Genomic DNA, 55,188 nt, shown 5'->3' on the forward strand with positions numbered 1-55,188 from the left:
CGGTCGGCGGCACCACTGGCCGAGCCCGTGGAACTACGTCTTCCCCCTGGTGCAGCTCGTCTCGTTGACCCTGTTCCAGTACGGGGTGACTGAGAGTCTTGAGCTGGTCACGGTCGTGCTCTACTTCGTGCCGGTCGCCAACCTGGCGATCCAGCCTGGGTCGCGCGGAGTCGTCATCGCCATCGTGGCTGCCATGGGACTGACGGCGTTCGGGGCGTTCACCGGCCTCGTCGCCTATCGCGCGGCGTCGCCGGGGCTCCATGTGCTCGTCGTGACAGGGTGCACGTTCGTGGTGGCCGCCTGGTTGTCGTCTACCACACGGCAGCTCCGAGAGCGGACCGCCGCCCTGGAAGCGCTGCGACGCGAGCAGGACGTGACGTTGAGTCGCCTCGAGGCGAACCGCGACCGTCTCGAGGCCCTCACCCAGCGACTCGAGGAGTCCCGTGCGCTCCTCGCGAGCGTGATCGAGGCCGCCACGGAGCAGGCGATCATCGCCCTGGACGAGCACGGCACGATCGTCTTCGCCAACCCGGGAGCGCGACGCCTGTTCGGCAGCGCTGAGGCCACTCTCCTCGGGGCCCCGGTGACGGAGATCTTCCAGGCCGACGAGCTGCGCTCCGCGGCGGTCGAGCGCGGGTACGGTACGACCTCTGCCGACCTGCTGCATGTGGTCCTCGGAGAGGCGGCAGAAGGACGCCCGGAGCACCGTGACTGGGTCCTGGCCCGCCCCGACGGCACGACCGTGCCAGCAGACGTCACGGTGACGCGACGCCCGCATTCCGACGACGGTCGACCGTACGGCTACCTGATCATCGCGACGGATCTCACCCAGCGCCGGGAGGCCGAGCGGCTTCAGGACGAGTTCATCGGGCTGGTCAGCCACGAGCTCCGCACCCCGCTCGCGTCGATCATGGGCTACGTCGAGATCCTGCGGTCCGACGAAGGCGAGCTCACGCCCGACCAGAGCCGATCCGTCGCCGTGATCGAGCGGAACGCGCAGCGCCTCCTGCGGCTCGTCGAGGACCTGCTGGTCAGCGTGCGCATGGTCGCCGGGACCTTCGCGCTCGACGCCGGGCCGACAGATGCCGTACAGGTCGTTCAGCGCTCGGTCGCGAACCTCCTTCCTGCCGCGGACGCGGCAGGTGTCGTCCTCACGGTCGACGCACCGGCCGCAGTCCCCCTCCTGTCCGATGCCGAGCGGCTCGGCCAGGTCGTCGAGAACCTCGTCAGCAACGCCGTCAAGGCCTCCGAGCGCGGCGCGACGGTCCGGGTGACGCTCCGCCCGCTCAGGACGGGCTCCGGTGAGACGGGGGTGCGGCTCACGGTTGCCGACGACGGCCCGGGCATGAGCGCTGGCGACGTCGCTCACGTGACGGAGCGCTTCTACCGCGCCGACACCGCACGACGTCTGCGTGTCCGCGGTCTCGGCCTCGGCCTGTCGATCGTGAAGGCGATCGTCGACGCCCACGGCGGGACGATGTCGATCGAGAGTGCACCGGGCGTGGGGACGTCGATCACGGTCGACCTGCCGGACGTCAGCCCCCCGCCCACGCCTGCGCCAGGGCCTCCCACTGCTCAGGAGTGATCAGAGAGTAGGGAGTGACGTTCACCGCCGTGATCCCGTTGGTCACGGCCGACCGCACCGCCTCACCGAGCCTGTCGGCGCTGATGGTCTGGGGAAGGGGCACCTGCGGCCCCGCGGTCCACAACCCGATGGAGGGCATGAGCCGCGACATGCCGTAGCCCGCTGCCCGCAACGCCGCGGTCAGGGTCTCGATATCGCCGGCGGGCCGCGCGGGCCTGCCGATGTAGGTCCACAGCTGGAGGCGCAGCTCAGGCACCTCGGCGATCAGGATCTCGTAGTCCTGTCCGCTGTCGGGCCGGCCGGCAGCGGGGTCGTCCCAGTTGACCCGTACGTCCAGGCCGAGCTCGATGGGAGCGCCGTCCTCCTGGACGCGGTCGAGCGCCGTTCGCATCCGGCTCAACAGGCCGGCAAGGACCTGGGACCGCCAGCGCCCCAGCTCGGGCGCCGAGGTGTCGAGGGCACCGGTCGACGTACGGGGCCAGTCCGCCTGGCCGGTCATCTCACGGTAGAGCGCGAGATCGTCGGCGCCGAACGTGTCGAAGATCAGCAGCTCCGTGATCTCGATCAACGGCGGGTCGTACCGCTCGGCGAGCGCCTCGACGTAGTCCACCAGGCGGTCGCCGACCTCACCCCTGGCCAGCTGCCAGGCCGAGGCCGCATAGCGTGACCGCTTCCCGTCCGCACCGACTCCCGCGATCGAGGGGTCCTCCTGGATCCACTTCGGGACGAACGCGTCGACGATGAGGTTCAGCTGACGCGTTCCTCCTTCGGGGGACTCGCGCAGTCCGCGCGCGGCGACGGCGACGTGGTCGGTCCCCGCTTCGGCCGCTGCCTCCGGGTGAGCAGCCCAGTCGAACGCCGTGAACTCGACCCGACCGGCGTTGACCTCCACCGTCGTCGCGTCGACCGAGGCCAGCCGCTCCGAGACCTCGTCCCAGTCGGTGTCCGGATCAGTGACGATGCCGAAGTCGATGCTGATCGAGCGGGTCTCCTCAGGGGCGCTGGCCGCCCGCAGCGGCGACCGAGGTGAGGAGTCGTCATCGGACCAGGGGCGTGTGACGAACAGCGCGACCACTGTGCCGATCACGACGAGGCTGGTCAGGAGGAGGTCCAAGGAGGGTCGTCGACGAGGCCGGCCACCGACACCGTCCCCGTGCGTTCGAGCTTGTTCCATCGGTTCTCGGCCCCCTTCAGCTCGAGCCAGACAGCGCGGATCATCACCAGCGTCATCACGCTGGAGTAGAGAGGCCAGGCCAGGAGTGTCCACCCGTACTCGAGATCACGCGGTGTGCGGTCGAGAGCGACAGCGAGGATCAGCAGCGCGACGGAGCCGGGCAGGCCGACGAGGATCAACAGGTCCCACAGCTCCGTCGGCGGGGTGGCGATCTCGCCGGTCAGCGCCGGTGCAGCGATGACGAGAACCCCGAGGACCTGCAGGAACGGCACGACGATCTGCGTGACGGTGTTGAACAGCAGGTAGGCCCCGAACGCCCCGAATCGAAGGTTGGCGATCATGCGCCAGTGCAGCCGAGTGACCTGCAGGAGGCCGCGCGCCCACCGGACCCGTTGTCGCCACAGGGCGCGGGGTGTCGACGGCGACTCTGCGTAGAGGAGGGCGTGGGGGGCGAAGGCGACGCGGTAGCCGGCGCCGTACACCCGCCACGTCAGCTCGAGGTCCTCGCCGACGGTGTCCTCACGGACGGCCCCGACCTTGTCGAGCACCTCTCGTCGGTACGCCCCGATGTTGCCCGAGACGATCGGGAGGCAGTGCAGCTCGTCGAGACTGCGACGCATGAGGCCCGTCCCGAGGTGGCTGATGAGCGCGAGGAACCTGGTCTGAACCCGGTCGAGGTTCACGGGCCGGTCGTTGCCGCAGACGGCGCCGACGCGGTCGTCTCGGAATCCCTTGAGCATCCGGTCGATGGTGTGCGGCTGGAAGAGGCCGTCGGCGTCCACCAGAAGGAGCACGGATCCCTTCGAGTGCGCGATCCCGGTGTTGAGGGCGGCCCCTTTGCCCCGGTTGGCCTGGGTCAGCGCGGTCAGCTGCGGGACGTCGGCCGCGACGGCCGTGGCCCTCGTGAACGTGTCGTCGGTCGACCCGTCGTCGACGCAGATGATCTCGTAGCGGTCGTAGGTGCTGCGTGCGATCGAGCGCAGGCAGTTGTCGAGGACGACCCCCTCGTTGTAGGCAGGCACGATCACGCTGACGAACGGCGGCTCCTCGAAGATCGTCGTCCCCACGAGCGGCACGGTGTCGTCGTGTCCGGGGCGGCGCAGCTCGAACACCACGGCGAAGGGGACGAGGGCGAGGCGGACGGCCCCGGTTGCAAGGACCGTCAGGGCCACGACAACGGCGATCCCCTCGAGAACGGCGGTCACGGCGGACGGAGCCACTCGTCGAGGACGAGGTCGAGCAGCTCGGGGGCGTGGGCGGAGAGTGCCCCGAACCTCCCGTTCACCTCGAGGACGTACGGCGAGCCGGTCGAGTCGAGACGAACGTCCATGTCCACGGGCCCGACGAGGTCGAGAGCCTCGACCGCGGCGACGGCGACCGCGGCGACCTCGGCCGCCTGACCGTCTGGGGCGCGGATCGCACCGGCGGCGTTGCCCACCCGCCCTTCCTTGAGGAGGGTCTTCTCGAGCACGACGACGGTCGACCGTCCGGTCAGCGGCGACCGGTAGACCTGTGGCGCGTACTCGGGGCCGTCGACGAAGCACTGGACGATCCAGCCCGCGCCGGCGTCGGACCAGTCCAGGTCGGACGGGTTCTCGACGACGGTGACCCCGCGCCCGCCCCGCGACACGCGGGGCTTGACCACGACCGGCCCGCCCGCCCAGGCGACGGCTGCCGCGGCGTCGTCGAGCTCCGAGGCGGCGGCGTGGGCGGGGACCGGAACCCCGGCGGCCGCAAGGGTCCACATCGTGAGGAGCTTGTCCGCGGCCAGCGCGGACGCGAGCGCTCCGGCGACCACCACCGAGGCGCCGGGCGCCGCAGCGGCGACGAGGACGTCGCGCAGCACCGAGACCTGCGGGAGCTCGTCCTGCACGGTCGGGATCACGAGGTCGGGACGGACCTGCTCGACGATCGAGCGCATGGTCGGTGCGTACGCGGGATCGTCGGCGCGCGCCACGGCCGCCGTACGCGAGAACGCCGTACCGTCGAGGGCCGTCAGGTCGACACCGACGGAGACCGTCTCCTCGCCGCGGACGAGACGACCGGCGAGCTGCTGGCCGAGCGAGGACCCTGCCGGACCGCCGGCGCCGGAGACGAGGACGGTGGGCATGTCCCGAGTCTGCCACCGGGCAGCCGGTGCCGCCCTTCCTGCCAGACCACGGCCGCCGGGACAACGTGAGTGGGCCATACTTGCCCCAAGGATCAGCCCTGGCGAGTGGCAGCGCGCGGGCCCTTCTGATCCTTCGGGCCTCTAGCTCAATCGGCAGAGCAGCGGACTTTTAATCCGCGGGTTCAGGGTTCGATCCCCTGGGGGCCCACCCAGAACCGGGTCTGATCTGCACCCCTGCAGATCAGACCTGGTGCCTGACGGGGGTGCCCTGGTGATAGACCTGCTGCCATCTGCCCGCACGCTCGCACCAGATCGACGTACGGCGCGCGCGTTGCCCGCCCCTCTCGGACTCCCAGAAGACCTGGATGATGCCGGGGGCCAGTGTCCGGGCGGTGAGACCGGTGAGCCTGATGTCGGCACGATCGCCCTCGACACTCTCGTCGCGCAGCATGGTCAGGGTGCTGTGGAGATCCCAACGACGACCGGATGCCCCGATCTCCAGGAAGTCGGCGGCAAGGAGCTCCCTGAGTCGAGCCTCGTCGGCTCGGCAGGCCGGCGTCTGGAGCTCTCGCTCCAGCTCGAGCACGCGATCCACGGGCTGGGGCGAGCTGTGCGACGTCATGTCGTGGATGGTAGGCGCCGCTGAGGTGGGTCTCTCCACCTACTCTCCACGAAGACGCGATCGAGCACGTTGGTCGGTGGTCAGCTGCTCGAAGGTGTGCTTGAACGTCTCGTACGCGTCGGCTCCGACCGTCGCCGCAAGCCGCGCATCGATGGACGCGAGGATCGCGTCCGAGCGGGTCATCTCGTCGAGGCCCCGTGCTGTCGGCACGACGAGCTTGGCTCGACGATCTGTCGGGTCTGGCCGACGCTCGACATAGCCGAGGGCCTCGAGCTCGTCGACGAGCTTTCCTACGACCTGCTTGTGCTGGCCGGAACGGTGCGCCAGCTCGGTCGCGCGACTGCCTTCCTCGTCGAGGTAGGCGAGGACGGCGCCGTGGCGGGGGCGTAGCTCGGGGTGGCCTTGAACCGCGAGGTTCTCGAAGAGCTCGTCCTGGACCGCGAACAGCAGGCGGCTGGACAAGATGCCCAGGTCCGGGCTGGCTTCCTTGAGCTCACTCCGTCGTGTCACGCCGCCTCACTTCAGGTAGTCACCTATCTTGACTGTTCGTTTCGGTGACTATACCGTCGTGCCGGTGATCGAAGGGACGACGGCTCCGGGCTTCGGCCAAGTGCGGGATGCGTTCGAGATCGTCGCCGTCCGCGAGCCCGGCCTGGAGGCTCAGCTCGCGGTCTACAAGGACGGGCGGCAGGTCGTCGATCTGTGGACAGGGCTGTCTGGGGACTCGTTGCTGGCTTTGTTCTCCTCGGGCAAGGGTGCGGTGCATCTCGTCGTCGCGATGCTCGTGCAGGACGCCGTCCTCGAGCTGGACCGTCGAGTGGGCGACTACTGGCCCGAGCTGGGGGTCGACATCACCCTTCGCGAGCTGCTGACCCATCGCGCTGGTCTCATCGGTGTCGACGGAGGACTCACCAGCGAGGAGCTGGCCGACGACCGCCTCCTCGCTGAGCGGCTGGCCGGCCAAGCGCCGTACTGGAAACCTGGGACGGCATACGGCTACCACGCGTTCGTCCTCGGCGCGCTCGTCGGCGAGGTCGTGCGTCGGGCAACTGGACAGTCGATCCAAGAGCTGTACCGGGAACGCGTCCGCGAGCCGTACGGAGTGGACTTCTTCCTCGGCCTGCCGCTCGAGCTCGAGTCGCGCTACCTGCCGGTGCTGCCGGCGATCGGGCAGCAGCCGTTGCCTGACCCGCACAGCCTCACCGGCATCGCTTTCAACACCCCCACCGATCTCGTCGAGCTCGCCAACACCCGTGCCGTGCGCGCCCTCGGCCCGTCCTCGGCAGGCAGCGTCGGCAACGCTCGCGGGCTCGCCCGGATGTACGCGGCAGCCATCAGCGAGGTCGACGATCGTCCGCCGCTGCTGAGGCCGGAGACCTTGGGCGAGTTCACCAAGCCGCACAGTGCCGGCGTCGATCTCGTCACCGGCGAGCAGGACCACTTTCTGCTCGGGTTCGAAGCGCAGGCCGTGCGGTACCCCCGCCTCGGGCGAGACAGCTTCGGACACAGCGGGGCCGTCGGCGCTCAGGCGTTCGCCGACCCCCGACGCGGTATCGCTTACAGCTACACCCGCCGTCGGTTCCTCGCGGGCGGCGGCGGAGGTGCGCCAGAGAACGTCGACCTCGTGGCCGCTGTGCTCGATGCCTGACCGGCACCGTTTCGATTCCACGTCTCGCCGTACCCGGTCCGTAGACTTTCTGTGGATTTGGCGATCATCCGACGAACCCGTCGGGATGCCCTTAGCCTAAGTCGTACTGCCGTTCTAGTTCTGCGAGGAGGCCGTAGTGGCTACACCTGAGCCGTTGGACGTCCGGCTTCGCGACCAGGATGTGCTCGACGAGATCGAGATGACGAGCAATCTGATGATTGCCGCGTCGGAGGCCGCGGGGCCGTTGAGCCAGCAGGCGGTCGACGAGATCCTCGGGGTCCGGCCCCGCCGCCGCTGCGCCTGATCGACCTGCTCGGCCCGGGTCTGCTGCTGACCGGGAGATGGATGAGGACGCGGGGCGAGGTGCGCGGGAGTAGGGGCAAGGTTCTACCATTGATCCGGCCCACCCACCCCCTGACGGGAGCATTGTCGTGCGGTTGCGAATCCGACCGACCGAAACGTCGTTTTACGACCTCTTCACTGAGCTTGCCGGCCACCTCGTGGACGGCAGCAACCTGCTGGCGCAGATGTTGGACGTCACCGCAGACCGTGATGCGGTCGCCAAGCAGCTCGGCGACGTCGAGCACGCCGCGGATGACACCACCCACGCGATCATCAACCGCGTCAACCAGACGTTCGTCACTCCCTTCGACCGCGAGGACATCTACAAGCTCGCGAGCAGCCTCGACGACGTCATGGACTTCATCGAAGAGGCGGGCGACCTCGTGGTCCTCTACGAGCTCGACTCCCTTCCGTCCCGGATGGCGTCGATGGTCGAGGTCATCCAGCGCGGGTGCGAGCTGACCGCCGAGGCGATGCCGCGACTGCGGACCATGACGGACTTGTCCGAGTACTGGATCGAGATCAACCGACTCGAGAACCAGGCGGACCGCGACTACCGCCGCATCCTCGCCAAGCTCTTCTCCGGCGAGTACAAGGCGCTCGAGGTTCTCAAGCTCAAGGACGTGGTCGAGTCCCTCGAGGACGCCGTCGACGCCCTGGAGTCCGTGGCCAACACGGTCGAGCAGATCGCCGTCAAGGAGTCCTGAGGGTGGACCTCACCCTGGTCATGGTGATCCTCGTGATCAGCGTCGCGCTGATCTTCGACTACACCAACGGCTTCCACGACGCGGCCAACGCCATCGCGACATCGGTCTCCACCCGGGCACTGACGCCGCGTGTCGCCCTGGTGATGGCCGCCATCATGAACTTCATCGGAGCGTTCCTCGGGACCGAGGTCGCCGACACGGTCGGCAGCATCATCGCCGACGGCGTGGAGGGGCAGGGCAACCACGGCCTCACCGTCGTCCTGTCCGCGCTCGTCGGTGCGATCGTCTGGAACCTCATCACCTGGTACTTCGGGCTCCCGTCGTCCTCGTCGCACGCGCTGATCGGTGGTCTCGTCGGGGCGGGCATCGCCTCGGCGAGCACGGTCGAGTGGGCCACGGTGGTCGACAAGGTCGCGATCCCGATGGTGATCTCACCTGTGGTCGGCTTCACCGGCGCCTTCCTGCTGATGCTGTCGATCATGTGGATCTTCCGGAACCGCAACCCGCACCGCACCATGCGGGGCTTCCGGTTCGCGCAGACCGTCTCCGCGGCGGCGATGGCGCTCGGGCACGGGCTGCAGGACGCGCAGAAGACGATGGGCGTCATGTTCCTCGCGCTACTGGCCGGCGGCTACGCGGCTGCCGACGACGGGATCCCGCTGTGGGTCAAGGTCGGGGCTGCCACGGCGATCTCGCTCGGTACCTACTCCGGTGGCTGGCGGATCATGCGTACGCTCGGGCGCCGCATCATCCACCTCGACCCCGCTCGCGGTTTCGCGGCGGAGGCCACCGCCGCAGCGGTGCTCTACGTGATGGCGATCGGCCTGCACGCGCCGGTCTCGACCACCCACACGATCACGTCGTCGATCATGGGTGCCGGCGCGACCAAGCGGTTCAGCGCCGTCCGGTGGGGCGTCGCCCGCGGCATCGTGCTGGCCTGGATCGTCACGATCCCGGCGGCCGCCGCCGTCGCAGCCGCGACGTACGGCGTCGGCAGCCTGTTCCTGCCCTAGCGGCCTCCCAGCACCGCCGTCCAACGACAGCGCCCCTCCGACGTCACGTCGGAGGGGCGCTGTCGCGTGCACGCCATCCGTCAGCCGAAGCGCCCCGTGATGTAGGCCTCGGTCGACGGGTTGTCGGGGTTGGAGAAGATCTTCGTCGTCGCTCCCGACTCGACGAGCTGACCCGGCTCACCCACCCCCGCGAGGTTGAAGAAGGCGGTCTCGTCCGACACCCGCGCCGCCTGCTGCATGTTGTGCGTGACGATGACGATCGTGTACTCGCTCTTGAGCTGCCCGATCAGGTCCTCGATGGCGCTGGTGGAGATCGGGTCGAGGGCGGAGCACGGCTCGTCCATGAGGAGCACCTGCGGCTCGACCGCGATCGCGCGGGCGATGCAGAGCCGCTGCTGCTGTCCGCCGGAGAGCCCGGCGCCGGGGCGGTTGAGCCGGTCCTTGACCTCGTCCCAGAGGTTCGCGCCGCGCAGCGACCGCTCGACGACCGCCTCGGCGGCGTCCTTCTTGAGCCGTCCGCCGTTGAGGCGTACGCCGGCCAGCACGTTGTCACGGATCGACATCGTCGGGAACGGGTTCGGTCGCTGGAAGACCATCCCGATCTCCCGGCGCACGAGCACCGGGTCGACGCCGGCGGCGTACAGGTCGCGCCCGTCCACGCGGACGGTGCCGTCGACCCGGGCGCCGGGTGCGACCTCGTGCATGCGGTTCAACGACCGCAGGAACGTCGACTTGCCGCAGCCCGACGGGCCGATCACGGCGGTCACCGACTGGGCCGGGATCGCCAGTGTCACCCCGCGCACCGCCTGGACGTCGCCGTAGTAGATGTCGAGGTCCTCGACGTCGATGCCGATCGCCGGCCGACGGGATCCACCGCCCACGGCGGTGACGGCCGGAGTCGGAACCGGCGTCGGGACGGAGTCACGGAGTACTGATCGCATGCTCATCGCTTGCCCTTCGGGGAGAAGAAGTAGGTCACGAGTCGGGCCACGAGGTTGAGCACCATCACGATCAGCATCAGCACGAGTGCGGCACCCCAGGCCCGAGCGATGGAGGGCTCCGGCGGGACGCCGGGGCTCATGATGGAGCTGTAGGTGAACACCGGGAGCGTCGCCATGCGCCCGTCGAACAGGGTGAAGTTCGACGAGTCGGTGATGCCGACGGTGATGAGGAGCGGTGCCGTCTCGCCGATCACGCGGGCGACGGCCAGCGTGACCCCGGTGACGAGGCCGGCCATCGAGGTCGGCAGGACGACCTTGACGATCGTGCGCCATCTCGGCACTCCGAGCGCGTAGGCCGCCTCCCGGAGCTCGTGCGGGACGAGCTGGAGCATCTCCTCCGACGACCTGACGACGACCGGGGTCATCAGCACGGTGAGCGCCACGGCGCCGGCGATTCCCATCCGGACGCCGGGTCCGAAGAACACCACGAACAATGCATAGGCGAACAGTCCCGCGACGATCGACGGGATGCCGGTCATCACGTCCACGAGGAAGCGGACCACCTTCGCGAGCCGACCGTCACCGCCGTACTCGACGAGGAAGATCGCGGTCAGCAGCCCGAGCGGGACCGACATCACCGCTGCGGCGGCGGTGATGAGCACCGTGCCCCAGACCGCGTGGTAGATGCCGCCGCCCTCGCCGACGACGTTGCGCATCGAGTAGGTGAAGAACTCCGAGGACAGGACCGGCAGCCCGTTCTTCACGACGGTCCACAGGATCGAGACCAGGGGCACCATGGCCAGCACGAAGGCGCTCGAGACCATGATGGACACCAGCCGGTCGACCGCCTTGCGGCGACCCTCGACCGCACGAGAGAGCGAGGGCAGCCCGATCCCGAGCACCGCCCAGCCGGTCAGCAGCGAGGGGAGGAGCGGGAGGCCGAGGCCGGCCTGCAGGGCGGAGGCGACGACGACCGCCAGCGCCGCGGCGTACCAGCCGGCTCCGCGCGGGAGCCGTGGCTGGTGCCAGCCGCGCAGCGCGAGGGCTGCCTCGTCCCGCTGCGGTGCGGGTGGAGGTGCGAGCGTGTCTCCGCTGCGGTTCCTCGTGCTCATGCGTGTGCTCCCGAGAACTCCTTGCGCCGGTTCACGACGGCGCGGGCGGCGAAGTTGACGGCGAAGGTGATGACGAACAGCACCAGTCCGGAGGCGATCAGCGCGTTCACCGTCAGACCGGAGGCCTCGTTGAACTGGAGCGCGATGTTGGCGGGGATCGTGCTCGGGTTCGTCGAGCTGATGAGGTCGAGGGTGATGACACCGGAGGCCGAGAGGACCATCGCGACCGCCATCGTCTCGCCCAGAGCGCGGCCGAGTCCGAGCATCGCGCCGCCGATCATGCCGGAGCGGCCGTGAGGCAGGACGACGGTACGGATCATCTCCCAGCGGGTCGCGCCGAGCGCGAGCGCCGCCTCCTCCAGGAGGACCGGTGTCTGGCGGAAGACCTCCCGGGCGATCGCGGTCACGATCGGCAGGATCATCACGGCCAGGACGACCGCCGCGGTGAGGATCGTCCGCCCCGTGGCCGATGCCGGCCCGGCGAAGAAGGGCAGGAAACCCAGGGTCCTCTCGAGCCACTCGTACGGGCCGACGAGCTGTCCGGCGAGGACCCGCATGCCCCACAGGCCGAAGACGACGGAGGGTACGGCGGCGAGCAGGTCGATGACGTACCCGAGGGTCTGCCCGAGCCGGCGAGGGACGTAGTAGGTGACGAACAGCGCGACCGCGACGGCGAGGGGGACTGCGATGACCAGCGCGAGCGTTGCGCTCCACAGGGTTCCGAAAACCAGGGGGAGCACGAACGACGGGAACGACTCGCCACTCTTGACCTCGTCGGGCGATGCGGTGATCCCCGGGATCCCCTCGGCGGTCAGGAAGATCGCGACGCCGGCGAGGATGGCCAGGATCGTCAGGGCGGCGCCACGGGAGATCCCGAGGAACACGCGGTCGCCGACCCGGCCGGAAGCCGGCCCGGTGTCGGTGGTGTCCCGCGACGGGGACGGGGTGGAGGTTTCGCTCACGGACTGGTCCTCTGGTGGTCACGATGGCGAGCGTCCTGCGGGTGGCCGCCCGACCCCCCGGCTCGGGCGGCCACCCGCAGGAGAGTCACTTCGCCGAGATTCCGTCGACGATGCCGGTGATGCGCTCCTCGAGCGCGCTCGTGAGCGGCGCTGAGCCGGCGCCCTCGGCGGCGGCCTTCTGGCCGTCGGAGCTCGCCACGTACGACAGCCAGCCCTTGACGAGGTCGGCCTTGGCCTCGTCGTCGTACTCGAGGCACGCGATCTGATACGAGAGCAGGACCGCCGGATAGACCCCGGACTCGGTGGTGGTGTGGTCGATGTCCATCACGATGTGCGTGTCGCCGCGGCCCTCCTTCTGCTTCGAGGCATCCAGGACCTTGGCGGCGGCCTCCGGGCTGGGACCGACGTACTCCTCGCCCACCTTCAGCGAGGCGACGCCGAGGTCACCGGCCTGGCTCGCGTCGGCGTAGCCGATCGTGCCCTCGCCGCCCTGGACGGCGGCCACGACTCCGGAGGTGCCCTGCGCACCCTCTCCGCCCTTGAGCGGCCAGGTCTCGACCTCGCCTGCGGTCCAACCCTGAGGGCCCGCCGCCGCCAGGTAGGCGGTGAAGTTCTCGGTGGTGCCCGAGTCGTCGGAGCGGTGGACCGGCGTGATCGTCGACGAGGGCAGGTCGGCATCGGGGTTGTCGGCCTTGATGGCCGCGTCGTCCCACGTGGTGACGGTGCCCGCGAAGATCTTGCCGAGCGTGTCGGGTGAGAGCTTGAGGCCGTCGACGCCCGGCAGGTTGTAGATGACCGCGATCGGGCTGACGTAGGTCGGGACCTCGACCACGTCGGAGCTGCAGCGTTTCTCCGCGGCCGCGAGCTCCTCGTCGTCGAGGTACGCGTCGGACCCGGCGAAGTCGGTTCCGCCGGCGAGGAACTGCTCCCGGCCGGCCCCTGAACCCGCGGGGTCGTAGTTGACGGTCACGTCGGGGTTCGCGGTCTGGAAGCCCTGCTTCCACGAGGCGACGGCCGCTTCCTGCGAGCTGGCGCCGGCACCGTTGAGCGTGCCGCTGAGCTCGCTGGTGGCGGAGTCGTCGGCCCCGGCCTCGTTGCCCGCCCCGCAGGCGGAGAGGCCCAGGGCCACGGTCGCGGCGAGCGCCAGGGGCGCAGCGGCGCGGAGCTTGGTGCGGTTCACGGTGTTCTTCCCTCTCTGGGAAACGTCATGTCCAGACTTGTGGTGTCGCTGGTGACGTTAGGCAGCAGAGGTGAAGCGGCAGGCGGACGGAGGTGAACCGCAGGTGAACGCTGCCTGACGAGTTCGGGCGCCGTCCGGCGGCCGTCGGCGTCAGGCGGGCTCTGCGACGCCCGCGAGGTCGCCGTGCCGCGTGCGCTGCAGATAGCGCTCCACGGTGTCCCGGCTCTTGGTCAGGCAGGCGATCTTGTCCTCCAGCGAGCGCATCTCGGCATGGAGCATCTCGGCGACCTGTCGGGTGCAGGAAGGCGAGAGCTCGTCGTCGGCGAGCGCCTCGACGTCGAGGACGACCCGCACGAGCCGGGTGGGGAGGCCGGAGGCGATCAGGCTGCGGATGGACCTGACGCGTTCGACGTGCTCCTCTCCGTACGACCGGTATCCGTTGTCCTGGCGCGGCGGGACGAGGAGGCCCTGCTCCTCGTAGTAGCGCAGCATCCGGGGGGCCACCCCTGTCAGCTCGGCGAGCTCTCCCACGCGCATCGTGATCCCCTTCATCGTCGGGCTTGACCTTGACATAAATGTCAAGGTTTACGGTCCGAGCATGACACAGACGACGACACATGTTCCGGACATGACCCGCAAGACCTGGGCGGCGCTGCTCACCCTCGCCGGCGCGGGCTTTGCGACCGTCACCATCGAGCTGCTCCCTGCCGGACTGCTGCCCTCGATGGCTCATGACCTCGGGGTCTCGCGGGGCCGGATCGGACTGCTCGTCACGGCCTGGGCTCTCACCGTCGCGGCCCTCAGCCTCCCCCTCGAGCGACTCACCCGCAGGCTCCCTCGCCGCGGGGTGATGCTCGGCGCGGTGCTGGTCAGTGCCGGCGCGGCTCTCCTTGCGGCGACGGCTCCCGCGTACGGGCCGCTGGTCGTCGCCCGGGTCGTGGCCGCGGGTGCGCACGGCCTGCTGTGGGCTCTGCTCGTGCCGTACGCCGCGTCGCTCGTCGACGAGCGGCACATCGGGAAGGCGGTGTCGGTCGTCCTCGTCGGACCGACCGCAGCGGGCGTCGTCGGCGTGCCGCTCGGTACGGCGGCCGCCGAGCTCGTCGGCTGGCGGGCGGTGCTCGTGGGCGCGGGTGTCCTCCTCGTCGTCGCTTCGCTCGCACTCGTGACGGTGCTTCCTCCAGGTGCCGCCCCGGGCAAGAAACCCGTGCCCGCGGGCGCCGTGCCCGCAGGTCGCGACCGCTCGCTCGTCCGCGTGACCGTCACCGCGACCTTGGGCGCGCTGGTGCTCGTCGGTCACTTCCAGGTGTTCACCTACGTCGGTCCCCTCGTGACGCGCGTCGCGGGCATGGACTCCGCGGCCCTCGGCGGCGTGCTCGCGCTGTTCGGCGCCACAGGGGCGCTGGGGCTCGCGATCGCCGGGCCGCTGTCGGACCGGTTCCCGACGGCGGCTCTCCCGGGGACCGCGATCGCCTTCGCGATCACCGTGCTCGCGATCACGGCGCTCGACACGAGCACCGTGGTCGCCCTGGTGGTCGTCGGGGTCTGGGGAACGATGATCGGGCTGTTCCCGCCGGTCTTCCAGTCGACCGTGATGCGGATCGCCTCACCGGCGGCACGCGGCGCCGCGGGGGCGGTCGTCGTCACCGCGCTCAACCTCGGGATCGCCGCCGGTGCTGCCTCCGGAGCGTGGCTGCTGGAGAACCGCGGGGTCGACGCCCTCGCCCCGGTCGCGGCCCTCGCCGTCGGCGTCGCCGCCACCGGCCTCGTGATCAGCGCAGCACGTGGCGCTCGGTCGCCAGCACCTCGCCGCGGCGATGGTGGACGACCACCAGCCCCGCAAGAGGCAGAGGCCCCGCGCTGAGCGCGTCGGCGTCGACCCCGACCGCCTTGAGCATGCGCGGGATCACCGTCCGGTGGCCGCAGGCCGCGACAGGGCGCCCGTGCTCGACGTCCTCGGCCATCGCTTCCGTCACCGGCCGCTGCTTCGCCGGGCCGCCGTCGCGCGGTTCGTCGAGTCGGTGGTCGACGGTGATGGGACGGTGAGTGGCGTCGGCGTAGGGCTCGAGCGTCTGCACACAGCGAAGGGCACCGCTCGAGTGCAGGTGGTGCACGCCGTACGCCGACAGGACGGGCCGGAGCCGTCCGGCCTCACGCCTGCCTGCCGCGGTCAACGGGCGGACGAGGGGCTCCTTGCGCCAGCGGCTGCGCGAGCGGGCCTGCGCGTGGCGGACCACCACCAGCGTCCGCGTCCGGTGGGCGTCGGACCCGACGCGCTCACCGAAGGCCTCGAGCACCGCCCGGTCGGTGTCGTACGAGAGCCGCTTCGGCGCCTTGTCGAGCGTGACCCAGGCGACGCCGTCGATCTCCTTGTTGGGCACGTAAGTGTCGGCGTCTCCGCTGACCGGCGTCGCCGACCAGTAGGCGACGTTCTTGAGCCGGCCCTTGGCGAACTCGTACTCGAGCTCCATCAACGGCACACCCAACCGCGCCAGGACGCCGGTCTCCTCCTCGACCTCGCGGACCGCCGTCGTGGGTCGGAGCTCGCCGCGCTCGACGGTCCCCTTGGGGATGCTCCAGTCGTCGTGGCGCGCGCGGTGGACGAGGAGGATCTCGAGCCCGTCCTTGGGACGGGAGCCGGCCGGCCGCCACACGACGGCGCCGGCGGACATGCGCACGGGGCGGCTCACACCAGACCGCCGGCCGTAGCCCTGGCCTTCGCCTCCGCACGCGCTCGGGCTCGGCGGGCGCGAGTGCGCTCGATCAGCGTCTGCTGCAGGTCACGCAGCGGACCGTCAGGCGAGGTGGCGCGGCTCCAGGTGCCGTCGGGGCCGAGGTTCCACGCGTCGGTCCCCGGGTCCATGGACAGGTCGAGGACGTTGCCGATCTCGGCGATGTGCTCGGGCCGGTCGAGTCGTACGAGCACCTCGACACGGCGGTCGAGGTTGCGGTGCATCAGGTCGGACGAGCCGATCCAGACCTGCGGGTCGCCGCCGTTGGTGAACCACAACAGCCGGCTGTGCTCGAGGAAGCGCCCGAGGATGCTCCGCACGACGATGTTGTCGCTCATCCCCGGGACACCGGGCCGCAGGGCACAGATGCCCCGGACGACCATCTCCACCCCGACGCCCGCACGCGACGCCCGGTAGAGCGCGTCGATGACCTCCTCGTCGACGATCGAGTTGACCTTGATCCTGATCCCGGCAGGGCGTCCGGCCCGGTGGTGCTCGATCTCGCGCTCGATGCTGTCCACGATGCCGGAACGCACGCCGGCAGGAGCCACCATCAGCTCGCGGTAGGACTCCCGCCGGGAGTAGCCCGACAGGTTGTTGAAGAGGTCGGTGAGATCGTCGGCGATGTCGGTGTCGGTCGTGAGCAGGCCGTAGTCCTCGTACAGGCGGGCCGTCTTGGGGTTGTAGTTGCCGGTGCCGATGTGCGCGTAGCGGCGCAGCCCGTCCGGCTCGTCGCGCACCACCAGGCACAGCTTGCAGTGGGTCTTGAGCCCCAGCAGGCCGTAGACGACGTGGCATCCGGCACGCTCCAGCTTGCGTGCCCAGCGGATGTTGGCCTGCTCGTCGAAGCGCGCCTTGATCTCGATGAGGACCAGCACCTGCTTGCCCGCCCGGGCGGCGTCGATGAGCGAGTCGATGATGGGGGAGTCGCCGGAGGTCCGATAGAGGGTCTGCTTGATCGCGAGCACGCGCGGGTCCGCCGCGGCCTGCTCGACGAAGCGCTGGACGCTCGTCGCGAACGAGTCGTACGGGTGGTGGATCAGCACGTCGTGCTGGCGCAGCGCCGCGAACATGTCGACGGGACTGGACGTCTCGACCTCGGCGAGATCGGGGTGCGTCGCGGGCACGAAGGGCTCGAACTGCAGCTCGGGCCGGTCGAGGTCGGCGATCTGGTGCAGGCTGGCCAGGTCGAGCGGAGCCGGGAGCCGGAAGACCTCGTCCGGGCTGATGTCGAGCTCGGTCACGAGCAGCTCGAGCACGTGGTCGTCCATCGTGCCCTCGACCTCGAGGCGCACGGGAGGGCCGAACTTCCGGCGAAGCAGCTCCTGCTCCAGCGCCTTGAGGAGGTTCTCGGCGTCGTCCTCCTCCACCTCGAGGTCCTCGTTGCGGGTCACGCGGAACGCGTGGTGCCCGGTGATCTCCATCCCGGGGAACAGCGCGTCGAGGTGTGCCGCGATGACCTCCTCGAGCGCCACGAACCGGGCAGGACCGACCGTCACCCAGCGGTCGAAGATCGGCGGCACCTTGACCCGGGCGAAGTGCGACTTGCCGGTGACCGGGTTGCGCATGACGACGGCCAGGTTGAGGGAGAGACCCGAGATGTAGGGGAAGGGATGGGCGGGATCGACCGCCAACGGGGTCAGCACCGGGAAGACCCGGGCCCGGAAGACGCGCGAGGCGTCGTCGCGCTCGTCCGGCTCGAGGTCGTCCCAGTGCAGGAGCGCGATCCCTCGCTCGTCGAGCCGCTCCGTGAGCTCCTCCGTCAGGAGGGCGCCCTGCCGAGACATCAGCTCGCGGCTGCGCTGCAGGCTCGCGGACCACACCTCCCGGGGCTGCATGCCGCTGGCGCGCCGTGATGCCAGGCCCGCCGCGAGCCGTCGCTTGAGGCCGGCGATGCGGACCATGAAGAACTCGTCGAGGTTGCCCGAGAAGATCGCCGTGAAGCGTACGCGCTCGAGCAGCGGCACCGACGTGTCCTCGGCCAGCTCGAGCACCCGCTGGTTGAAGGCCAGCCACGACAGCTCCCGATCGCTGAGCCGGTCGTCGGGCAGGTCCGGTCCGTGGTCGACGAACGGCGGGTCCACGTCGAACGAGTCCGGCGAGCTCGGGTGCTCCTCGACGATGGCGGGTGGGGGAAGGACTTCGGCCATTCCCGCATCGTGCCACGCACCAGCGACGAGCGGGTGACGCGGATCAGCGGCTGGTGCCGACCCACAGCCGGTGACCGGCGCCGACCGTCACCTCGGCGACGCGGACGAACCCCGACGCCTCGAGGACGGCGACGTGCTCGGTGAGCAGCGTCATCGCGGCGGCGACGCCGTCGGTCTCCTCCAACGCGGCCGTGATGCAGGCCTGAAGGATGTCGGCACGCTCGTGCGGGGCGAGGTCGGGGACGACGGCCAGCGTGGTGAGCACGACGTCCGGCGCGACTCGGCTCAGCATGTCGGCGACGGTGGTCTCCGCCGCGCCCAGCGCCTCGCGGACGTCCTCTCCGGGATCGAGCGCCGCGTGGACGGTGGCGGCGTCGAGCTCGAGCCGAACGGTCTCGCGAAGGCCCTCGGAGAGCCCGACCGCTCCGAGACGGACCTCGTGGCGCGGCATCCAGACTGTCGCGGCCTGAAGGACGCCGTCGCGCTCGGCCACCCACAGCTTGCCCTGCTGAAGCACGAGATGGCTGAGGGCGAGCCGGGTGACGACCGCCGCGACCTGGGGATCCAGAGGCCCGTCGACGGTGCCGTCGCCGTCGATGTCCAGCGCGGGAGCGGAGACTTCGAGGAGCCTGGCCGCATGGGTCACGTCGACCAGCCCGGCGCGGCGGACGAGGTAGGAGGCGCTGGGCTCCAGCGACGCGGTCATTCATCCACCCTGGCACTCGCCCCCAAGCGGTGCGGCCGCACGACGCGGATCAGAGGTTGCGACCGTAGAGGACGTCGCGAGCGCTCTCGGTGAAGCCCAGCCCGTGGTACGTGGCGAGCGCAGGGGTGTTGTCGCCCTCGACGTAGAGGTCGATCCGTGCCAGTCCGAGCCCGGTGAGGTGGTGGAGTCCTCGGAGCGTCAGTGCCTTGCCGAGCCCGTGCCCCTGCTCGGACGGGTCGACGCCGACGACGTACACCTCACCGACCTCGCCGCCCTCGATGGCCGGCGGGTCCACCTTGGTCCAGTGGAAGCCGACGACCCGTCCGTCACGCTCGGCGACGAACAGCCCGGCCGGGTCGAACCACGGCAGGGTGGCCCGCGCTCGGAAGTCGGCCTCGTCCATCGCACCCTGCTCCGGGTGCATCGCGAAGGCGCGAGCGTTGACGGCGACCAGTCCTGCGGTGTCCTCGTCTCGCCAGGGCCGGATCGTCACCCCGTCGATGCCGCGCTCCTCGGGCAGCGGATCGGCGGTGGTCCGCTCGAGGACGACGAGCGTGCGTACGACCCCCAGGCCGCGGCTGCGAGCGAGGGCCTGCGCTGGTGGGAGGTCTCCGTGAGCCCAGAAGCGGCTCTCGCCGTCGTTCAGAAGACGGTCGAGGAGCGCGCCACCGACGCCGTGCCGACGGTGGTGGGGATCCACGAACACCTCGACGGGCGCGTCCCCGGCGGCGTACGCGACACCGACGAGGTCATCACCGTCACGGGTCGCCTGGTCGACGCGCGGTGGCTCGCCGGCGGCGATCGCTATCCGGCTCGCCTCGTTGAGCGGGGACACGCCGTCCGCGGCAGCCACCCTCTCAGCGAGCGCGACGCGGGGGTCGACCGCGGCGGTCATCGGCGTGGTCCTGTGCCGGAGCCTGCACGGAGCACCCGGAGCTGGGTGGCCGCCTCGGCGGCGACGGCGATGGCGAGGCTCTTGGCGTCCCCGCTGTCGGAATCGAGCTCGGGCACGAGAACCTGCACCTTTCCCGCGGCGAAGAGGTCGGCGGCGGACACACGCTGAGCCGTCGCCATCTCCGCGGCGTGGTCGGCGTCGCCGTGGACGATCGCGGACGCGCCCTCTGGTGGCAGCGGCGAGAGCCACGCACTCTGGGTGGCGACCACGACGTCGGCGGGGAAGAGTGCGAGCGCCCCGCCCCCGCAGCCCTCGCCCAGCAGGACGGCGACCGTGGGCACCGTCATCGTCGCCATCGTCGCGATGCAGCGCGCGATCTCGCCGGCGATCGCACCCTCCTCGGCGGCCTTGGACAGGTCAGCGCCTGGGGTGTCGATGAACGAGACGAGCGGGAGACCGAGCTCCTCGGCCAGCCGCATCCCGCGTCTGGCCTCGCGGAGCGCGCCGGGACCCATCGGCGCCCGCGCCTGCGCCTGGCGGTCCTGACCGACGACCACGCACGGCTCTCCGTCGAGTCGGGTCAGGGCGACGATCATCGCGCTGTCGCGCTCGCCCTCGTCGGTGCCCTGGAGGCGGATGGTGTCCTCACCACCGACGCGCAGCACCTCGCGGACACCGAGGCGTCCCGGTGCCCGGGTGCGCTCGATGGCCGCCCAGGTGTCGCCGCTCCCGGTCGCGACCGGCTCCCTCCGCGGGAGGCCGGCCGGTCGTGGCGGGTCGACGAGGATCCCGAGCGTGCGGTCGACCAGTGCGGGGAGATCCTCCGCGGTCACGACGGCGTCGAGGATGCCGTGGTGCGCGAGGTTCTCGGCAGTCTGGACGCCTTCGGGGAACGGGCGGTGGTGGAGCACCTCGTACACCTTCGGGCCGAGGAAGCCGACCAGAGCGCCGGGCTCGGCGACGGTGACGTGGCCCAGCGAGCCCCACGAGGCGAAGACGCCACCGGTCGTGGGATGCCCGAGATGGACGAGGTACGGGAGCCCCGCTGCCTTGTGGTCCATGATCGCGCGGGAGATGTCGATCATGTGGAGGAAGGCCGGCGTCCCCTCCTGCATGCGCGTGCCGCCCGAGGCGGTGGTGGCCAGGACGGGGATGCGTTCCTCGGTCGCCCGGCGTACGGCGTGGACGATGCGGCGGGCCGCGTCCTCGCCGATGGAGCCCGCGAGGAAGCGGAACTCGCTCGCGACGACGGCGACCGGTCGACCCCTCACGGTGGCCCGGCCGGTGATCACCGACTCGTCGCGCCCGGAGCGCTCGGCGGCCCGCAGGAGCTCACGCTGATAGGCATCCGGCCAGCGGCCGATGTCGATCGGAGAGTCCCACGACGCGAACGAGTCGGCGTCGAGGACGAGCTCGACCAGGTCCGACGCCGTACGGCGTGCGCTCATGCTCCGTCCTTTCCGGTCAACGGGCGGTGGTGTGCCGTGCTCCCGCTCGTGGACGTTCGGCGTCGTCGCCCGAGCCGGCGTCGGAGCTCGCGGTCGTGCCGGCGTCGCGACGGTCGCGCGACTGCGCCACGAAGCGGTAGCCGACGTTGCGCACGGTCCCGATCAGTGTCTCGTTGTCGGGACCGAGCTTGGCGCGCAGCCGGCGCACGTGCACGTCGACGGTCCGGGTCCCTCCGAAGTAGTCGTACCCCCACACCTCCTGGAGCAGCTGCTGCCGGGTGAAGACGCGACCGGGGTGCTGAGCGAGGAACTTGAGGAGCTCGAACTCCTTGAACGTGAGGTCGAGCGAGCGGCCGTCGAGACGCGCGGTGTAGGTCACGTCGTCGACGGTCAGCCCGCCGGAGCGGATGACGTGCGAGTCGGGCTCGCCGCCCGCCTCGGCTGCGACCCGCCCGATCGCCAGTCGCAGACGGGCCTCGACCTCGGCCGGGCCGGCGGTGGTGAGGACGACGTCGTCCATGCGCCAGTCGGCGGCCACGACGGCGAGCCCACCCTCGGTGACGATGAGCACCAGCGGGGCGTCCATGCCGGTGGTGCGGAGGAGACGGGTGAGCCCGCGGGCCTGGGCCAGGTCGGTGCGCCCGTCGATGAGGACGGCGTCGCACGACGGCGCATCCAGCAGCGCGCTGGCTTCGGGCGGGAGGATCTTGACGTGGTGGGGCAGGAGCGCCAGCGCAGGCAGTACTTCGATGGAGGACTGCGTACTCGGTGTCAGCAGGAGCAAGGTGGACATCGCGTAACCCTTCTGCGGATACAAAGAAAGCCCAGGGCTCTGCCCAGGGCTTCATTGCTTGCCTCACAATAGACGACGTGTCGGATGCATCAACAGCCGGTAACCGCGGCGCCGCGAGCAGTTCGAGCGTCACCGTCCGCTATTGGGCCGCTGCGCGTGCCGCTGCTGGCCGCGAGGTGGACGAGGTCGATCCCGGCACCGTGGCCGAGGTCCTCGACGCCGTGAGGGCGTTGCACGCCGGCAACGAGCGCTTCATGCGCGTGCTGGAGATCTGCTCGGTCCTGGTCGGCGAAGAGCCCCTCGGGAGTGCCGATCCGGCCACCGTCACGGTGGGGCCCGGCGGACGACTCGAGCTGCTCCCGCCCTTCGCCGGCGGCGCGGGTCGGCCCGAGACCGACCGCACGTGAGTCGCGTTCGCGAGGAAGCACGCTCGCCCCTCGGGCTGACCGCTTTCGCGCCTTGGGTGGTCACGTGCGCGCTGGTCGCTCTGCTGGTGCTCGCCGACTTCGCCGGACCCGTCGTGGTGGCGGGTGCGGTGCTCCTGGTGCAGCTGGTGCTGGCCGCGTCCCCTCCGCCGGCCGGCGTCACCCGCGCCCCCGCGCGGTCGCCGAAGGTGGCGCCGATCGCCTTGGCGGGTCTGGCCGCGGCGGTCGTCACCCTCGCACCCACGACGATCTCGGGTGCGGCGGGAACGGTGGCGACCGCGAGCGCGTCCGTCGCTGGGGGCTCCCTCGCGGGTGTCGGGATCGCCTTCCCCGTGCTGGTGCTGGCGGCCCTCCTCGGTCAGCTCCGTCGTCCGCCTCCGCGACCCGATGTCGTCACTGCACTCGGAGAGGTCGTCGTCACAGGCACGATCGCCCTGATGGCGACGGGCTGGCTGGCGGCGGCGCTGTCACCGGTCGGTCGTCCGGCGATCGTCGTCGCGGCGGTCGTGACCGTGATCATGGTCCTCGCCGACCGGTCGGTTCGAATGCGACCGGTGACCCAGGTCTGGGCGCTCGCGCTGAGTGCGTTGAGCGGCATCGTGCTCGCTTCTCTCGAGGGTGCCCACGCCCTGGTGGGCGGGATCGCCGCGCTGGCGATCGCCGGTGCGGTGCTCGCCGGAGGTGCGGTGGGTCGCCGGTGGCGCCCGCTGCCTCCTGCGCGGTGGGCGATGGAGGTGACCGCGCCGATCGCGCTGGCCGGTCCGGTCGTGTTCGTCGCGTCGTTGGTCTGGGCGGGTATCTGATCGAACGGCCGGTCCGGCGCCCGAGGGAGGACGGGTTCAAACGGGAGGTCCGTACTCTTGGAACGTGCCCCTCGGAGTCTCCGTCCTCGTCGTCGTGCTCATCGTCACCGGCGCCTTCGCGCTGTTCCGCCACCGCCGCGACGGGCGTGTCCGTGCCGCCGGGCCTGTGGCACCGACGCCTCCGGTCGATGGTGCTCCCGCCCCGGCCGAGCCTGCCGTGCTCACCGCTGCCGACATCGGTTCCGGACTGGGAGAGGCTGCCACGCTGGTCCAGGTCTCGAGTGCCTTCTGTGCTCCGTGCCGTGCGGCGCGGGTGCTCCTGACTCGGGTGGCCGACGGGCGCGACGACGTGGCCTACGTCGACGTCGACGCCGAGTCTCACCTCGACCTCGTACGCCGCCTCGGCATCCTGCGTACTCCGACGGTGCTCGTCCTCGACCGTGATGGCGCGGTCGTCGGTCGCGCCTCCGGCGTCCCACGGGTCACTGAGATCGAGGCGGTTCTCGACAGCGTCACAAAGACGCGTGTCTCGGATGATGGATAGCCGTCTCATTTGTTGGACGGGAAAGTGACCGGTGGGGGATCGCCGCCTACTCTTGCGGCATGCCTCCCACGACACACCTGACCAGGCGACGGGCAGTCGACAACTGCCGCGTGCGCTCGGCGCTGTGTCGCATGCGCTGAACGAACCCACCTGTCCGCCGCCCGTGCGGCACCGTTCTGCGCCTGGAGTCTCCATGTCTCACACCTCGTCGACCACCCCGCGTCGAGCTGCTCCCACCGCCGGCCCCGATGCCGGTCTTCACGGAGTGGTCGACCCGCGGGGTCAACGCTTCTCCGCCGCGATCACCGCGGCCGTCCTCGCGGTCGCTCTCGTGACGATCGGCTCGTCGCTCGCGACGGTGCTGATCGCGTTCCAGGCCCTCGTCTTCGCCCTCGGGGTGCTCGTGGGGCCGGCGGGCACGCCGTACGCCCAGCTGTTCGCGCGGCTCGTACGGCCCCGCATCGGCGCTCCGACGGAGACCGAGGACGCCCGCCCGCCGCGCTTCGCCCAGTCGGTGGGGCTCGTCTTCACCCTGATCGCCCTCGTCGCCTCGCTCGTCGGTGCCGCACCGGTCGCCGCGGTCGCCGTCGGCTTTGCGCTGGCCGCAGCGCTGCTCAACGCCGTCACCGGCTTCTGCCTCGGCTGCGAGATGTACCTCATCGTCCGACGGGTCTCGCCGCAGCGGGCCTGACTGCACCACTCATCAGCACCACCCATCCAGCGTCACACCAACCGTGGAGGTATCCCATGAGCCGCGACACCGCGCTCGTCACCGCCGACTGGGTCGAGGAGCACCTGTCCGACCCGAACGTCGTGCTCGTCGAGGTCGACGAGGACACGACGGCCTACGAGAAGGGCCACATCGCCGGAGCGATCAAGCTCGACTGGAAGACCGACCTGCAGGACCCGGTCCGTCGGGACTTCGTCAGCAAGGAGCAGTTCGAGGCGCTCCTGTCCGAGCGTGGCGTGAGCAACGACGACACCGTCGTGCTCTACGGCGGCAACAACAACTGGTTCGCGGCCTACGCCTACTGGTACTTCAAGCTGTACGGCCACCAGGACGTCAAGCTGCTCGACGGGGGCCGCAAGAAGTGGGAGCTCGACAGCCGCGAGCTCGTCAAGGAGATCCCGACCCGCGAGAAGACGTCCTACACCGCCTCGGAGCAGGACACCTCCATCCGCGCCTTCCGTGACGAGGTCGTCGCCGCGATCGGCGTCCAGAACCTCATCGACGTGCGCAGCCCCGACGAGTTCGCCGGGCGCCTGCTCGCTCCTGCCCACCTCCCGCAGGAGCAGGCCCAGCGCGGCGGCCACATCCCCACGGCCGGCAACGTCCCGTGGAGCAAGGCAGCCAACGACGACGGCACCTTCAAGAGCAACGAGGAGCTGGAGGCGCTCTACGCCGAGGCCGGCCTCGACCGCAGCAAGGACACCATCGCCTACTGCCGCATCGGCGAGCGCTCGTCGCACACGTGGTTCGTGCTCCAGGAGCTCCTCGAGATCCCGAACGTGAAGAACTACGACGGCTCCTGGACCGAGTACGGCTCGCTGATCGGCGTCCCCGTCGCGCTCGGCGACGAGCCCGGCGAGGCCTGAGCCCGTGTGCGGCGCGACACGCGGCGGCCCCAGCCTCGAGGGGGTCGACCTCGCGAAGGAGTCCGTGATCCAGGGCATCGTCACCAGGTCAGGTGAGCCGGTCGGCAACGCCTACGTGCGGCTGCTCGACGCCACCGGCGAGTTCACCGCCGAGGTCCCGACGTCGGAGACCGGCCAATTCCGGTTCTTCGCCGCTCCCGGCGAGTGGACGCTGCGCACTCTCGCGCCGCGCGCGCGCTCGGTCGACCGCCAGGTCAAGGCCCAGCGTGGGAGCGCCGTCGACATCGAGGTGACGATCGAGGCGGCCTGACAGTACGGCACAACGAAGCCCCCGCACCGGATCTCCGTCCGGGCGGGGGCTTCGTCGTACGTCGGGAGCTGCCTCGTACGGGCGGCTGGCTCAGCTGACCTCGGTCTCGCTGCCGAGCTTGGCGGCATCAGGGTTGAGGCGAAGGTATTTCTTGACCTTGTCGTTGCGGACCATGCGCCAGAGCTCCTCGCCCTTCTCCTCGTCGAGGTTGACCACGTTCATGCCGTTGTCGAGGTTGCGCGTCGACGGCGATCCGAGGGGGACGGTGAGGAAGTCGACGTCGTCCACGCTGACGCCGCGCAGCGCCAACGCAAGACCGGTGATGTCGGAGGTCGTGAAGTTCTCGTCGATCGTGAGGTTCGCGGCGACGGACTCGACCGTCTTCTGGAGCGAGATCGGGTTGCTGACGTTGGTCCCGCTCATCATTTCCTTGAGGAGGAGACGGATGAAGTTCTGCTGGCGCTTGATGCGGCCGAAGTCGCCGTCGGTGAGCCCGTAGCGGGTGCGCACGTACTGGAGGGCCCGCTTGCCCTTGAGGTTGTGCCAGCCCTTCTTCCACTCCACCTTCTGGGAGGAGTCGTAGAACGTCTCGGGGATGTAGACCCGAACCCCGCCGACAGCTGCCGTCATGTCCTGGAAGCCGTCCCAGTCCATGATCACCATGTGGTCCAGACGCAGGTCGGTGAAGTTCTCGACCGTCGCGATCGCGCCCGACGGGCCGTAGTCGGCGAACGCGGCGTTGATCTTGTTCTCGCCGCGTGGCTCACCCTCCTCGTCGTAGATCGTGACCCAGGAGTCGCGGGGGATCGAGATGACCGAGACCTTCTTACGGTCGGCGGAGATGTGGGCGACCATGATCGTGTCGCTGCGGTGGATCCTGCCGTCCTTCCACCGCCCGTCCGCGCCGAGGTCGGCCTTGATCGACGACTTGTTCTTGTTGCCGTCGGCCTCGGCGTCGGCGCCCAGCACGAGGATGTTGAGGGCTTCGCCGGGGGCGGGGTCGGGGCGGTTCTTCTCCTTGATGGAGGCCTGCCCTTTGACGGTGTCGATGTTGTCGAGGTTGGTCATCAACCCGTACGCGTACGTGGCGCCGCCGACGAGCACCACGGAGAGCACTGCGGCGACGGACGCGCCGATCCAGTGCCGGCGCAGCCAACCGCGCGGCTTCTCGCCGCGTCGCTTCCCGGCGCCGTCGTAGTCGCTCATCCCTCTCCCTGTCCAGCACAGCGCAGCCCAAGCGGACGGCCGGGGCTGCGGTCTCGCTCATTGTGCCCCATGAAAGGTCATCAGCCCAGGCGATGTCTCATCTTCGGCGCATCTCGGCGCTGTCGAGGATCAACGTCACCGGGCCGTCGTTGATCATCTCCACCGCCATGTCCGCTCCGAACACTCCACGTTCGACGTGCGCCCCGAGTTCCTGCAGCGCGCGGCAGTATTCCTCGTAGAGCGGCTCGGAGACCGGCGCCGGCGCCGCATCTCCCCACGACGGTCGCCGGCCCTTGCGGACGTCGGCGTACAGCGTGAACTGACTGATGACCAGGAGGGGAGCGGCGAGGTCGGAGGCCGAGCGCTCCCCGCGGAGGATCCGCAGGCCCCACGTCTTGGCGGCCAGCGCGACGGCGTCGTCGGGGCTGTCGACGTGCGTGACACCGAGGAGGACGACCAGCCCCGGGCGCTCGATCGCGCCCACGACCTTCCCCTCGACCCGGACCGACGCAGAGCTGACTCGCTGGATCACCGCACGCATCCGCACAGTGTGACGGAGGGGCTGCCGGTCGCACGTAGACTGGCGGCATGCCGTTCGAGATTCCCGAGGACCTGCACCCCGACATCCTCGGATTGGCCTGGTTGCTCGGGCAGTGGCACGGCAACGGCCGGGGTGACTATCCGACGATCGAGTCGTTCTCCTTCGAGCAGGACGTCGCGTTCGCGCACGACGGCCGTCCGTTCCTCCACTACTTCAGCCAGACGTGGATCACCGACGAGTCGGGCGAGCGCGTCCGGCCGGGGGCGCTCGAGACGGGCTTCCTCCGTCCCGGGGGGCCGATCGAGAAGGCCAAGGGGCCGGTCGAGCTGCTCCTCGCGCACCCGACGGGCTTCGTCGAGATCTACTTCGGCGAGCTGGACGGTCCTCGCCTGACTCTGCAGACCGACGCGGTCGTCCGTACGCCGACGGCCAAGGAGTACACCGCCGGCCAGCGGATGTACGGGCTCGTCGAGGGCGACCTCATGTATGCCTACGACATGGCGGCACAGGGGCAACCCATGCAGTCCCACCTCTGGGGGCAGCTCAAGCGTGTCTGACGTCGACGCACCGACCTATCGCAGTCCCCTCCTCGATCTGCCTGGCGCGGTCGAGGGCGACGGCGTCGACCGAGGCGTCGCAGCCCACTACGGAGCGATCAGCCCCGAGCAGCGAGCCCTCGAGGCCGGACAGGCGTTCGTCGACCTGTCCCACCGCGACGTCCTCACGATCACCGGCGCTGACCGGCTCGGCTGGCTGCACTCGCTGACCACCCAGGCCTTCGACCGGCTGTCGCCTGGCACTCCCACCCAGGCGCTCGTCCTGTCGCCCCAGGGTCGGGTGGAGCACGCCTTCCACGGCGTGGACGACGGTGAGACCTTCGTGGCGCACACCGAGCCCGGTCGCGGCACTGCGCTGGCGGCGTACCTCGACTCGATGCGGTTCATGATGCGGGTCGATGTCACGCTCGCCACCGGCACCCACGCGGTCCTCGGGCTGTCCGGCCTCCGGTACGCCGTGATCCCGCGGGCCGAGCTGGCGTCGGCGCCTGACACGTACGGGACACCTGCCGGCACCTGGGCCTGGGAGGCGTTGCGGATCGCCGCCGGTGTGCCGCGCCCCGGGCTCGACACCGACGACAAGTCGATCCCCAACGAGTACGGGTGGCAGTACGACGCCGCCACCGGCACGTCGGATCTCATGCAGGCGGTGCACCTCGACAAGGGTTGCTACCGCGGACAGGAGACGGTCGCCCGGATCCACAACCTCGGTCGCCCGCCCCGCCGTGCGGTCCTGCTGCACCTCGACGGCTCGGCCGAGCACCTGCCCTCCCATGGCGCCGAGGTCCAGCTGGACGGGCGCCGGGTCGGATTCGTCGGGTCGACGGCGCGTCACCACGAGCTCGGGCCGATCGCCCTCGCCGTCGTGAAGCGCAACGTGCCCGTCGAGGAGACGCTCCTCGTCGACGGTGTCCCCGCCGCGCAGGAGGCGCTGGTCGACCCCGAGATCGGCCTGCACGTGCGTCCGGCGCTCTGAGACCGCTTGCTAGGGTCCCCGCATGCGTATCTCGGTCATCGGCTGCTCCTACCTGGGCGCCGTCACCTCGTCGTGCCTGGCGCGGATGGGTCATGACGTCACCGGAGTCGACATCGCCACCCGTATCGTCGACGACCTCTCGGCCGGGCGTGCGCCGTTCTTCGAGCCCGGACTCCAGGATCTCCTGAGCGAGCAGCGCGACACCGGCCGGCTCCGCTACACGACCGACCCTGCGGCCGTCGCCGGGAGCAGGGTGCACTTCGTGTGCGTCGGTACGCCCCAGAGCGCGGGCGAGAACGCGGCCGACCTCAGCCAGGTCGACAGTGCGATCGAGAGCCTGCTGCCGCACCTTGCACCGGGTGACGTGGTCGTCGGCAAGTCCACGGTGCCGGTGGGCACGGCGGCCCGGATCGCCGCCCGGATCGCGCAGGTGCAGCCCGAGGCCACGCTCGTCTGGAACCCGGAGTTCCTGCGTGAGGGCTTCGCCGTCGAGGACACGCTGCACCCGGACCGGATCGTCTACGGGTTGCCGGAGGGCGCCGCCGGCGCGCGGGCGCGGGCCGTCCTCGACGAGGTGTACGCCGCGCCGCTCGCCGAGGGTGCGCCGCTGGTCGTCACCGACTACCCGACCGCCGAGCTGGTGAAGGTGGCCGCCAACTCGTTCCTGGCCACCAAGATCTCCTTCATCAACGCGATGGCCGAGCTGTGCGAGGTCGCCGGAGCCGACGTGACCGCACTGGCCGACGCGATCGGCCACGACGACCGCATCGGACGCAAGTTCCTCAACGCCGGGATCGGGTTCGGCGGCGGCTGCCTGCCGAAGGACATCCGCGCGTTCATGGCACGCGCTGGCGAGCTCGGTGCCGACGAGGCACTGACCTTCCTCCGCGAGGTCGACACGATCAACCTGCGTCGCCGCGACAGGGTGGTCGAGATCGCGCGCCAGGTCCTCGACGGCGCCGTCACCGGCCGTACGATCGCCGTGCTCGGTGCCGCCTTCAAGCCCAACAGCGACGACGTCCGCGACTCGCCCGCGCTGGACGTGGCAGCGCGCCTGCACGTCCACGGCGCCGAGGTGCGTGTCACCGACCCCCACGCGATCGACAACGCGCGGCGCCTGCACCCCGAGCTGACCTATGTGCCGTCGGTCGACGAGGCCGTGGACGGCGCCGACCTCGTCCTCCTGCTCACCGAGTGGCGCGAGTACGTCGCGCTCGACCCGGCAGCGCTGGCCAAGCAGGTCCGCAGCGCCGTCGTGGTCGACGGACGCAACGTGCTCGACCCGATCCAGTGGCGCGAGGCCGGCTGGACCTACCGGGGTCTCGGCCGGCCGTAGTCAGCCGCGCCCCGACGCACGTCCGATATCACACCCGCCCGATTCGTGGTCCGGCGTGCCCGGCCCATAGACTTGATTGGCTATGACTGAATCCGCGCCACTCGATGCGCACCCTTCTTTTGCTGACCTTCTCGACGACGAGCGGCTGGTCCGCGCCCTTGCTGACGTCGGCTACGAATCGCCGTCCCCCATCCAGGCCGAGGCGATCCCCCCGCTGCTCGCCGGCCGCGACATCATCGGCATGGCGCAGACCGGCACCGGCAAGACCGCTGCCTTCGCGCTGCCGATCCTGTCCGGCATCGACGTGTCCCGACGCGACACGCAGGCACTCGTGCTGGCCCCGACCCGTGAGCTGGCGCTCCAGGTCTCCGAGGCGTTCGCGTCGTACGCCAAGCACCTGCCCGGCCTCAACGTCGTCCCCGTCTACGGTGGGGCGGGCTACACCGAGCAGCTCGCCGCGCTCCGCAAGGGCGCGCACGTCGTCGTCGGCACGCCCGGTCGCGTGATCGACCACCTCGAGCGCGGCCGCCTCGACCTGACGACCATCTCCTACCTCGTCCTCGACGAGGCCGACGAGATGCTCAAGATGGGCTTCGCCGAGGACGTCGAGCGGATCCTGCGCGACACACCCACGACGAAGCAGGTGGCGCTGTTCTCGGCCACGATGCCGTCGACGATCCGCCGACTGGCCAACCAGTACCTCAAGGATCCCATCGAGGTGAGGGTCAAGGCCAAGACGGTCACCGCCAAGAACGTGCGCCAGCGCTGGCTGCTGGTCCCGCACTTCCGCAAGCTGGACGCTCTCGCCCGCTTCCTCGAGGTCGAGCCGCACGAGGGCGTCATCGTCTTCGTCCGGACCAAGCAGGTGACCGAGGAGCTCGCCGAGCAGCTGCGGGCGTACGGCCACACGGCGCAGGCCATCAACGGCGACCTGGTGCAGGCGCAGCGTGAACGTGCCGTCAACGCGCTCAAGAACGGCTCGCTCGACATCCTCGTGGCGACCGACGTCGCGGCCCGCGGCCTCGACGTCGACCGCGTGAGCCACGTCATCAACTACGACATCCCGCACGACCCCGAGGCGTACGTGCACCGGATCGGTCGTACGGGTCGTGCTGGCCGCAGCGGTGACGCCGTCCTCTTCGTCACCCCGCGCGAGCGTCGCCTCCTGGGTGTGATCGAGCGCACCACCGGTCAGCCGGTGACGCCGATGGACATCCCGACCGCCGAGCAGGTCAACGCCCGCCGGGTCGAGCAGTTCGAGGAGGCGATCACCGACGCCCTCGCGACCAAGGACGTGCACCTCTTCCGCGGGCTCGTGGGCAAGTACGCCGCGTCCACCGGAGTGGACCCGCTCGACGTCGCGGCGGCACTCGCCGTCCGCGCCCACGAGGGACGGTCGTTCCTGCTCGACGCCAAGGACGACATCGTCCTGAGCGAACGCGACCGAGGACGCGACCGAGCCGACCGCAGCGAGCGCCCGGAGCGGCCCCAGCGGCCGACGCCGGACGGCATGGCCGTCTACCGGCTCGCCGTCGGCAAGCGTCAGCGCGCCACCCCGAAGTCGATCATGGGCGCGCTGGCCAACGAGGGCGGGCTCGGCCGGTCCGACTTCGGCAACATCTCGATCCGCTTCGACCACTCGTTGGTGGAGCTGCCCGACCCGCTGCCCAGCGGCGCCGAGAGCGCACTGAGCCGGACGCGGATCGGCGGAGAGCTGATCAACCTCGAGCGCGACCGAGGCGCACGCGGCCACGCCGGTGGCAGCGGCGGGGGCCGTCGCAGCGGTGGTGGTCGATCCTGGGACAGCGCGGGCAAGGGACCAGTACGCTCGGCCAGGACGCCACGACGCAAGGGGTAGGCGATGCACGCTCTTGGCACCGTCGTCCAGCACTACGACTGGGGATCGCCCACCGTCCTCCCGAGGATGCTGGGCGAAGAGCCTGACGGCAGCCCGTGGGCCGAGCTCTGGATGGGCACCCATCCCCTCGGCCAGTCGACGGTCGCCGTCGAGGGCGGCGCCGCCGTCCCGCTCAGCGAGGTCGCCGGGCGGCCCCTCCCGTACCTCTTGAAGATCCTGGCGATCGACAAGCCCCTCTCGTTGCAGGTCCATCCCGAGGCCGTCATGGCCGAGCGAGGTTTCGCCCGCGAGAACGAGCGCGGTGTCGCGCTGGATGCTCCGCACCGCGTCTTCAAGGACCCGCACCACAAGCCCGAGATGGTCTATGCGCTGACCCCGTTCGAGGGTTTGATCGCGTTCCGCCCGACCGCCGAGGTCTGGCACGTGCTCGAAGGGCTCGAGTCGCCCCTCGCCCGCCGCCTCAACGACGAGCTCGGCGCCGACCCCGGCTTCCCGGGTCTGGTCCGCATGGTGGGGCGGTTGCTGTCCCCCTGGATGGGCCCGGCGGCCGAGGAGCTCGACGTCTTCGTCGCGGAGTGTCAGGAGAGGTACGCCGCAGGTCTCGACCGTCGACGTGCCTACGAGACCGTCTCCGAGCTCGCCCAGCACCACCCTGGCGATCCCGGCCTCGTCGTCGCCGCGCTGCTCAACCGGGTCCGCCTGGAGCCCGGGGAGGCAGCGTTCGTCGAGGTCGGCGTGCTGCACGCCTATCTCAGCGGGACGTGCGTCGAGGTGATGGCCGGCTCCGACAACGTCCTCCGTGCCGGGCTGACGACCAAGCACATCGAGCCGCAGGCGCTCGTCGACTGCGTCCGGATGGGCATGGCCGAGGCTCACGTCCTCACCCCCAAGGAGGAGGCGGGCGTTCGCCTCTTCGCCCCCGAGGTCGACGAGTTCGCCCTCGCCGTGGCGACGGTCGACGGCACGGCAGAGGCGCTGCTCCCGGGGACGGGTCCGCGCATCGTCCTGTGCGTCGACGGCACCGTGACCGCCGAGGCCACCAGCGGTTCCCTGACGCTGACGCCCGCTCGGTCGGCGTTCGTGCCGGACGACGCCGGTGCCGTGCGCGTCCGGGGGACGGGCACCGTCGTCCAGGCCTACGCCCCGTGAGTTGATCGGACGACACCCCGCGACACGACGAAGGCCCGGCCAGGATCTCTCCTGGCCGGGCCTTCGCCCGCACGGCGGTCGCGCGGTCAGCCGTTGATCATCCCCGCACCGACGGTGATGCCGGTGGCCTCGTCGATCAGGATGAACGAACCGGTCGTGCGGTTCTTCTCGTACGGGTCGGCGAACAGCGGTGCCGTGGTGCGCAGCTTGACGCGGCCGATCTCGTTGAGACCGAGCTCTCCGGTCTCCAGGTCACGGTGCAGCGTGTTGATGTCGAGGCGGTACTGGACCTCCTTGACCATGGCGCGTGCGCTGCGGGTCGTGTGCTTGATCGCGAGCTTCTGACGCGGGCGCAGCGGGGTGTTGGTCATCCAGCAGATCATCGCGTCGATGTCCTGCGTGGGCGTCGGAGCGTTCTGCGGGCGGCAGATCATGTCGCCTCGCGACACGTCGAGGTCGTCGGAGAGACGGACCGTCACCGACATCGGGGGGAAAGCCTCGGCGACCGGCTGGTCGAAGAGGTCGATCGCCTCGATGGTCGTCGTGAACCCGCTCGGGAGCACCTGGACCTGGTCGCCCGGCTTGAGCACACCGCCGGCGACCTGGCCGGCGTAGCCCCGGTAGTCGTGGAACTCGTCGGACTTGGGACGCACGACGTACTGCACGGGGAACCGGGTGTCGACGAGGTCACGGTCGGAGGACACGTGCACGTTCTCGAGGTGGTGGAGAAGCGACGTCCCCTGGTACCAGGGCATCTTGTCGCTACGCTTGACGACGTTGTCGCCCTGGAGCGCCGAGATCGGGATCACCGTCAGGTCGGGGATCGCGAGCTTGGCCGCGAACGTGTCGAACTCGTCGCGGATCTTCTCGTACACGGTCTGGTCGTAGTCGACGAGGTCCATCTTGTTGACCGCGAGGACCAGGTGGGGGACGCGAAGCAGCGAGAGGATGACCGCGTGACGACGGCTCTGCTCGGTCAGGCCGGTGCGGGCGTCGACGAGCACCAGGCCGAGGTCGGCGGTCGAGGCGCCGGTGACCATGTTGCGGGTGTACTGAACGTGGCCCGGGGTGTCGGCGATGATGAACTTGCGCCGCGGGGTCGCGAAGTAGCGGTAGGCCACGTCGATCGTGATGCCCTGCTCGCGCTCGGAGCGCAGGCCGTCGGTGAGCAGCGCGAGGTCGGTGTAGTCGTAGCCCTTGTCCTGCGAGGTGCGCTCGACCGCCTCGAGCTGGTCCTCGAAGATCGCCTTGGAGTCGAGAAGGAGGCGCCCGATCAGCGTCGACTTGCCGTCGTCGACGGAGCCTGCGGTGGCGAAACGCAGGAGGTCCATGCGGGGGAGGGAAGTCTCGGGGGTCTCGGTGACGGTGGCGGCCATCAGAAGTAGCCCTCCTTCTTGCGGTCTTCCATGGCTGCCTCGCTGAAGCGGTCGTCGCCGCGCGTCGCGCCGCGCTCGGTCACACGGGCGATGGCGATCTCGTCGATGATCTCGGCGGTGGTCGCGGCCGCCGACTCCACGCAGCCCGTGAGCGTCATGTCGCCGACCGTGCGGAAGCGTACGAGGCGCTCCTCGGCGGCCTCGCTGCCCTTGAGCGTGAGGTGGTCGCCGGCCGACAGCAGCATGCCGTCGCGCTCGACGACCTCGCGCTTGTGCGAGAAGTAGATCGACGGGATCTCGATCTTCTCGCGGTGGATGTAGTGCCAGACGTCGAGCTCGGTCCAGTTGGACAGCGGGAAGATCCGCATGTGCTCGCCCTCGGAGATGCGCCCGTTGTAGAGGCTCCAGAGCTCGGGACGCTGGTTCTTGGGGTCCCACTGGCCGAACTCGTCGCGGTGGGAGTAGACGCGCTCCTTGGCGCGGGCCTTCTCCTCGTCGCGGCGGCCACCGCCGAACGCGGCCGTGAAGCCGTTCTCCTCGATGGCGTGGAGCAGCGTGCCGATCTGGAGGCGGTTGCGGCTGGTCTTGCCGTCCTCCACGACGACGCCGTCGGCGATGGCCTGATCGACCGAGGCGACGATCATCCGCAGGGACAACCGCTCGACCCAGTGGTCACGGGTCTCCAGGACCTCGGGGAAGTCGAACCCGGTGTCGACCTGCATCACGGGGAACGGGATCCGGGCCGGGTAGAAGGCCTTCTCGGCGAGACGGAGCATCACGATGGAGTCCTTGCCGCCGGAGAACAGCAGCACGGGCTTCTCGAACTCCGCCGCGACCTCGCGGAAGATGTGGATCGACTCGGCCTCCAGCTGGTCGAGCTGGCTCAGCCGGTAGTCATGCATGGGGGTCACCAGGGGTTCTCCCGTCGTTCCTGGGGGTTTCGATCGCGGAGCGAAGAAATCATCCTACCGACCGCTCCTCCCTCACCGAGAACGGCGCCGCATCCTGGCCGCGGACGCCCTTCGGGCGGTCGTGACGGACGATACCGACGGCGAGCAAGAGCTGGCCCGCGAGGTAGGTCAGCATGATCCAGACGCCGGCGGGCTCGGGCCGCGCGACGTCGGCGAGGCCCATGGCGATCAGGGTGTCCGAGAGAAGGAACAGCGCACCGCCCAGCCCGGCCGCGCGGCTGATGCCGAAGGCCGTGACGGCGGTGGCGGTGAGAAGCAGCGAGTAGACCACGATCGGGATCCGCAGCGCCGGCTCCTCCTCGCCGAGCGGCCCCCACAGAACACCGATCGCCGCCGACCACGCGACGAGACCCGCGATGGGGACCCACCAGCGCCGTCGCAGGCCGCGCAGGGCGCCCTGGCGGACGAACCAGGTCACGTAGCAGACGTGAGCGGCGCCGAAGCCCGCCATCCCGAGGACGAACAGCCCGTCGACCTCGAGCGCCACATCTCCGACCCAGGAGAACGCGAGCGCCGCGAGGAGCAGCCGCGGACCGCCGGCACGGTAGACCCAGAGGGCGAGCGCCGGCATCAGCAGGGCCTTGGTCACCGAGGTGGCCAGGCTGTCGTCGACCGCCACCAGGGCGAGATGGACGGCGCTCAGCGCCAGGTACGGGATCATCGAGTCTCCTCGTCCGCACGGCGAGCCCGGTCGACGTCGCGCTTCTCGGCGAAGAGGTCGACGCCCTCGGGCACGCCGATGCGGTCACGGAGCAGCGCCCAGGCGATCGGCCCGAGGATCACCATCCCCGCAGCGATGAGACCGACCGCGACCGGGTCGACGCCGAGCAGGGTGAGGCCGGTCAAGGTCAGCACGACGACGATGCCGCGGCGGACGATGCCCTGGGGGACGCGGTTGGCGATGCGCGCCCCGATGTAGGTGCCGGGCGTTCCTCCGAGGATCAGCGGCACCAGCACCTCGAGGTCGACCCCGGTGATCAGGACGTGCGTGATCGCGGCGGAGAGGACCAGCGGCACGGCCTGGACCAGGTCGGTCCCGACGAGGCGTACGGCGGTGAGCGCCGGATAGAGCAGCAGCAGCGAGACCATGATCAACGAGCCGGAGCCGACGGAGGTCACGCCGACCAGGAGCCCGCCCACGGCGCCGACGAGCACCGTCGGGATCGGCCGCAGCGTGGGGTCGTCGGTGGACGCCGGGCGGCCCTGACGGACGGCCCGGACGTTGAGGAAGGAGCGCAGCGTGTAGGTCGCCGCGGTGAGGACGAGCGCGGCGCCGATCGCCGTCTTGACGAACGCCGTCTGGTCGCCCGCGCCCCCGACCGCCTCGATGATGAAGGCGCCCGCGGCGGCCGTGGGGACCGAGCCGAGCATGAGCCAGCCGGCCAGCCTCCAGTTGGGCGAGCCTTCGCGCGCGTGCACGGCGGCTCCGACCGACTTGTTGACGGAGGCGGCGACGAGATCGTTCGCGACCGCCGCCGTGGGGTTGATCCCGAGGAAGATGAGCGCGGGCGTCATCAGGGCTCCGCCGCCCATCCCGGTGAGGCCGACGACGATGCCGACCCCGAAGCTCACCGCGAGGATCGACAGCGCGCCGTAGGTGAGGATGTCGGTCATGCGCCGCCGTCCCACAGACCGGCGGCGACGAGCGCGCTCACCACCTCGTCGAGGACGTCGGGGACGGTCCGGCCGGTGGTGTCGACCGAGACGAGCGCGTCGTCCGGCACCTCGTACGGGGAGGAGATGCCGGTGAACTCCGGGATGGCTCCGGCACGGGCCTTGGCGTACAGGCCCTTGCGGTCGCGACGCTCGCACTCCTCGAGCGGTGTCGCGACGTGGACGAGCGCGAACGAGCCACCGGCCTCCTCGGCCATGGCGCGTACCTGCTTGCGCGTGGCGTCGAACGGAGCGATCGGCGAGCAGATCGCGACGCCGCGGTGTCGCGCGATCTCGGCAGCCACCCAGCCGATGCGCGCGATGTTGGTCTCGCGGTCCTGCTTGGAGAAGCCGAGACCCTTGCTGAGGTGGTGGCGCACGACGTCCCCGTCGAGGCTGGTGACGGTACGACGACCGTCCTCGAGAACCAGGTCGTACAGGGCCCGGGCGATCGTCGACTTGCCTGAGCCCGAGAGGCCGGTGAAGAAGACGACGAGGCCTCGCTCGTCCAGCGGCGGCTGGTCGGCGGAGACGATGGCAGCGACCCGGTCGGTCAGCCGCCCGGTGCCCGTGACGGCGAGCACCTCGTCGGCGTAGGCGCGGAGGACGGCGGCGGTGAGGTCGGCGTCGTCGGTCGGCTCGGGCCGACGGGCCAGCGCCACCGCCACGACCGGACGGTCCGGGAGGGCGGCGAGTGCGGCTCTCACCAGTGCGGGTGCCGTGAGCGTACGGCGCGGGTCGGGGCCGGTGCGGACGATCAGCACGGCGCGGCGTCCGGTCCGCTCCTCGGCGTCGACGACCGCCTCGACGTCGTCGACGGTCAGAGGCTGCTCGACGAGGACGGCGATCGCGTGCGGGTGCTCGGCACGGACGTCGGCGGGAGCGAGGTGCAGCCGGCGGAAGGCGCCGTAGGTCGGACGGGCCAGGGCTCGAACGGTGCGCGACTCCCGGTCGTAGGTCGCCAGGGGAAGGCCTTCGGGATCGAGAAGCTCGACGGGTCCGTGGACCTCGTCCGGGACCGCGACGTCGAGCCGGCGGTCGGCAGGCCACGCACCGAGCAGAACGAGCTCGAGATCGGCGAGCTCCCGTGCGTCGGGGGTCCACTGCGCGTCACTCACGACGGCGATTGTTTCACGCGGCATCGGGACCCATCATCGACGCCGGGCATTTGCATCTGCTTGCTCTTGCAAGCACGATGGAAGGGTGGCAAGGATCAGTGTCGGCAAGACCGTGGAGGACCTGGGCGGCTACCTGCGTGAGCAGCGTCGCCAGGCGCAGCTGTCGCTGCGGCAGCTCGCGGACCTCACCGGCGTCTCGAACCCGTATCTGAGCCAGATCGAGCGTGGACTGCGCAGGCCCTCGGCCGAGGTGCTCCAGCAGATCGCGAAGGCCCTCGCCATCTCGGCCGAGTCGGTCTACGTGCAGGCAGGGCTGCTCGACCCCGACGACTCCGTGAGCGGCGGAGGTGTCGAGGCGGCGATCGCGACCGATCCTCGGCTCGAGGAGCCTCAGCGCCGAGCGCTGCTCGAGATCTACCGCTCGTTCGTCGGCGACTCGCCGACGACGTCGGCCGCGCCAGACGACGGGACCGACCGAACCAAGACCCAGGAGACCCCATCATGAGCATCCAGGACACCATCACCAAGACCGTCATGGGCCTTCCCCTCCAGGCGCTGGCCTTCGTCGGGCAGGCGCAGTCCGCAGCGGCGTCGCTCCTCGCGCAGCTCGGCGAGCTCGACCTCGATGACGTGCAGAAGAGGATCGAGGCCGATGCCAGGGCCCTCCCGGGCCAGGCCGGCGCGCTCTACTTCGACACGATGGGCCGCCTGAAGGACGTCGACGTCGAGGAGATCTTCGACGACCTCGAGGACCGGATCGAGCACAAGCTCGAGGACATCGCCGACGACGTCAAGGAGCTCGTCGTCATGCTGGCCGCTGTGGCCCGCAACGCGGCTGCCGACGTCGCCTCCGGCTCGCCCTTGGGCAAGAAGGGCGCGCAGACCGACGGTGCGCCCGAGCGTGCGTCCAAGGCCACGGTGACCAGCGAGACGCCGATGGCCACGAAGGCGAGTGACGCCCCGACCGCCGCCGCTGCGGCGGCGTCGGCCACGAAGGCGCCGGCCGTCAAGAAGGCTCCTGCGGCCAAGAAGACGTCGACAACCAAGAAGACGTCGACAACCAAGAAGACGTCGACAACCAAGAAGACGTCGACGGCGAAGAAGACTCCGGTGGCGAAGAAGCCCGCGACGAAGACGACGACGCCCACGGCCAAGAAGTCCCCGGCGAAGAAGACGACGCCGACCGCGAAGAAGGCCTCGTCGACACCGACCGCGACGACGGCCGCGAAGGCCGCCGCAAAGAAGTCCCCGGCGGTCAAGAAGGCACCGACGGCCAAGAAGTCCGCCTCCGCCAAGAAGGCGGCAGCCGAGACGGCGCCGCCCGCGCCCGCGACGGCCTCCCCGACGAAGAAGGTCCCCGCCAAGAAGTCCTCCACGGCGAAGAAGGCGCCGTCGACGCCGTCGGCTGCCACGAAGACGCCGGTCAAGAGGGCGGCGCCGTCGACTCCGGCCGGCCCGGGGACGGCCGGCGACGGTCGCTGACGTGTCGTCGGAGCGCGTCCACGGCTGACGGCAACGCGCTCCGACGGGCTACGCTCGGGGGGTGTTCGATCTCTTCGCCGTCCAGAGCCTCGTCGAGCTGATCATCACCGTGCTGATGATCGCGGCCAAGGGGTTCGCCGTTGTCGACGCGGTCTCGCGCTCGCCGCAGGCCTTCGTCGCGGCCGACAAGCAGACCAAGCCGTTCTGGGTCATCCTGCTCGCGCTGGCCCTCGTGGCGAACCTGCTGATCTGGCAGCCCATCGGCATCCTCAACCTCGCCGGGATCGTGGCGGCTCTCGTCTATCTGGCCGACGCGCGTCCCGCGCTCCAGCAGGTCAGCGGACGCTGAGGGGCGGCGAGACCCGCCGTACGACGCCACCGTCGAACACGTGTTCGACGGTTGGCGTACGCTGGGGCCATGTCCGTGCAGTTCCAGGGCTCGCTCTTCGACTCCGCCGACGAGCCCACGCTGGGTCCGCTCAAGGGTCAGGTTGTGCGCCACGACCTGGCGGACGGCGCCTGGGTCGACGTACGCCCTCACTGGGTGGACGGCGCCGACGACCTCTTCGCGCATCTCCACGACACCGTCTCGTGGCGTGCTGACGAGCGTGAGATGTACGAACGCGTCGTCGCGGTGCCTCGGCTCCTGGCGTGGTTCGGTGAGCGCAGCGCCTGGCCGCACCCGGCCCTCGACGAGGCCCGCGAGCGGCTCGGCGACCACTACGAGACGGAGCTCGGGGGGCGTTTCGCGACGGCCGGGCTGTGCCTCTATCGCGACGGCCGCGACTCCGTCGCCTGGCATGGCGATCGCATCGGTCGCAGTCGTACGCAGGACACGATGGTGGCGATCCTGTCCCTCGGGTCGCCCCGGAGGCTCGCGCTGCGACCGCGTGGTGGCGGCACCTCCTTGTCCTTCACCCTCGGGTCGGGCGACCTGCTGGTGATGGGTGGGTCGTGTCAGCGCACCTGGGAGCACGCGATCCCCAAGACGTCGAAGCCCGTCGGGCCGCGCATCAGCGTCCAGCTCAGGCCACGGGGCGTCGGTTAGGCAGGCTCGGTGGGGTCGTCAGAGAGCAGGTCGTCGAGCAGGGAGGCGAGACCGTCCTCCAGGGCTGCGCGCTGAGCGGGCGTGAGACATTCGAGGATGCGTTCCTCGTGTGCCAGCAGCGAGGCGACGACGCGCTCCACCTCGGCGTGCCCGGCCGACGTGAGTGTGACGGCGACGGCCCGCCGTGCCGCGGCCGACGGCTCGCGGACGACGAGTCCGTCCTCCTCGGCGCGTGCGACTCGCTGCGAGATCGCCCCTGCCGTGACGAGGGACTGCTCGCCGAGCTGTCGCGTCGTGAGCGAGTACGGCGGCCCTGACCGTCGCAGCGTGCTCACGAGGTCCAGGGTGCCGGCGTCCATGCCGAGGGTTCGGAGCGTCCGTCGACGTTGGTCGGCCAGCAGCTTGGCCACCCGCCAGAGCGGGGTGAGCAGGAGGATCGACGAGGTGGCGACGCCAGGGAGCTCGCGCTCCCATGCTCGGGCGATCTCCTCCGCCGACAGTGGACCCACATCGTCCAGGGGCGATTCCCCGGTTTCGCTCATGGCTGCTCCTCGCTATGTTTAGGTCTAAACATAGCGAGGAAGGACAGCGGATGCCACGAGACGTGCTGATCACCGGGGGATCTGGAGGGATCGGACAGGAGCTGGCGCGACGCTGCGTCGAGATCGGTGACCGGGTCGTCGTCACAGGGCGGGACGAAGGGCGGCTCGTCGCCTCGGTCGAGAGGTCAGGCGCTCGTCCGGTCGTCTGCGACCCCACGCGGCCGGAGGAGGTCGAGGCGCTCGTCCGTCAGGTCGGCGGCTCGGTCGACGTGCTGGTGAACCTGTCGGGTGGCAACGCCGACTTCGACCGGCAGGGTGTGGATCACCCCAGGCTCGACGACGTCGCCGACACTTGGCGGACGAACCTCGACACCAATCTGCTGAGCACCGTGCTCGTGACGACCGCCGTCCTCGGCGACATGCGTCCAGGCGGTGCGGTCGTCAACGTCGGGTCGATCGGCGCGGAGTACGCCAGCACCTCCTACGGGGTCGCGAAGGCGGCCGTCCAGGCATGGACGGCAGGCCTTTCACGGGAGGTGGGCCCGCGGGGCATCACGGTCAACTCCGTGTCCCCGGGCTACATCGAGGACACGGGCTACTTCAAAGGTCGGCTCACACCGCAGCGCCACGCGGCGCTCGTCAACGCCACGCACGACAAGCGTGCGGGGCTGCCCGCCGACGTCGCGGAGACCGTGCTCTTCCTCGCCTCGGCCGGCGCTCGCCACATCACGGGCCAGACGGTCCACGTCAACGGGGGTGCATTCACCACCCGTTGACGTGGAGCGTCAGAGCCTCAGCCCTTGGGGCCGCGGCGCTTCGACCGGGCGCGCTCGCCGGCGTCCAGGATCACCTTGCGGATCCGGACGTTCGACGGCGTGACCTCGACGCACTCGTCCTCACGGCAGAACTCCAGGCTCTGCTCCAGCGACAGCTTGCGCGGCGGGATCAGCTTCTCGAAGTTGTCGGAGGTGGCGGAGCGGACGTTGGTCTGCTTCTTCTCCTTGGTGATGTTCACGTCCATGTCGTCTTCGCGGCTGTTCTCGCCGACGATCATGCCCTCGTAGACCTCGGTCGTCGGGTCGACGAACATCACGCCGCGCTCCTGCAGGCTCGTCATCGCGTACGCCGAAGCCGCACCGGCGCGGTCCGCGACGAGCGATCCGCTCGGGCGCGTCGAGATCTCGCCGAGCCACGGCTCGTACCCCTCGAAGACGTGGTGCGCGATGCCGGTGCCGCGGGTGTCGGTGAGGAACTCCGTACGGAAGCCGATCAGGCCGCGCGCCGGGACCAGGAACTCCATGCGGACCCAGCCGGTGCCGTGGTTCGTCATCTGCTCCATGCGGCCCTTGCGGACGGCGAGGAGCTGCGTGACGGTGCCGAGGTACTCCTCAGGGCAGTCGATCGTCAGCCGCTCGACGGGCTCGTGGACCTTGCCGTCCACGATGCGGGTGACGACCTCGGGCTTGCCCACGGTGAGCTCGAAACCCTCGCGGCGCATCTGCTCCACGAGGATCGCCAGCGCCAGCTCGCCACGGCCCTGGACCTCCCAGGCATCCGGGCGCTCGGTCGGGAGCACCTTGATCGACACGTTGCCGACCAGCTCACGCTCGAGGCGGTCCTTGACGAGGCGAGCGGTGACCTTGGTGCCCTTCTCGCGACCGGCGAGCGGCGAGGTGTTCGTGCCGATCGTCATCGAGATCGCCGGCTCGTCGATCTGGATGAGGGGGAGCGGCTTCGGGTCGTCCGGATCGGCGAGCGTCTCACCGATCATGATCTCCGGGATACCGGCGACGGCGACGATGTCACCGGGGTTCGCCTCCTCGGCGGGGACACGCTCGAGCTCCTCGGTCCGGAGCAGCTCGGTGATCTTCACCCGGTCGACGGAGCCGTCGCGCTTGCACCACGCGACCTGAGTGCCCTTGCGCAGCGTGCCCTCGTGGACGCGGATCAGCGCGAGACGGCCGAGGAACGGCGAGGCGTCCAGGTTGGTGACGTGCGCCTGGAGAGGGGCGCCCTCGGTGTAGGTCGGGGCGGGGACGGTGTCGAGGATCGTCTGGAACAGCGGGGCAAGATCCTCGCTGTCGGGCAGACCGCCGTCCGCGGGCTGGGTGAGCGAGGCGCGTCCGGCCTTCGCCGACGCGTACACGACCGGGAAGTCGAGCGCCTCGGTATCGGTCGAGTCGTCGAGCAGGTCCATGAACAGCTCGTACGCCTCCTCGACGACCTCGCTGATGCGGGCGTCGGGACGGTCGACCTTGTTGACGACGAGGACGACCGGCATCTTGGCGTGCAGCGCCTTGCGGAGCACGAAGCGCGTCTGCGGCAGGGGACCTTCGGACGCGTCGACGAGGAGCACCACGCCGTCGACCATGGAGAGCCCGCGCTCGACCTCGCCACCGAAGTCGGCGTGCCCCGGGGTGTCGATGATGTTGATCGTGACGCCGCCCTCGGGCGCGCCAGGGCCGGCGTACTGCACCGCGGTGTTCTTGGCGAGGATCGTGATGCCCTTTTCGCGCTCGAGGTCACCGGAGTCCATCGCGCGCTCTGCCAGCTGGTGGTGCTCGTCGAAGCTTCCCTGCTGCTGGAGCATCGCGTCGACGAGTGTGGTCTTGCCATGGTCGACGTGCGCGACGATGGCGACGTTGCGGAGGTCAGAGCGAATGGGCATGCGCTGGCGTTCGGTCCTTGCGTGGGAGAGGCGCCGGACAGTACGCACGGCGCGGAGCATCGTCCATCTTACCGAGAGGGGCACAACGGTCGCTCCATCCGGCCCGGTGTGACGTGGCTCTCGTGTTCGCTCTCCGCAAATTCCGATGACATCTGTCGGTGCCAGGGGTCACTGTGGACGGTGCGACACCGGGGGGTGCCGACCTGTCACGGAAGGCAGACCACATGACCGACACGCAGCGCTCGACCTCGCAGACGCCCGACTACCCGGAGAACATCGACGCCGCGGTCCTCAAGATCGCCGGAGTGGTGATCCTCGGGGTGATCATGTCGATCCTCGACATCACGGTGGTCAACGTCGCCCTGCCGACGTTCCAGCAAGAGTTCGGCTCGGCGGCCGACCCGCTCGCGTACTCGCACGTCGCGTGGACCGTCACTGCCTACACCCTCGCTCTGGCGACCGTGATCCCGCTGACCGGGTGGGCGGCCGACAGGTTCGGCACCAAGAGGCTCTTCATCGCCGCCATCGCCCTCTTCACCGCGGGCTCGGTGCTCTGCGCGGCTGCTCAGGACATCAACACCCTGATCGCCTTCCGGGTCCTCCAGGGCCTCGGCGGCGGCATGATCATGCCCCTCGGGATGACGATCCTGACCCGTGCCGCCGGCCCGCACCGCATGGGTCGGTTGATGGCGATCCTCGGCATCCCGATGCTCCTGGGTCCGATCCTCGGCCCCATCGTCGGCGGCTGGCTCATCGAGCACGCGAGCTGGCACTGGATCTTCTTGATCAACCTCCCGATCGGCGTGGCGACGCTCGTCTACGCGTGGTTCGCACTGCCGGGAGACCGGCCGGAGCCGTCGGAGTCGTTCGACTTCCTCGGCATGCTGCTGCTGTCGCCCGGGCTCGCGCTGTTCCTGTTCGGCGTCTCCTCGATCCCGGAGAAGGGGACGGTCGCCGATACGCGGGTCTGGATCCCGATGGTCGTCGGCGCGGCCCTCATGCTGGCCTTCGTCCGGCACTCGTTCCGCCCGAAGCACCCGCTGCTCGACCTCCGGCTGTTCAGACACCGCAACCTCACCATCTCGGTGATCGTGATGTTCCTGTTCGTGGCGGCGTTCTTCGGGAGCCTGCTGCTGGTCCCGACCTACTTCCAGCAGGTCCGCGGGGAGTCGACGCTCGACGCCGGTCTGCTGGTCGCGCCGCAGGGCATCGGCGCGATGCTCACGATGCCGATCGCCGGCCGGCTCGTCGACCGGATCCCGGTGGGGCGGATCGTCCCGTTCGGGTTCCTGGGGATCCTCGTCGGGCTGTTCCCCTTGACTCAGATCACCTCGGAGACCGCCTACTGGAAGATCATCGCGGCGCTGTTCGTGATGGGTCTCGGCATGGGCGCGACGATGATGCCGGTGTTCACCTCGGCCCTCAAGTCGCTCTCCCACCAGGAGGTCGCGCGCGGGACGACACTCATCAACATCAACCAGCAGATCGCGAGCTCGGTCGGCGTCGCCGTGATGTCGGTCCTGCTGACGGCCTGGCTGCCGACACAGCGCATCTGGTACGCCGTGGTGGGCTCCTGGCAGAACCCGGAGATCATCCCGCAGCTGGGTGGTATGGCCGCCGTGGACGCGGTCCTCGCCGACGCCGGTGAGGCGTTCGCGCAGACCTTCTGGGTCGCCTGGGTGCTCTTGCTGCTCGCGCTGATCCCGGTGGCGTTCCTTCCACGGCGTCGTCCCGCGGAGACCCCCGTGGGCCCAGAGGGCGCGGAGACCCCCGCGGACTCGGCGGCGGTCAGCGAGGAGCCATCCGCAGGGCTCCGTCCATCCGAATGACCTCGCCGTTCAGATAGTCGTGCTCCACGATCATCGTCACCAGGTCGGCGAACTCCGACGGCCTCGCGAGCCGCTGCGGGAACGGCACGCCGGCGGCGAGACCGGCGCGGAACTCGTCCGACACGGTCGCGAGCATCGGGGTGTCGACGATGCCCGGGGCGACGGTGCAGACCCGGATCCCGTACTGCGCCAGGTCACGCGCGGCGGGCAACGTCAGCCCGACGATGCCGCCCTTGGACGCCGCGTACGCCGCCTGGCCGATCTGACCGTCGTACGCGGCGATCGACGCGGTGTTGACGATGACCCCGCGCTGGCCGTCCTCGTCGGCCTCCGTGGCCGCGATCGCCTCGGCGGCGACGGTCATCACGTTGAAGGAACCGACCAAGTTGACCTGGACGACCTTGGCGAAGAGGTCGAGGTCGTGCGGGCCGCGCTTGGAGAGGATCCGCGCCGAGGGGCCGATCCCTGCGCAGCTCACGACCGTCCGCAGCGGGGCGCCGCCGGAGGTCGCGGCGGTCACCGCGTTGCGAACCGAGGCGGGGTCGGTGACGTCGGTCTCGACGTACGTGACGCCCTCCACCGCAGGGGCCTTCTCGATGGAGCCCGCGAGGTCCAGGGCAAAGACCGTGGCGCCGCGCTCAGCGAGGGCAGCCACGGTGGCGGCACCGAGGCCCGAGGCTCCACCGGTGACGACGGCGGCGGTGTTGACGAGGTCCATGTCTCTCCTAGCGTGCGAGGTCGCGGCCGATGACGAGCCGCTGGATCTGGTTGGTCCCCTCGAAGATCTGCATGACTTTGACCTCGCGCATGTAGCGCTCGACGGGGAAGTCCTTGGTGTAGCCGGCGCCGCCGAGCACCTGGACGGCGTCGGTGGTCACCTTCATCGCGTTGTCGGTGGCGACGAGCTTCGCGATCGACGCCTGCGTGCGGAACGGGCGCCCAGCGTCCTTGAGCCTCGCTGCGGCGAGGTACGTCGCGCGGGCCGACTCGACGGCGGCCGCCATGTCGGCGAGGAGGAAGGCCAGGCCCTGGTGCTCGATGATCGGCTTGCCGAAGGTCTCGCGCTCCCGCGCGTACGCCAGCGCGACGTCGAGCGCGCCCTGCGCAACGCCGGTCGCCACCGCGGCGATCCCGAGGCGGCCCGAGTCCAGCCCGGCCAGCGCGATCGGAAGTCCCTGACCCTCGGCGCCGAGGCGGCGCTCGACCGGGACGCGGACTCCGTCGAAGAGCATCGTCGCGGTGGTCGAGCCCATGAGGCCCATCTTGTCCTCGGGGTTGTCGACCGACAGCCCTGGCGTGTCTGCGGGCACGAGGAAGCAGGAGATCCCGCGACCGCCCTCGGAGGTCCGGGCCATGACCTTGTAGAAGTCGGCCTCGCCCCCGTGGGTGGTCCACGCCTTCGCGCCGTCGATGACGTACTCGTCGCCGTGGCGCACCGCGCGGGTGCGCATCGCTGCCGGGTCCGAGCCGGCGTGCGCCTCTGAGAGGCAGTAGGCGCCGAGCAGGTCGCCGCCGAGCATGTCCGGGAGCCACCGTGCCTTCTGCTCGTCGGTGCCCGCGGTGAACAGCCCGAAGCACGAGAGTGCGTGCACGCTGGTCCCGACACCGACCGACGCCCACGCGGTGGCGATCTCCTCGACCACCTGCAGGTAGACCTCGTACGGCTGCCCGCTGCCGCCGTACTCCTCGGGGTACGGCAGGCCCAGCAGGCCGGCCTGTCCGAGCGTCCGGAAGACCTCGCGGGGGAAGGTCGCGGTGCGCTCGGCCTGGTCCACCCGGGGACGGAGCTCCTTGTCGACGATCGCTCGGGTCAGAGCGATGAGGTCCTCGGACTCCTCGCTCGGCATCAGTCGCTCGACGGGCATGGCACCTCTCTCGGGGTCGCGACGGCGTTGGCGCGTACGAGAAGCCTACGAGGGGCTCCTCGCGTCACCGGCTCAGGTGCGTGAGACCTTCCACGGCGCCGCCTGCGCGATCGGCTTGATGACCATGAGGTCGATGTTGACGTGCTGCGGGCGCGTGACCATCCAGCTGATCGCGTCGGCCACGTCGTCGGCGGTCAAGGGCTCCGCGACGCCCTCGTAGACGGCCTCGGCCCGCGCCTGGTCGCCGCCGAAGCGGACGAGGGAGAACTCGTCGGTGTGCACCATCCCCGGCGCGATCTCGGTGACCCGGACCGGCTCGCCGTTGAGCTCGAGGCGCAGCGTCTCGGTGATCATCGCGACACCGTGCTTGGCCGCCGTGTATCCGGCGCCCCCTTCGTACGCGAGGTGGCCGGCGATCGATCCGACGTTGAGGACGGTGCCCGCGCCGCTGGCGCGCAGTGCGGGGAGGAGGGCCTTGGTCACCCGCAACGTGCCGATGACGTTGGAGTCGTACATCTGCTGCCACGCCTCGGGGCTGGTCCGTTCGATCGGCTCCTGGCCGACGGCGCCACCGGCGTTGTTGACCAGGACGGCCAGCTCGGGACCGACCGCTGCGGCCAGCGCGTCGACCGACGCCTGGTCGGTGACGTCGCACACGACTGCGGTGCCGCCGATCTCATTGGCCAGCGCCTCGACCCGGTCGGCGCGGCGGGCCGCGCAGAGCACGTGGAAGCCGTCGGCGGCCAGACGCCGAGCGGTGGCGGCTCCGATCCCACTGCTCGCTCCGGTCACGACCGCGGTGCGCCGGTTCTCGGCGGTGCTCTCCTGCATGCCTCAGATGCTGCCACGGGAGGCTTCCGACGGTGCGGGGAGTCCCGCTCGGGGCCTGGAACGCCTGCCTAGGATGGAGGCGTGACAGCCCTCCACGTCCGTCGTGTCGCCATGGTGTCGGCGCACACGTCGCCGCTCGAGCAGCCCGGCAACGGCGATGCCGGCGGCATGAACGTGTACGTGCTGGAGCTGGCGCGTCAGCTGGCTGCCCGCTCGGTGGAGGTGGAGATCTTCACCCGGGCGACGTCCTCCGAGCAGCCTCCGGTCACCGAGGCGCTCCCGGGCGTCACGGTCCGCCACGTGCCGGCGGGTCCGTTCGAAGGGCTTCCCAAGGAGGACCTCCCGGCCCAGCTGTGCACGTTCGCCCGCGACGTCCTGCGCGCCGAGGCCACGCGGCCGGCCGGGTGGTTCGACGTCGTGCACTCGCACTACTGGCTGTCCGGCCAGGTGGGGCAGGTCGCCGCCGACCGGTGGGGTGTCCCGCTGGTCCACTCGATGCACACGATGGCCAAGGTCAAGAACGCCAACCTCGCGGTCGGTGACCTCGCCGAGCCGGCCGGTCGGGTGGCAGGGGAGGAGCAGCTCGTCGCCTCCGCCGACCGGCTGATCGCCAACACCGCCGACGAGCGCGACCAGCTGGTCACGCGGTACGCCGCCGACTCGCAGCGGGTCTCGGTCGTCCATCCCGGCGTCGACCTCGACCGCTTCCGGCCGACCGACAGGGTCGCGGCACGGGTGGCCCTGGGCCTGCCGCAGGACGCCGACGTCATCCTGTTCGCCGGCCGTATCCAGCCGCTCAAGGCCCCCGACGTCGTGCTCGAGGCCGCCGCGCACCTGATGGCGGGCGCTCGTCGCGACCGCACCGTCGTCGCGGTGGTGGGAGGGCCCTCCGGCAGCGGGATCGACCGGCCGACCGTCCTCCTCGAGCTCGCTGCCGCACTCGGCATCTCCGACCGCGTCCGGTTCGTCCCGCCGGTCGCGCAGGACCGGCTCGCGCTCTGGTACGCCGCGGCGTCGATCGTCTGCGTCCCCTCGCACAACGAGTCCTTCGGCCTGGTCGCGATCGAGGCGCAGGCGTGCGGCACCCCGGTGGTGGCGGCCAAGGTCGGTGGTCTGACGACCGCCGTCCACGACGGTGTGACCGGGCTGCTGGTCGACGGGCACGAGCCCGTCGACTACGCGGCGGCCTTCGCCCAGGTCCTCGACCAGTCGGGACTGCACGCCTCGATGCGGGAGGCCGCCGTGCACCACGCGCGGCGCTTCGGCTGGGACGTGACGGCCGAGCGTACGCTCGCGGTCTACGAGGACGCGGTCGGCCAGCCTCTGCCGTTGCCGACCGCCGTCGGTCAGTAACGCAGCGAAAGGGGAGGCCGTGGACGGTCGTACGGAGCCGGACGAGCAGGGCGCGCCATGGGCGGTTGCCGCGACGATCAGGAGCGCTCTGGCAGCAGCCGACCTCGAGCACACGGAGTTCCGGCCGGGTGTCTTCGAGGTCACGCTGCCCGGCGTCCGCAAGCTCCAGACCACCTGCCGTCTCGAGGTCGGTGACCACGCACTCGGCATCCACGCCTTCGTCGCGCGGCGCCCCGACGAGAACCACGAGGCCGTCTACCGCTGGCTCCTCGAGCGCAACCTGCGGATGTACGCCGTGGCGTTCGCCGTCGACAGCGCGGGCGACATCTATCTCGACGGCCGCCTCCCGCTGCACGCCATCACCGAGGACGAGGTCGACCGCGTCCTCGGATCGGTGCTCACCTACGCCGACGACTCGTTCAACATGATCCTCGAGCTCGGGTTCGCCAGCTCGATCCGCAAGGAGTGGGAGTGGCGGCTCTCGCGCGGCGAGTCGACGCGCAACCTGGAGGCGTTCCGTCATCTGCTCGAGAAGGACTCGGCCCAGGGCTGACGGTGCCGTGCGGCCCGCTCAGCTCCGCACCCGCGCGAGGATCCGCGCCTCGGTCTCCGCGTCGACCCCCGCAGGCTGGCGCTCGGGGTGAGGCGACGCCGTCGGACCCTCGGCTCGCAACCACGTCCAGGTGTCCGCGACCGTCTCCTGGACCGGCCGGCACCGCAGCCCGGCCGCGTGGGCGGCCGACGTGTCACCGTCGTGCAGTCCGGCCAGCTCCCCGGTCGGGGGCACCCAGATCGGCAGGTCCACCCATCCGGTGACGCCCTCCTCCAGGAGCACCTCGGCCGGCACCCAGACGAGGGTCGCGTCCGCCACCGTCACGGCCAGGCACGACTCGAGCAGCTCACGCGTCGTGGTGTGCCCCGGAAGGCTGACCACGTTGTACGTGCCTCCACCCTCGCCGCCCCGGCCGGCCGTCTCGGCGCGGTCGAGCATCCACCCCGCGAGGTCCCGTCCGTCCACGTACTGCAGCGGTCGCTCGCCCGGGCCGGGAGCGAGCACGTCCCCGCCCGCAGCGACTCGCCGCAGCCACCAAGGAAGGCGGCCGACGACCTCGTACGGGCCGATCACCAGCCCCGCCCGCGCCAGCAGCGCACGGTCGCCGAACGCGTCCAGGACCGCAAGCTCGGCGCCTCGCTTCGCCGCCCCGTAGTCGTCGGCGGTGGTGGCGTCGGGATCGCCGTCGACGACCGGAGCGCTCTCGTCGGCCCCCGGCACGAGCGGCCAGGCGTAGACCGACCGGCTGGAGACGTAGCCGTAGTGCGACACGCGATCGGCCAACAGCCGTGCGGAGTCACGCACCACGCTCGGCTCGTCCGACCAGGTGTCGAGGACGGCGTCCCACGTCTCACCGGCGAGCGCGTCGGCGAAGGCTCGGGCGTCGCGGCGGTCGGCGTACCGGGCGTCGGCACCCCGCGCGGGCGATCCGCTGGTGCCCCGGGTCACGGTGGTGACGTCGTGGCCACGGGCCAGCGCGGCCTCGACGGCGGCGCGGCCGACGTGGTGGGTCCCTCCCAGGATGAGCAGGCGCATGTCTCGAGCCTGGCCGATCGCGCGCCCGGGCGGCAAGGTCTTCCGCTCAGGGCAGAGCCGTCGTCGCTAGGGTGAGCGCATGAGTGCCTACACCCTCGTCCTGCTGCGCCACGGCGAGAGCCAGTGGAACAAGAAGAACCTCTTCACCGGCTGGGTCGACGTCGACCTCACCGAGAAGGGTGAGGCCGAGGCCCGCGCCGCGGCACTCCTGATGGCCGAGGCCGGTCTGTTCCCCGACGTGATGCACACGTCGCTGCTGCGCCGCGCGATCCGCACCGGCCAGATCGCCCTCGACGGCATCGACCGCCACTGGATCCCGGTGCGGCGGTCGTGGCGGCTGAACGAGCGCCACTACGGGGCGCTCCAGGGCAAGGACAAGAAGGCGACGCTGGAGGAGTTCGGCGAGGAGCAGTTCATGAAGTGGCGGCGCTCGTACGACGTGCCGCCGCCGCCGTTGGACGCGGACGCCGAGTTCAGCCAGTTCCACGACGTCCGCTACGCCGATCTCCCTCCGGAGGTCCGGCCGCGTACGGAGGCGCTCGCCAACGTGCTCCACCGGTTCCTCCCGTACTGGTACGACGCGATCGTCCCCGACCTGCGGCTGGGGCGGACGGTCCTGGTGGCGGCGCACGGCAACTCGCTGCGGGCGCTCGTGAAGCACCTCGACGACATGTCCGAGGAGGCCGTCGTCGGCCTCAACATCCCGACCGGGATGCCGCTGCTGTACGAGCTGGACGAGGACATGCGGCCGCTCACCAAGGGCGGCCGCTACCTCGACCCGGAGGCGGCTCGCGCCGCGGCCGAGGCGGTCGCTAACCAGGGGCGCTGACACCTGTCCGGCGTCGAGATGGCGCTGGTCCTCCTCGCGGGGGTCGGCGCGGGTGTCATCAACACGATCGTCGGCTCGGGGACCCTGATCACCTTCCCGACGCTCGTGGCGTTCGGGGTGCCGCCGGTGACGGCGACGATGAGCAACGCGGTGGGCCTGGTGCCCGGCAACATCACCGGCTCGTTCGGCTACCGGCGAGAGCTCGCCGGGCAGGGCTTCCTCGTCAGAAGGTTCCTGCCCGCCTCCCTCCTCGGCTCGCTCGTCGGGGCGTACCTGCTGCTGAACCTTCCCGAGGACACGTTCATCGCGGTGGTGCCGGTGCTGCTCGTGGTGGCGCTGGTCATGGTGGTCGCGCAGCCGCCGCTCCAGAGGTGGCTCAAGGCGCGGCGCGAGGCCAGCGGCGTCGACGAGGTCGCGCTCGACGCGATGAGCCGGCCGCGCAGTCTTGCCGCGCTGGTCACGGTGTTCGCGTGCGGGATCTACGGGGGCTACTTCGCCGCTGCCCAGGGGATCCTCCTGATCGGGCTCCTGGGGATGCTGGTGCCGTTGGCGCTGCAGCGCATGAACGCGCTCAAGAACGTGCTCGTGCTGGGGGTCAACGTGGTCTCGGCGACGACGTACGTGGTGGTCGCCACCTGGGGCGGTGGGACGCACCCGATCGACTGGACCGCCGTCGGACTCGTCGCCGCGGGTTCGCTGGTGGGCGGGTACCTCGGCGCGCGCATCGGGCGGCGTCTCCCGTCGCTGCTGCTCCGTGCCTGCATCGTGGTGCTCGGCCTCGTCGCGCTCTACACCATCATCGGCATGCGCTGACCGCCGACGGTTGCGGAGGACCCGACGCTCAGACCTGAGGCACCTCGCCGGTCACCTGGTAGACCACGCGGCGCGCGATCGAGACCGCGTGGTCGCCGGTCCGCTCGTAGTAGCGCGCGAGGAGCGCGACGTCGACCGCCGACTCCACCCCACCGGTCCAGCCGTCGCCGAGCAGCCGGTGGAACATCGTCCGGTAGAGACTGTCCATCTCGTCGTCGGCCGAGAGCAGCGCGGCCGCGGCGTCGAGGTCGTGGGTTCCGAGCACGATCGCGACGGACTCGAGCATGCCGCCGGCGACCCGGGCCATCTCCGCCACCGTCGGTCGGGCCTCCGCAGGGACCGCCAGCTCCGGCATGCGCATGCGGGCGAGCTCCGCGACGTGGACGGCGAGGTCACCGATGCGCTCGAGGTCACCGGCGATCCGCAACCCGGCCACCACGCGACGGAGGTCTGTGGCCACCGGCTGTTGAGTCGCGAGCAGGGAGATCGCATCGCTCTCGCACGACTCGCGGGCGGCGTCGATCACCGCGTCTCCGCTGATGACCAGCTCGGCCGCGCCGAGGTCCCCGTCGAGGAGGGCCGCGCTCGCCCGAGCGAGCGAGAAGCGCACCGCCGTGGTCATCGCCACGAGGTCGGCGTCGAGCGCATCCAGCCGGTCGTCATAGAAGTCGCGCATGCTCGGACCCTAGGGAGTCCAGGTGAACCGTCACCGACCTGCGATGAACGAGCGGTGAACTCTGGACGAACGACCCCGTCGGTCGCCCCGCACGTTCATCAAGGATCAGGGCCCCTGCGTACGATCGAGGTGTGGAACCGGACATCGCGTTCGCGTTCGGCGCCGCCGTAGGCCTTCTGATGGGGGCCGGGGTGTTGTGGGCGTGGCGCTACAGCGAGCGGCAGCAGGAGCACATCCCGGCCCGGCCCGAGCCCGAGGTCCCGGCCGGCGCCGAGGCCGTCCTTGCCGTCCTGCGCTCGTCGGCGGTCATCGTCGATGCCGCCGACAGGGTGGTGAGGGCCTCCGCCCCGGCGCACGCCATGGGTCTGCTCCAGGACACCCGCCTCGAGCACGAGACACTCCGCGACATGGTCCGGCTCGTCCGGCGCGACGGTCAGGTCCGTACGGAGGAGCTCGCCCTCGGGCTGGGACGCGGCGGTCAGCGGCACGTGCTCGTCCGGGTCGCTCCGCTCACCTCGCGCCTGGTGCTCGTGCTCGTCGAGGACCGGACCTCCGAGCGGCGCGTGGAGATGATCCGCCGCGACTTCGTGGCCAACGTGAGTCACGAGCTCAAGACCCCGGTCGGGGCGCTCAACCTGCTGGCCGAGGCCGTCGGCGAGGCTCGCGACGACCCGGAGGCCGTCGTCCGGTTCAGCGGACGGATGAAGCGCGAGGGCGCTCGCCTCACCCGCCTCGTCCAGCAGATCATCGAGCTCTCCCGCCTTCAGGGCGACGCCCTGGTCGAAGACCCGCACGAGGTCGACGTCGCGACGCTGGTCGCCGCGGCGGTGGAGCGCAACGCGGTCGACGCGGAGGCCCGGGGGATCGACGTCGCCGTCCGCAGCGCCGACGACCTGTACGTCCACGGTGACGGCGAGCAGCTGCTCCAGGCGGTCAACAACCTGGTCGAGAATGCCATCGCGTACTCCGAGGAGGGCACGAGCGTGACCGTGGACGCCGCTCGCGTCGACGACGAGGTCCGCATCGCCGTGCGAGACCAGGGCGTCGGCATCGCCCAGGCGGAGATCGAGCGGATCTTCGAGCGCTTCTATCGCGTGGATCCGGCACGGGCGCGCAGCACGGGTGGCA

General features: G+C 70.4%; 58 protein-coding genes and 1 tRNA gene (2 of these 59 only partly in view). 29 read left to right on the forward strand and 30 right to left on the reverse strand.

Annotation, left to right across the window (positions count from 1 at the left end):
* Nucleotides 1–1,585, forward strand: the 3' portion of a protein-coding gene (locus KV102_RS09345; protein WP_220346015.1) for a cell wall metabolism sensor histidine kinase WalK. Its footprint begins 203 nt before the window's first position; 1,585 of the gene's 1,788 nt are visible here — the last part of the coding sequence; its start codon lies off the left edge, out of view; its stop codon occupies nt 1,583–1,585.
* Here the strand turns inward: KV102_RS09345 and KV102_RS09350 are convergent.
* Genes KV102_RS09350 through KV102_RS09360 form a run of 3 tightly spaced genes read right to left on the reverse strand, consistent with a single transcriptional unit; the run spans nt 1,536 to nt 4,869 of the window.
* A complete protein-coding gene (locus tag KV102_RS09350) occupies nt 1,536–2,699 on the reverse strand; it encodes a hypothetical protein (RefSeq protein WP_220346016.1) in 1,164 nt (387 codons plus the stop codon). The two genes, KV102_RS09345 and KV102_RS09350, sit on opposite strands and share 50 nt — an antisense overlap.
* Complete coding sequence (locus KV102_RS09355) at nt 2,684–3,964, reverse strand: glycosyltransferase family 2 protein (RefSeq protein ID WP_220346017.1); 1,281 nt, start codon at nt 3,962–3,964, stop codon at nt 2,684–2,686. Before KV102_RS09355 ends, KV102_RS09350 begins: the two co-directional genes overlap by 16 nt.
* Nucleotides 3,961–4,869: an ATP-grasp domain-containing protein gene (locus KV102_RS09360; RefSeq protein ID WP_220343320.1), complete on the reverse strand. Its 909-nt coding sequence runs from the start codon at nt 4,867–4,869 to the stop codon at nt 3,961–3,963. Before KV102_RS09360 ends, KV102_RS09355 begins: the two co-directional genes overlap by 4 nt.
* Nucleotides 4,870–5,004: 135 nt before the next feature.
* On the opposite strand from KV102_RS09360, the gene KV102_RS09365 reads away from it, so the two are divergent.
* Nucleotides 5,005–5,077: transfer RNA gene (locus KV102_RS09365), tRNA-Lys, on the forward strand.
* Between the two features lie 33 nt (nt 5,078–5,110).
* On the opposite strand, the gene KV102_RS09370 is transcribed toward KV102_RS09365, so the two are convergent.
* Both KV102_RS09370 and KV102_RS09375 read right to left on the reverse strand, forming a co-directional pair.
* Nucleotides 5,111–5,491: a DUF4440 domain-containing protein gene (locus KV102_RS09370; protein WP_220346018.1), complete on the reverse strand. Its 381-nt coding sequence runs from the start codon at nt 5,489–5,491 to the stop codon at nt 5,111–5,113.
* 39 nt (nt 5,492–5,530) lie between these two features.
* Nucleotides 5,531–6,001, reverse strand: a complete 471-nt coding sequence (locus KV102_RS09375) for a MarR family winged helix-turn-helix transcriptional regulator (protein WP_308290283.1) — start codon at nt 5,999–6,001, stop codon at nt 5,531–5,533.
* 64 nt (nt 6,002–6,065) lie between these two features.
* Between KV102_RS09375 and KV102_RS09380 the strand changes: the two genes are divergently transcribed.
* The 4 genes from KV102_RS09380 to KV102_RS09395 all read left to right on the forward strand — a co-directional run bounded on the left by KV102_RS09380 (nt 6,066) and on the right by KV102_RS09395 (nt 9,201).
* Nucleotides 6,066–7,139 (forward strand): serine hydrolase, encoded by a 1,074-nt coding sequence (locus KV102_RS09380; RefSeq protein ID WP_220346019.1) that lies wholly within the window; start codon nt 6,066–6,068, stop codon nt 7,137–7,139.
* Nucleotides 7,140–7,275: 136 nt separating this feature from the next.
* On the forward strand, nt 7,276–7,443 hold the full coding sequence (locus KV102_RS09385) for a hypothetical protein (RefSeq protein ID WP_220343771.1): 168 nt from the start codon (nt 7,276–7,278) through the stop codon (nt 7,441–7,443).
* Between the two features lie 127 nt (nt 7,444–7,570).
* Nucleotides 7,571–8,188, forward strand: a complete 618-nt coding sequence (locus KV102_RS09390) for a DUF47 domain-containing protein (RefSeq protein ID WP_220343323.1) — start codon at nt 7,571–7,573, stop codon at nt 8,186–8,188.
* Nucleotides 8,189–8,190: 2 nt separating this feature from the next.
* Nucleotides 8,191–9,201 (forward strand): inorganic phosphate transporter, encoded by a 1,011-nt coding sequence (locus tag KV102_RS09395; RefSeq protein ID WP_301021729.1) that lies wholly within the window; start codon nt 8,191–8,193, stop codon nt 9,199–9,201.
* A gap of 80 nt (nt 9,202–9,281) precedes the next feature.
* Here KV102_RS09395 and pstB read toward each other — a convergent pair whose 3' ends face one another.
* From pstB to KV102_RS09420, 5 genes are all read right to left on the reverse strand, one after another.
* Nucleotides 9,282–10,148 carry a phosphate ABC transporter ATP-binding protein PstB gene (gene pstB / locus KV102_RS09400; RefSeq protein ID WP_255560595.1) on the reverse strand — a complete coding sequence of 289 codons (867 nt, stop codon included), beginning with the start codon at nt 10,146–10,148 and terminating at the stop codon, nt 9,282–9,284.
* Nucleotides 10,145–11,254, reverse strand: coding sequence for a phosphate ABC transporter permease PstA (pstA, locus tag KV102_RS09405; protein WP_220346020.1), 1,110 nt, complete (start codon nt 11,252–11,254; stop codon nt 10,145–10,147). The genes pstB and pstA overlap by 4 nt, the downstream gene beginning before the upstream one ends.
* Entirely contained in the window at nt 11,251–12,216 is a 966-nt protein-coding gene (gene pstC, locus KV102_RS09410; protein WP_220346021.1) for a phosphate ABC transporter permease subunit PstC, read from the reverse strand. The genes pstA and pstC overlap by 4 nt, the downstream gene beginning before the upstream one ends.
* Nucleotides 12,217–12,301: 85 nt before the next feature.
* Nucleotides 12,302–13,396, reverse strand: coding sequence for a phosphate ABC transporter substrate-binding protein PstS (pstS, locus tag KV102_RS09415; RefSeq protein ID WP_220346022.1), 1,095 nt, complete (start codon nt 13,394–13,396; stop codon nt 12,302–12,304).
* A gap of 150 nt (nt 13,397–13,546) precedes the next feature.
* Complete coding sequence (locus tag KV102_RS09420) at nt 13,547–13,969, reverse strand: MerR family transcriptional regulator (protein WP_255560596.1); 423 nt, start codon at nt 13,967–13,969, stop codon at nt 13,547–13,549.
* 25 nt (nt 13,970–13,994) lie between these two features.
* Between KV102_RS09420 and KV102_RS09425 the strand changes: the two genes are divergently transcribed.
* Entirely contained in the window at nt 13,995–15,257 is a 1,263-nt protein-coding gene (locus tag KV102_RS09425; protein WP_220346023.1) for an MFS transporter, read from the forward strand.
* On the opposite strand, the gene KV102_RS09430 is transcribed toward KV102_RS09425, so the two are convergent.
* The 6 genes from KV102_RS09430 to KV102_RS09455 are packed head-to-tail and all read right to left on the reverse strand — an operon-like array spanning nt 15,166 to nt 22,117.
* The gene (locus tag KV102_RS09430; protein ID WP_220343329.1) at nt 15,166–16,083 is read right to left on the reverse strand and encodes an NUDIX hydrolase; all 918 of its coding nucleotides are present in this window, start codon (nt 16,081–16,083) and stop codon (nt 15,166–15,168) included. The genes KV102_RS09425 and KV102_RS09430 overlap by 92 nt on opposite strands.
* Nucleotides 16,080–18,275 carry an RNA degradosome polyphosphate kinase gene (locus KV102_RS09435; protein ID WP_220346024.1) on the reverse strand — a complete coding sequence of 732 codons (2,196 nt, stop codon included), beginning with the start codon at nt 18,273–18,275 and terminating at the stop codon, nt 16,080–16,082. The genes KV102_RS09430 and KV102_RS09435 overlap by 4 nt, the downstream gene beginning before the upstream one ends.
* A gap of 43 nt (nt 18,276–18,318) precedes the next feature.
* Nucleotides 18,319–18,981, reverse strand: a complete 663-nt coding sequence (locus tag KV102_RS09440) for a hypothetical protein (RefSeq protein ID WP_220346025.1) — start codon at nt 18,979–18,981, stop codon at nt 18,319–18,321.
* Between the two features lie 49 nt (nt 18,982–19,030).
* Nucleotides 19,031–19,876 carry a mycothiol synthase gene (mshD, locus tag KV102_RS09445; RefSeq protein ID WP_220346026.1) on the reverse strand — a complete coding sequence of 282 codons (846 nt, stop codon included), beginning with the start codon at nt 19,874–19,876 and terminating at the stop codon, nt 19,031–19,033.
* The gene (locus KV102_RS09450; RefSeq protein ID WP_220346027.1) at nt 19,873–21,324 is read right to left on the reverse strand and encodes a carboxyl transferase domain-containing protein; all 1,452 of its coding nucleotides are present in this window, start codon (nt 21,322–21,324) and stop codon (nt 19,873–19,875) included. Before KV102_RS09450 ends, mshD begins: the two co-directional genes overlap by 4 nt.
* A 16-nt stretch (nt 21,325–21,340) precedes the next feature.
* Nucleotides 21,341–22,117, reverse strand: coding sequence for a response regulator transcription factor (locus KV102_RS09455; protein WP_220343334.1), 777 nt, complete (start codon nt 22,115–22,117; stop codon nt 21,341–21,343).
* A 77-nt stretch (nt 22,118–22,194) separates the two neighbouring features.
* Between KV102_RS09455 and KV102_RS09460 the strand changes: the two genes are divergently transcribed.
* From KV102_RS09460 to KV102_RS09485, 6 genes are all read left to right on the forward strand, one after another.
* On the forward strand, nt 22,195–22,524 hold the full coding sequence (locus tag KV102_RS09460; RefSeq protein ID WP_220343335.1) for a MoaD/ThiS family protein: 330 nt from the start codon (nt 22,195–22,197) through the stop codon (nt 22,522–22,524).
* A complete protein-coding gene (locus tag KV102_RS09465; RefSeq protein WP_220343336.1) occupies nt 22,521–23,345 on the forward strand; it encodes a hypothetical protein in 825 nt (274 codons plus the stop codon). The genes KV102_RS09460 and KV102_RS09465 overlap by 4 nt, the downstream gene beginning before the upstream one ends.
* Nucleotides 23,346–23,409: 64 nt before the next feature.
* A complete protein-coding gene (locus KV102_RS09470; RefSeq protein ID WP_220343337.1) occupies nt 23,410–23,889 on the forward strand; it encodes a thioredoxin family protein in 480 nt (159 codons plus the stop codon).
* 193 nt (nt 23,890–24,082) lie between these two features.
* Complete coding sequence (locus tag KV102_RS09475; RefSeq protein WP_220343338.1) at nt 24,083–24,580, forward strand: DUF4395 domain-containing protein; 498 nt, start codon at nt 24,083–24,085, stop codon at nt 24,578–24,580.
* Between the two features lie 56 nt (nt 24,581–24,636).
* A complete protein-coding gene (locus tag KV102_RS09480; RefSeq protein ID WP_220343339.1) occupies nt 24,637–25,485 on the forward strand; it encodes a sulfurtransferase in 849 nt (282 codons plus the stop codon).
* Nucleotides 25,486–25,489: 4 nt separating this feature from the next.
* Nucleotides 25,490–25,795, forward strand: a complete 306-nt coding sequence (locus tag KV102_RS09485; protein ID WP_220343340.1) for a DUF1416 domain-containing protein — start codon at nt 25,490–25,492, stop codon at nt 25,793–25,795.
* 90 nt (nt 25,796–25,885) lie between these two features.
* On the opposite strand, the gene KV102_RS09490 is transcribed toward KV102_RS09485, so the two are convergent.
* Together KV102_RS09490 and dtd are read right to left on the reverse strand one after the other, a co-directional pair.
* On the reverse strand, nt 25,886–27,001 hold the full coding sequence (locus tag KV102_RS09490) for an LCP family protein (RefSeq protein WP_220343341.1): 1,116 nt from the start codon (nt 26,999–27,001) through the stop codon (nt 25,886–25,888).
* Between the two features lie 97 nt (nt 27,002–27,098).
* Complete coding sequence (gene dtd / locus KV102_RS09495; protein ID WP_220343342.1) at nt 27,099–27,542, reverse strand: D-aminoacyl-tRNA deacylase; 444 nt, start codon at nt 27,540–27,542, stop codon at nt 27,099–27,101.
* 47 nt (nt 27,543–27,589) lie between these two features.
* Between dtd and KV102_RS09500 the strand changes: the two genes are divergently transcribed.
* From KV102_RS09500 to manA, 5 genes are all read left to right on the forward strand, one after another.
* Nucleotides 27,590–28,099, forward strand: coding sequence for an FABP family protein (locus tag KV102_RS09500; protein ID WP_220343343.1), 510 nt, complete (start codon nt 27,590–27,592; stop codon nt 28,097–28,099).
* Nucleotides 28,092–29,075, forward strand: a complete 984-nt coding sequence (locus KV102_RS09505) for a folate-binding protein (protein ID WP_308290284.1) — start codon at nt 28,092–28,094, stop codon at nt 29,073–29,075. The genes KV102_RS09500 and KV102_RS09505 overlap by 8 nt, the downstream gene beginning before the upstream one ends.
* A gap of 22 nt (nt 29,076–29,097) precedes the next feature.
* Entirely contained in the window at nt 29,098–30,411 is a 1,314-nt protein-coding gene (locus KV102_RS09510; protein WP_220346029.1) for a UDP-glucose/GDP-mannose dehydrogenase family protein, read from the forward strand.
* 82 nt (nt 30,412–30,493) lie between these two features.
* Nucleotides 30,494–32,269, forward strand: coding sequence for a DEAD/DEAH box helicase (locus KV102_RS09515; RefSeq protein ID WP_220343346.1), 1,776 nt, complete (start codon nt 30,494–30,496; stop codon nt 32,267–32,269).
* Nucleotides 32,270–32,272: 3 nt separating this feature from the next.
* On the forward strand, nt 32,273–33,418 hold the full coding sequence (manA, locus tag KV102_RS09520; RefSeq protein ID WP_220346030.1) for a mannose-6-phosphate isomerase, class I: 1,146 nt from the start codon (nt 32,273–32,275) through the stop codon (nt 33,416–33,418).
* Nucleotides 33,419–33,504: 86 nt separating this feature from the next.
* Here manA and KV102_RS09525 read toward each other — a convergent pair whose 3' ends face one another.
* Genes KV102_RS09525 through cysC form a run of 5 tightly spaced genes read right to left on the reverse strand, consistent with a single transcriptional unit; the run spans nt 33,505 to nt 38,536 of the window.
* Nucleotides 33,505–34,794, reverse strand: coding sequence for a sulfate adenylyltransferase subunit 1 (locus KV102_RS09525; protein ID WP_255559655.1), 1,290 nt, complete (start codon nt 34,792–34,794; stop codon nt 33,505–33,507).
* On the reverse strand, nt 34,794–35,705 hold the full coding sequence (gene cysD, locus KV102_RS09530; RefSeq protein WP_220343348.1) for a sulfate adenylyltransferase subunit CysD: 912 nt from the start codon (nt 35,703–35,705) through the stop codon (nt 34,794–34,796). Before cysD ends, KV102_RS09525 begins: the two co-directional genes overlap by 1 nt.
* A gap of 49 nt (nt 35,706–35,754) precedes the next feature.
* Nucleotides 35,755–36,426, reverse strand: coding sequence for a lysoplasmalogenase (locus KV102_RS09535; protein ID WP_220346031.1), 672 nt, complete (start codon nt 36,424–36,426; stop codon nt 35,755–35,757).
* A complete protein-coding gene (locus KV102_RS09540) occupies nt 36,423–37,379 on the reverse strand; it encodes a sulfite exporter TauE/SafE family protein (RefSeq protein WP_220346032.1) in 957 nt (318 codons plus the stop codon). The genes KV102_RS09535 and KV102_RS09540 overlap by 4 nt, the downstream gene beginning before the upstream one ends.
* Nucleotides 37,376–38,536, reverse strand: coding sequence for an adenylyl-sulfate kinase (cysC, locus tag KV102_RS09545; RefSeq protein WP_220346033.1), 1,161 nt, complete (start codon nt 38,534–38,536; stop codon nt 37,376–37,378). The genes KV102_RS09540 and cysC overlap by 4 nt, the downstream gene beginning before the upstream one ends.
* Nucleotides 38,537–38,621: 85 nt before the next feature.
* Between cysC and KV102_RS09550 the strand changes: the two genes are divergently transcribed.
* From KV102_RS09550 to KV102_RS09565, 4 genes are all read left to right on the forward strand, one after another.
* The gene (locus KV102_RS09550; protein WP_220343352.1) at nt 38,622–39,041 is read left to right on the forward strand and encodes a helix-turn-helix domain-containing protein; all 420 of its coding nucleotides are present in this window, start codon (nt 38,622–38,624) and stop codon (nt 39,039–39,041) included.
* A complete protein-coding gene (locus tag KV102_RS09555) occupies nt 39,038–40,018 on the forward strand; it encodes a hypothetical protein (RefSeq protein WP_220346034.1) in 981 nt (326 codons plus the stop codon). Before KV102_RS09550 ends, KV102_RS09555 begins: the two co-directional genes overlap by 4 nt.
* 61 nt (nt 40,019–40,079) lie before the next feature.
* On the forward strand, nt 40,080–40,367 hold the full coding sequence (locus tag KV102_RS09560; protein ID WP_220343354.1) for a DUF2516 family protein: 288 nt from the start codon (nt 40,080–40,082) through the stop codon (nt 40,365–40,367).
* 69 nt (nt 40,368–40,436) lie between these two features.
* Nucleotides 40,437–41,066, forward strand: a complete 630-nt coding sequence (locus KV102_RS09565; protein WP_220346035.1) for an alpha-ketoglutarate-dependent dioxygenase AlkB — start codon at nt 40,437–40,439, stop codon at nt 41,064–41,066.
* On the opposite strand, the gene KV102_RS09570 is transcribed toward KV102_RS09565, so the two are convergent.
* Nucleotides 41,063–41,608 (reverse strand): MarR family winged helix-turn-helix transcriptional regulator, encoded by a 546-nt coding sequence (locus KV102_RS09570; RefSeq protein WP_220346036.1) that lies wholly within the window; start codon nt 41,606–41,608, stop codon nt 41,063–41,065. The genes KV102_RS09565 and KV102_RS09570 overlap by 4 nt on opposite strands.
* A gap of 50 nt (nt 41,609–41,658) precedes the next feature.
* On the opposite strand from KV102_RS09570, the gene KV102_RS09575 reads away from it, so the two are divergent.
* Nucleotides 41,659–42,384: an SDR family NAD(P)-dependent oxidoreductase gene (locus KV102_RS09575; protein WP_220346037.1), complete on the forward strand. Its 726-nt coding sequence runs from the start codon at nt 41,659–41,661 to the stop codon at nt 42,382–42,384.
* A gap of 17 nt (nt 42,385–42,401) precedes the next feature.
* Here the strand turns inward: KV102_RS09575 and typA are convergent, their stop codons facing one another.
* Complete coding sequence (gene typA, locus KV102_RS09580) at nt 42,402–44,276, reverse strand: translational GTPase TypA (protein WP_220346038.1); 1,875 nt, start codon at nt 44,274–44,276, stop codon at nt 42,402–42,404.
* Between the two features lie 224 nt (nt 44,277–44,500).
* On the opposite strand from typA, the gene KV102_RS09585 reads away from it, so the two are divergent.
* Nucleotides 44,501–46,105, forward strand: a complete 1,605-nt coding sequence (locus KV102_RS09585; protein WP_220346039.1) for a DHA2 family efflux MFS transporter permease subunit — start codon at nt 44,501–44,503, stop codon at nt 46,103–46,105.
* Here KV102_RS09585 and KV102_RS09590 read toward each other — a convergent pair.
* The 3 genes from KV102_RS09590 to KV102_RS09600 form a co-directional block, all read right to left on the reverse strand.
* On the reverse strand, nt 46,065–46,823 hold the full coding sequence (locus KV102_RS09590; protein ID WP_220346040.1) for an SDR family NAD(P)-dependent oxidoreductase: 759 nt from the start codon (nt 46,821–46,823) through the stop codon (nt 46,065–46,067). The two genes, KV102_RS09585 and KV102_RS09590, sit on opposite strands and share 41 nt — an antisense overlap.
* 7 nt (nt 46,824–46,830) lie before the next feature.
* Complete coding sequence (locus KV102_RS09595) at nt 46,831–47,970, reverse strand: acyl-CoA dehydrogenase family protein (RefSeq protein ID WP_220343361.1); 1,140 nt, start codon at nt 47,968–47,970, stop codon at nt 46,831–46,833.
* A gap of 72 nt (nt 47,971–48,042) precedes the next feature.
* Nucleotides 48,043–48,801 (reverse strand): SDR family NAD(P)-dependent oxidoreductase, encoded by a 759-nt coding sequence (locus tag KV102_RS09600; protein WP_220343362.1) that lies wholly within the window; start codon nt 48,799–48,801, stop codon nt 48,043–48,045.
* A 111-nt stretch (nt 48,802–48,912) separates the two neighbouring features.
* Here KV102_RS09600 and mshA point away from each other — a divergent pair, with 111 nt between their 5' ends.
* Together mshA and KV102_RS09610 are read left to right on the forward strand one after the other, a co-directional pair.
* Nucleotides 48,913–50,154 (forward strand): D-inositol-3-phosphate glycosyltransferase, encoded by a 1,242-nt coding sequence (gene mshA, locus KV102_RS09605; protein WP_220346309.1) that lies wholly within the window; start codon nt 48,913–48,915, stop codon nt 50,152–50,154.
* A gap of 19 nt (nt 50,155–50,173) precedes the next feature.
* Complete coding sequence (locus KV102_RS09610) at nt 50,174–50,707, forward strand: YbjN domain-containing protein (RefSeq protein ID WP_374106993.1); 534 nt, start codon at nt 50,174–50,176, stop codon at nt 50,705–50,707.
* Between the two features lie 18 nt (nt 50,708–50,725).
* Here the strand turns inward: KV102_RS09610 and KV102_RS09615 are convergent, their stop codons facing one another.
* Nucleotides 50,726–51,742, reverse strand: a complete 1,017-nt coding sequence (locus tag KV102_RS09615) for an NAD-dependent epimerase/dehydratase family protein (RefSeq protein ID WP_220346041.1) — start codon at nt 51,740–51,742, stop codon at nt 50,726–50,728.
* A 79-nt stretch (nt 51,743–51,821) separates the two neighbouring features.
* On the opposite strand from KV102_RS09615, the gene KV102_RS09620 reads away from it, so the two are divergent.
* Together KV102_RS09620 and KV102_RS09625 are read left to right on the forward strand one after the other, a co-directional pair.
* On the forward strand, nt 51,822–52,571 hold the full coding sequence (locus tag KV102_RS09620) for a phosphoglyceromutase (RefSeq protein ID WP_220343364.1): 750 nt from the start codon (nt 51,822–51,824) through the stop codon (nt 52,569–52,571).
* A gap of 3 nt (nt 52,572–52,574) precedes the next feature.
* Complete coding sequence (locus KV102_RS09625) at nt 52,575–53,384, forward strand: sulfite exporter TauE/SafE family protein (RefSeq protein WP_374197355.1); 810 nt, start codon at nt 52,575–52,577, stop codon at nt 53,382–53,384.
* 28 nt (nt 53,385–53,412) lie between these two features.
* Here KV102_RS09625 and phoU read toward each other — a convergent pair whose 3' ends face one another.
* Nucleotides 53,413–54,060 (reverse strand): phosphate signaling complex protein PhoU, encoded by a 648-nt coding sequence (gene phoU, locus KV102_RS09630; RefSeq protein WP_220343366.1) that lies wholly within the window; start codon nt 54,058–54,060, stop codon nt 53,413–53,415.
* Between the two features lie 131 nt (nt 54,061–54,191).
* On the opposite strand from phoU, the gene KV102_RS09635 reads away from it, so the two are divergent.
* Nucleotides 54,192–55,188 carry the 5' portion of a cell wall metabolism sensor histidine kinase WalK gene (locus tag KV102_RS09635; protein WP_301021613.1) on the forward strand. 203 nt of this gene lie beyond the right edge of the window, so the window shows 997 of its 1,200 coding nt (coding positions 1–997); it begins with the start codon at nt 54,192–54,194; its stop codon lies off the right edge, out of view.

The organism is Mumia sp. zg.B53 (assembly GCF_019550935.1).
Lineage (GTDB): Bacteria > Actinomycetota > Actinomycetes > Propionibacteriales > Nocardioidaceae > Mumia.

Coding starts and splice junctions, on each gene's coding strand:
- KV102_RS09360 (WP_220343320.1), bottom strand. CDS start 4,869: ATGCCCACCGTCCTCGTCTCCGGCGCCGGCGGTCCGGCAGGGTCCTCG.
- KV102_RS09370 (WP_220346018.1), bottom strand. CDS start 5,491: ATGACGTCGCACAGCTCGCCCCAGCCCGTGGATCGCGTGCTCGAGCTG.
- pstB (WP_255560595.1), bottom strand. CDS start 10,148: ATGAGCATGCGATCAGTACTCCGTGACTCCGTCCCGACGCCGGTTCCG.
- pstA (WP_220346020.1), bottom strand. CDS start 11,254: ATGAGCACGAGGAACCGCAGCGGAGACACGCTCGCACCTCCACCCGCA.
- KV102_RS09420 (WP_255560596.1), bottom strand. CDS start 13,969: ATGTCAAGGTCAAGCCCGACGATGAAGGGGATCACGATGCGCGTGGGA.
- KV102_RS09425 (WP_220346023.1), top strand. CDS start 13,995: ATGACACAGACGACGACACATGTTCCGGACATGACCCGCAAGACCTGG.
- KV102_RS09435 (WP_220346024.1), bottom strand. CDS start 18,275: ATGGCCGAAGTCCTTCCCCCACCCGCCATCGTCGAGGAGCACCCGAGC.
- KV102_RS09440 (WP_220346025.1), bottom strand. CDS start 18,981: ATGACCGCGTCGCTGGAGCCCAGCGCCTCCTACCTCGTCCGCCGCGCC.
- mshD (WP_220346026.1), bottom strand. CDS start 19,876: ATGACCGCCGCGGTCGACCCCCGCGTCGCGCTCGCTGAGAGGGTGGCT.
- KV102_RS09450 (WP_220346027.1), bottom strand. CDS start 21,324: ATGAGCGCACGCCGTACGGCGTCGGACCTGGTCGAGCTCGTCCTCGAC.
- KV102_RS09455 (WP_220343334.1), bottom strand. CDS start 22,117: ATGTCCACCTTGCTCCTGCTGACACCGAGTACGCAGTCCTCCATCGAA.
- KV102_RS09475 (WP_220343338.1), top strand. CDS start 24,083: ATGTCTCACACCTCGTCGACCACCCCGCGTCGAGCTGCTCCCACCGCC.
- KV102_RS09480 (WP_220343339.1), top strand. CDS start 24,637: ATGAGCCGCGACACCGCGCTCGTCACCGCCGACTGGGTCGAGGAGCAC.
- KV102_RS09490 (WP_220343341.1), bottom strand. CDS start 27,001: ATGAGCGACTACGACGGCGCCGGGAAGCGACGCGGCGAGAAGCCGCGC.
- dtd (WP_220343342.1), bottom strand. CDS start 27,542: ATGCGTGCGGTGATCCAGCGAGTCAGCTCTGCGTCGGTCCGGGTCGAG.
- KV102_RS09500 (WP_220343343.1), top strand. CDS start 27,590: ATGCCGTTCGAGATTCCCGAGGACCTGCACCCCGACATCCTCGGATTG.
- KV102_RS09510 (WP_220346029.1), top strand. CDS start 29,098: ATGCGTATCTCGGTCATCGGCTGCTCCTACCTGGGCGCCGTCACCTCG.
- KV102_RS09515 (WP_220343346.1), top strand. CDS start 30,494: ATGACTGAATCCGCGCCACTCGATGCGCACCCTTCTTTTGCTGACCTT.
- manA (WP_220346030.1), top strand. CDS start 32,273: ATGCACGCTCTTGGCACCGTCGTCCAGCACTACGACTGGGGATCGCCC.
- KV102_RS09525 (WP_255559655.1), bottom strand. CDS start 34,794: ATGGCCGCCACCGTCACCGAGACCCCCGAGACTTCCCTCCCCCGCATG.
- KV102_RS09535 (WP_220346031.1), bottom strand. CDS start 36,426: ATGATCCCGTACCTGGCGCTGAGCGCCGTCCATCTCGCCCTGGTGGCG.
- KV102_RS09540 (WP_220346032.1), bottom strand. CDS start 37,379: ATGACCGACATCCTCACCTACGGCGCGCTGTCGATCCTCGCGGTGAGC.
- KV102_RS09555 (WP_220346034.1), top strand. CDS start 39,038: ATGAGCATCCAGGACACCATCACCAAGACCGTCATGGGCCTTCCCCTC.
- KV102_RS09565 (WP_220346035.1), top strand. CDS start 40,437: ATGTCCGTGCAGTTCCAGGGCTCGCTCTTCGACTCCGCCGACGAGCCC.
- KV102_RS09570 (WP_220346036.1), bottom strand. CDS start 41,608: ATGAGCGAAACCGGGGAATCGCCCCTGGACGATGTGGGTCCACTGTCG.
- KV102_RS09575 (WP_220346037.1), top strand. CDS start 41,659: ATGCCACGAGACGTGCTGATCACCGGGGGATCTGGAGGGATCGGACAG.
- typA (WP_220346038.1), bottom strand. CDS start 44,276: ATGCCCATTCGCTCTGACCTCCGCAACGTCGCCATCGTCGCGCACGTC.
- KV102_RS09585 (WP_220346039.1), top strand. CDS start 44,501: ATGACCGACACGCAGCGCTCGACCTCGCAGACGCCCGACTACCCGGAG.
- KV102_RS09590 (WP_220346040.1), bottom strand. CDS start 46,823: ATGGACCTCGTCAACACCGCCGCCGTCGTCACCGGTGGAGCCTCGGGC.
- KV102_RS09595 (WP_220343361.1), bottom strand. CDS start 47,970: ATGCCCGTCGAGCGACTGATGCCGAGCGAGGAGTCCGAGGACCTCATC.
- KV102_RS09600 (WP_220343362.1), bottom strand. CDS start 48,801: ATGCAGGAGAGCACCGCCGAGAACCGGCGCACCGCGGTCGTGACCGGA.
- mshA (WP_220346309.1), top strand. CDS start 48,913: ATGGTGTCGGCGCACACGTCGCCGCTCGAGCAGCCCGGCAACGGCGAT.
- KV102_RS09615 (WP_220346041.1), bottom strand. CDS start 51,742: ATGCGCCTGCTCATCCTGGGAGGGACCCACCACGTCGGCCGCGCCGCC.
- KV102_RS09620 (WP_220343364.1), top strand. CDS start 51,822: ATGAGTGCCTACACCCTCGTCCTGCTGCGCCACGGCGAGAGCCAGTGG.
- phoU (WP_220343366.1), bottom strand. CDS start 54,060: ATGCGCGACTTCTATGACGACCGGCTGGATGCGCTCGACGCCGACCTC.